48 protein-coding genes and 4 pseudogenes are annotated in these 53919 nt (G+C 68.9%); 24 read left to right on the top strand and 28 right to left on the bottom strand.

Translation table 11 applies throughout. The features are described from left to right. Together AB0D12_RS23925 and AB0D12_RS23920 are read right to left on the bottom strand one after the other, a co-directional pair. Window positions 1–1409, bottom strand: a 1409-nt coding sequence (locus AB0D12_RS23925; protein ID WP_362686352.1) for an AMP-binding protein, incomplete at its 3' end; no start/stop codon positions are given. Window positions 1410–1445: 36 nt separating this feature from the next. Then, a complete protein-coding gene (locus tag AB0D12_RS23920; RefSeq protein WP_362686349.1) occupies window positions 1446–4028 on the bottom strand; it encodes a Pls/PosA family non-ribosomal peptide synthetase in 2583 nt (860 codons plus the stop codon). Between the two features lie 593 nt (window positions 4029–4621). Here AB0D12_RS23920 and sbnA point away from each other — a divergent pair. Further along, on the top strand, window positions 4622–5608 hold the full coding sequence (gene sbnA / locus AB0D12_RS23915) for a 2,3-diaminopropionate biosynthesis protein SbnA (protein ID WP_362686346.1): 987 nt from the start codon (window positions 4622–4624) through the stop codon (window positions 5606–5608). 430 nt (window positions 5609–6038) lie between these two features. Further along, window positions 6039–6503, top strand: a complete 465-nt coding sequence (locus AB0D12_RS23910; protein ID WP_362686343.1) for a peptidoglycan-binding protein — start codon at window positions 6039–6041, stop codon at window positions 6501–6503. A gap of 138 nt (window positions 6504–6641) precedes the next feature. Here AB0D12_RS23910 and AB0D12_RS23905 read toward each other — a convergent pair whose 3' ends face one another. After that, the gene (locus AB0D12_RS23905) at window positions 6642–7493 is read right to left on the bottom strand and encodes a LysR family transcriptional regulator (RefSeq protein WP_362686340.1); all 852 of its coding nucleotides are present in this window, start codon (window positions 7491–7493) and stop codon (window positions 6642–6644) included. A gap of 80 nt (window positions 7494–7573) precedes the next feature. On the opposite strand from AB0D12_RS23905, the gene AB0D12_RS23900 reads away from it, so the two are divergent. Then, window positions 7574–8068, top strand: coding sequence for a cupin domain-containing protein (locus tag AB0D12_RS23900; protein WP_362686337.1), 495 nt, complete (start codon window positions 7574–7576; stop codon window positions 8066–8068). A 163-nt stretch (window positions 8069–8231) separates the two neighbouring features. Next, complete coding sequence (locus AB0D12_RS23895; RefSeq protein WP_362686334.1) at window positions 8232–8594, top strand: DoxX family protein; 363 nt, start codon at window positions 8232–8234, stop codon at window positions 8592–8594. A gap of 416 nt (window positions 8595–9010) precedes the next feature. Here AB0D12_RS23895 and AB0D12_RS23890 read toward each other — a convergent pair whose 3' ends face one another. Beyond that, the gene (locus tag AB0D12_RS23890; RefSeq protein WP_362686331.1) at window positions 9011–9241 is read right to left on the bottom strand and encodes a helix-turn-helix transcriptional regulator; all 231 of its coding nucleotides are present in this window, start codon (window positions 9239–9241) and stop codon (window positions 9011–9013) included. Window positions 9242–9638: 397 nt separating this feature from the next. Between AB0D12_RS23890 and AB0D12_RS23885 the strand changes: the two genes are divergently transcribed. Further along, window positions 9639–12071, top strand: coding sequence for a SpoIIE family protein phosphatase (locus AB0D12_RS23885; RefSeq protein WP_362686328.1), 2433 nt, complete (start codon window positions 9639–9641; stop codon window positions 12069–12071). A gap of 347 nt (window positions 12072–12418) precedes the next feature. Here AB0D12_RS23885 and AB0D12_RS23880 read toward each other — a convergent pair whose 3' ends face one another. The 3 genes from AB0D12_RS23880 to AB0D12_RS23870 form a co-directional block, all read right to left on the bottom strand. Next, on the bottom strand, window positions 12419–12910 hold the full coding sequence (locus AB0D12_RS23880; RefSeq protein WP_362686325.1) for a DUF1153 domain-containing protein: 492 nt from the start codon (window positions 12908–12910) through the stop codon (window positions 12419–12421). 175 nt (window positions 12911–13085) lie between these two features. Beyond that, entirely contained in the window at window positions 13086–13646 is a 561-nt protein-coding gene (locus tag AB0D12_RS23875) for a hypothetical protein (RefSeq protein WP_362686322.1), read from the bottom strand. A 541-nt stretch (window positions 13647–14187) separates the two neighbouring features. Beyond that, window positions 14188–14514 (bottom strand): hypothetical protein, encoded by a 327-nt coding sequence (locus tag AB0D12_RS23870; protein ID WP_362686319.1) that lies wholly within the window; start codon window positions 14512–14514, stop codon window positions 14188–14190. A gap of 224 nt (window positions 14515–14738) precedes the next feature. Here AB0D12_RS23870 and AB0D12_RS23865 point away from each other — a divergent pair, with 224 nt between their 5' ends. Then, window positions 14739–15329: a hypothetical protein gene (locus tag AB0D12_RS23865; RefSeq protein ID WP_362686316.1), complete on the top strand. Its 591-nt coding sequence runs from the start codon at window positions 14739–14741 to the stop codon at window positions 15327–15329. Between the two features lie 56 nt (window positions 15330–15385). After that, window positions 15386–16100, top strand: a pseudogene (locus AB0D12_RS23860) (alpha/beta fold hydrolase); the annotation flags it as partial. Window positions 16101–16161: 61 nt separating this feature from the next. Here the strand turns inward: AB0D12_RS23860 and AB0D12_RS23855 are convergent. Further along, the gene (locus tag AB0D12_RS23855; protein WP_362686313.1) at window positions 16162–17172 is read right to left on the bottom strand and encodes a serine/threonine-protein kinase; all 1011 of its coding nucleotides are present in this window, start codon (window positions 17170–17172) and stop codon (window positions 16162–16164) included. A gap of 714 nt (window positions 17173–17886) precedes the next feature. Next, window positions 17887–18069, bottom strand: a complete 183-nt coding sequence (locus tag AB0D12_RS23850) for a hypothetical protein (RefSeq protein ID WP_362686310.1) — start codon at window positions 18067–18069, stop codon at window positions 17887–17889. A 134-nt stretch (window positions 18070–18203) separates the two neighbouring features. On the opposite strand from AB0D12_RS23850, the gene AB0D12_RS23845 reads away from it, so the two are divergent. Next, complete coding sequence (locus AB0D12_RS23845; protein ID WP_362686307.1) at window positions 18204–18779, top strand: hypothetical protein; 576 nt, start codon at window positions 18204–18206, stop codon at window positions 18777–18779. Between the two features lie 426 nt (window positions 18780–19205). Here the strand turns inward: AB0D12_RS23845 and AB0D12_RS23840 are convergent, their stop codons facing one another. Further along, window positions 19206–20186, bottom strand: coding sequence for an alpha/beta hydrolase (locus AB0D12_RS23840; protein WP_362686304.1), 981 nt, complete (start codon window positions 20184–20186; stop codon window positions 19206–19208). Between the two features lie 429 nt (window positions 20187–20615). Here AB0D12_RS23840 and AB0D12_RS23835 point away from each other — a divergent pair, with 429 nt between their 5' ends. After that, window positions 20616–20897, top strand: coding sequence for an HIT domain-containing protein (locus AB0D12_RS23835; protein WP_362686301.1), 282 nt, complete (start codon window positions 20616–20618; stop codon window positions 20895–20897). A 165-nt stretch (window positions 20898–21062) separates the two neighbouring features. Then, a complete protein-coding gene (locus AB0D12_RS23830; protein ID WP_362686298.1) occupies window positions 21063–21218 on the top strand; it encodes a hypothetical protein in 156 nt (51 codons plus the stop codon). A gap of 127 nt (window positions 21219–21345) precedes the next feature. Here AB0D12_RS23830 and AB0D12_RS23825 read toward each other — a convergent pair whose 3' ends face one another. Beyond that, window positions 21346–21987: a TetR/AcrR family transcriptional regulator gene (locus AB0D12_RS23825; RefSeq protein ID WP_362686295.1), complete on the bottom strand. Its 642-nt coding sequence runs from the start codon at window positions 21985–21987 to the stop codon at window positions 21346–21348. 237 nt (window positions 21988–22224) lie between these two features. On the opposite strand from AB0D12_RS23825, the gene AB0D12_RS23820 reads away from it, so the two are divergent. The 6 genes from AB0D12_RS23820 to AB0D12_RS23795 all read left to right on the top strand — a co-directional run bounded on the left by AB0D12_RS23820 (window position 22225) and on the right by AB0D12_RS23795 (window position 30796). After that, the gene (locus AB0D12_RS23820; protein ID WP_362686292.1) at window positions 22225–22782 is read left to right on the top strand and encodes a 2Fe-2S iron-sulfur cluster-binding protein; all 558 of its coding nucleotides are present in this window, start codon (window positions 22225–22227) and stop codon (window positions 22780–22782) included. Further along, entirely contained in the window at window positions 22779–23771 is a 993-nt protein-coding gene (locus tag AB0D12_RS23815) for a xanthine dehydrogenase family protein subunit M (protein WP_362686289.1), read from the top strand. Before AB0D12_RS23820 ends, AB0D12_RS23815 begins: the two co-directional genes overlap by 4 nt. Further along, entirely contained in the window at window positions 23768–25939 is a 2172-nt protein-coding gene (locus tag AB0D12_RS23810) for a xanthine dehydrogenase family protein molybdopterin-binding subunit (protein ID WP_362686286.1), read from the top strand. Before AB0D12_RS23815 ends, AB0D12_RS23810 begins: the two co-directional genes overlap by 4 nt. Continuing rightward, window positions 25932–27080: an XdhC/CoxI family protein gene (locus AB0D12_RS23805; protein WP_362686283.1), complete on the top strand. Its 1149-nt coding sequence runs from the start codon at window positions 25932–25934 to the stop codon at window positions 27078–27080. Before AB0D12_RS23810 ends, AB0D12_RS23805 begins: the two co-directional genes overlap by 8 nt. A 713-nt stretch (window positions 27081–27793) precedes the next feature. Beyond that, a complete protein-coding gene (locus tag AB0D12_RS23800) occupies window positions 27794–29326 on the top strand; it encodes a SpoIIE family protein phosphatase (protein ID WP_362686280.1) in 1533 nt (510 codons plus the stop codon). A gap of 867 nt (window positions 29327–30193) precedes the next feature. Next, on the top strand, window positions 30194–30796 hold the full coding sequence (locus AB0D12_RS23795; RefSeq protein ID WP_362686277.1) for a serine hydrolase: 603 nt from the start codon (window positions 30194–30196) through the stop codon (window positions 30794–30796). On the opposite strand, the gene AB0D12_RS23790 is transcribed toward AB0D12_RS23795, so the two are convergent. The 6 genes from AB0D12_RS23790 to AB0D12_RS23765 form a co-directional block, all read right to left on the bottom strand. Continuing rightward, window positions 30786–30989 carry a hypothetical protein gene (locus AB0D12_RS23790; protein ID WP_362686275.1) on the bottom strand — a complete coding sequence of 68 codons (204 nt, stop codon included), beginning with the start codon at window positions 30987–30989 and terminating at the stop codon, window positions 30786–30788. The genes AB0D12_RS23795 and AB0D12_RS23790 overlap by 11 nt on opposite strands. Before the next feature lie 14 nt (window positions 30990–31003). Then, a complete protein-coding gene (locus tag AB0D12_RS23785) occupies window positions 31004–31564 on the bottom strand; it encodes a GNAT family protein (protein ID WP_362686272.1) in 561 nt (186 codons plus the stop codon). Window positions 31565–32054: 490 nt separating this feature from the next. Beyond that, on the bottom strand, window positions 32055–32465 hold the full coding sequence (locus AB0D12_RS23780; protein WP_362686269.1) for a PPOX class F420-dependent oxidoreductase: 411 nt from the start codon (window positions 32463–32465) through the stop codon (window positions 32055–32057). Window positions 32466–32657: 192 nt separating this feature from the next. Beyond that, window positions 32658–33029, bottom strand: coding sequence for a peptidase inhibitor family I36 protein (locus tag AB0D12_RS23775; RefSeq protein WP_362686266.1), 372 nt, complete (start codon window positions 33027–33029; stop codon window positions 32658–32660). Further along, window positions 33026–33562, bottom strand: a complete 537-nt coding sequence (locus tag AB0D12_RS23770) for a hypothetical protein (RefSeq protein ID WP_362686263.1) — start codon at window positions 33560–33562, stop codon at window positions 33026–33028. Before AB0D12_RS23770 ends, AB0D12_RS23775 begins: the two co-directional genes overlap by 4 nt. Before the next feature lie 7 nt (window positions 33563–33569). Next, on the bottom strand, window positions 33570–33995 hold the full coding sequence (locus tag AB0D12_RS23765) for a hypothetical protein (RefSeq protein ID WP_362686260.1): 426 nt from the start codon (window positions 33993–33995) through the stop codon (window positions 33570–33572). A 347-nt stretch (window positions 33996–34342) separates the two neighbouring features. On the opposite strand from AB0D12_RS23765, the gene AB0D12_RS23760 reads away from it, so the two are divergent. After that, on the top strand, window positions 34343–34849 hold the full coding sequence (locus AB0D12_RS23760) for a DinB family protein (protein WP_362686257.1): 507 nt from the start codon (window positions 34343–34345) through the stop codon (window positions 34847–34849). Window positions 34850–34887: 38 nt separating this feature from the next. After that, window positions 34888–35707, top strand: a pseudogene (locus AB0D12_RS23755) (IS5 family transposase). Window positions 35708–36143: 436 nt separating this feature from the next. Here AB0D12_RS23755 and AB0D12_RS23750 read toward each other — a convergent pair. The 3 genes and pseudogenes from AB0D12_RS23750 to AB0D12_RS23740 all read right to left on the bottom strand — a co-directional run bounded on the left by AB0D12_RS23750 (window position 36144) and on the right by AB0D12_RS23740 (window position 39053). Further along, entirely contained in the window at window positions 36144–36866 is a 723-nt protein-coding gene (locus tag AB0D12_RS23750) for an alpha/beta hydrolase (RefSeq protein WP_362686254.1), read from the bottom strand. 276 nt (window positions 36867–37142) lie between these two features. After that, window positions 37143–37355 (bottom strand): annotated as a pseudogene (locus AB0D12_RS23745) (IS5/IS1182 family transposase); the annotation flags it as partial. A gap of 993 nt (window positions 37356–38348) precedes the next feature. After that, window positions 38349–39053 (bottom strand): restriction endonuclease, encoded by a 705-nt coding sequence (locus tag AB0D12_RS23740; RefSeq protein ID WP_362686251.1) that lies wholly within the window; start codon window positions 39051–39053, stop codon window positions 38349–38351. 250 nt (window positions 39054–39303) lie between these two features. Here AB0D12_RS23740 and AB0D12_RS23735 point away from each other — a divergent pair, with 250 nt between their 5' ends. Continuing rightward, a complete protein-coding gene (locus AB0D12_RS23735) occupies window positions 39304–39432 on the top strand; it encodes a hypothetical protein (RefSeq protein WP_362686248.1) in 129 nt (42 codons plus the stop codon). Window positions 39433–39567: 135 nt separating this feature from the next. Here the strand turns inward: AB0D12_RS23735 and AB0D12_RS23730 are convergent. Further along, a pseudogene (locus tag AB0D12_RS23730) lies at window positions 39568–39867 on the bottom strand (MFS transporter); the annotation flags it as partial. 456 nt (window positions 39868–40323) lie between these two features. After that, window positions 40324–40554: a hypothetical protein gene (locus AB0D12_RS23725; protein ID WP_362686245.1), complete on the bottom strand. Its 231-nt coding sequence runs from the start codon at window positions 40552–40554 to the stop codon at window positions 40324–40326. A gap of 245 nt (window positions 40555–40799) precedes the next feature. Between AB0D12_RS23725 and AB0D12_RS23720 the strand changes: the two genes are divergently transcribed. Both AB0D12_RS23720 and AB0D12_RS23715 read left to right on the top strand, forming a co-directional pair. Then, entirely contained in the window at window positions 40800–41756 is a 957-nt protein-coding gene (locus tag AB0D12_RS23720) for a hypothetical protein (protein WP_362686242.1), read from the top strand. 42 nt (window positions 41757–41798) lie between these two features. After that, window positions 41799–42038, top strand: coding sequence for a hypothetical protein (locus tag AB0D12_RS23715; protein ID WP_362686239.1), 240 nt, complete (start codon window positions 41799–41801; stop codon window positions 42036–42038). Here the strand turns inward: AB0D12_RS23715 and AB0D12_RS23710 are convergent. Further along, window positions 42035–42931 (bottom strand): serine hydrolase, encoded by an 897-nt coding sequence (locus AB0D12_RS23710; RefSeq protein WP_362686236.1) that lies wholly within the window; start codon window positions 42929–42931, stop codon window positions 42035–42037. The genes AB0D12_RS23715 and AB0D12_RS23710 overlap by 4 nt on opposite strands. Before the next feature lie 1043 nt (window positions 42932–43974). On the opposite strand from AB0D12_RS23710, the gene AB0D12_RS23705 reads away from it, so the two are divergent. Together AB0D12_RS23705 and AB0D12_RS23700 are read left to right on the top strand one after the other, a co-directional pair. After that, window positions 43975–44955, top strand: coding sequence for a hypothetical protein (locus AB0D12_RS23705; RefSeq protein WP_362686233.1), 981 nt, complete (start codon window positions 43975–43977; stop codon window positions 44953–44955). Window positions 44956–45657: 702 nt separating this feature from the next. Further along, window positions 45658–45987 (top strand): hypothetical protein, encoded by a 330-nt coding sequence (locus tag AB0D12_RS23700; RefSeq protein ID WP_362686230.1) that lies wholly within the window; start codon window positions 45658–45660, stop codon window positions 45985–45987. A 158-nt stretch (window positions 45988–46145) separates the two neighbouring features. Here the strand turns inward: AB0D12_RS23700 and AB0D12_RS23695 are convergent, their stop codons facing one another. Both AB0D12_RS23695 and AB0D12_RS23690 read right to left on the bottom strand, forming a co-directional pair. Beyond that, a complete protein-coding gene (locus tag AB0D12_RS23695) occupies window positions 46146–46706 on the bottom strand; it encodes a hypothetical protein (protein WP_362686227.1) in 561 nt (186 codons plus the stop codon). Beyond that, the gene (locus AB0D12_RS23690) at window positions 46670–47950 is read right to left on the bottom strand and encodes a molybdopterin-dependent oxidoreductase (protein ID WP_362686224.1); all 1281 of its coding nucleotides are present in this window, start codon (window positions 47948–47950) and stop codon (window positions 46670–46672) included. The genes AB0D12_RS23695 and AB0D12_RS23690 overlap by 37 nt, the downstream gene beginning before the upstream one ends. A gap of 664 nt (window positions 47951–48614) precedes the next feature. Here AB0D12_RS23690 and AB0D12_RS23685 point away from each other — a divergent pair. After that, window positions 48615–48746 (top strand): hypothetical protein, encoded by a 132-nt coding sequence (locus AB0D12_RS23685; protein WP_362686221.1) that lies wholly within the window; start codon window positions 48615–48617, stop codon window positions 48744–48746. 224 nt (window positions 48747–48970) lie between these two features. Here the strand turns inward: AB0D12_RS23685 and AB0D12_RS23680 are convergent, their stop codons facing one another. The 3 genes from AB0D12_RS23680 to AB0D12_RS23670 all read right to left on the bottom strand — a co-directional run bounded on the left by AB0D12_RS23680 (window position 48971) and on the right by AB0D12_RS23670 (window position 53738). Then, entirely contained in the window at window positions 48971–49666 is a 696-nt protein-coding gene (locus AB0D12_RS23680; RefSeq protein ID WP_362686218.1) for a DUF4232 domain-containing protein, read from the bottom strand. 232 nt (window positions 49667–49898) lie between these two features. After that, on the bottom strand, window positions 49899–52004 hold the full coding sequence (fusA, locus tag AB0D12_RS23675) for an elongation factor G (RefSeq protein ID WP_362686215.1): 2106 nt from the start codon (window positions 52002–52004) through the stop codon (window positions 49899–49901). 501 nt (window positions 52005–52505) lie between these two features. Further along, complete coding sequence (locus AB0D12_RS23670; RefSeq protein ID WP_362686212.1) at window positions 52506–53738, bottom strand: epoxide hydrolase family protein; 1233 nt, start codon at window positions 53736–53738, stop codon at window positions 52506–52508. Window positions 53739–53919 lie beyond the last annotated feature (181 nt).

Genomic DNA, 53919 nt, shown 5'->3' with positions numbered 1-53919 from the left:
GGGACGTCCAGGATGTCTTCCTGCTCGACCAGCAGGGTCCGCCCGCTCACCAGCAACGCGGAAACCAGCTGCCACAGCGAGATGTCGAAGCACTGCGGCGCGGTCTGGGCCACCACCTGCCCCTCGCCGATCCCCAGATCGTCGATCTTGGCGAACAGATGATTGAGCATGCCCGCGTGCTCACACATCGCCCCCTTCGGCTCGCCCGTGGAGCCGGACGTGAAGTAGATGTAGGCGAGCTGGTCCGGGGCCACGGCGATACCGAGATCACCGTCGGGATGGTCTTCTTCGTAGGCCGCGTCGACGACCAGCGCCTGGACTGCGGGCAGCGTCTCGAGGGCCTGGTCGAGGGTGGTGGTGCTGCCGGGTTCGGTCAGCACCAGGCCGCACCCCGCGCGGGCAAGTGTGGTCGCGATGCGCCCGGCCGGGAAATGCGGCTCGACGGGAAGGTATGCGCCCCCGGCCTTGAAGATGGCCAGCACCGCGGCCAGCCAGTTGAGGTTGCGCTCCGTCACCACTGCCACGACGCCCTCGCGGCCGAGGCCGCGGGCCAGCAGGGCGCGTGCCAGCCGGTTCGCGCGGGCATTGAGCTCGCCGTAGGTCCACTGCCTCTCGCCGTGCACGGCTGCGACGGCATCCGGATGCGCCCGCACCCGCTCCTCGAACAGCTCGTGCACCCGGCGGTCCGGCAACTCCCGGCGCGGTCCGGCCAGCCCCTCGAGCTGGAAGCGGAGTTCCTCGGCGGACAGCAGACTCTGCCGCCCGTGCCCGGCATCAGGGTCGGCGGCGATCAGTGCGAGGGCGGCGAGGTGGTAGCCGGCGATCCGGGCGGCGCAGTCCGCGTCGAGGACGTCGGTGCGGTAGCGCAGCCCCAGCGCGAGTTGGTCGCCGTCCTGTGAGATTCTCACCTCCAGCACGGTGTGCTCGGCGAGGTCGCCGCCGCCTCCGGTGAGGTCGAGCACGGTTTCGAACGGCGCTTGGGTCAGGCCCAGTTCGCGCCTGAGGTCATCGACCGGGAAGTCCTTGTGCGACAGCAGTTCCGAGGCGACCCGATGGGAGTTCAGCAGCAGCGCCCGCCACGAGCCAGGTGCGGTGGTCAACCGGCACGGCAGCGGTCGGCTGGCGTCGGCGGCGGCGACGACGTAGCCGGTGGTGATCTCCTGCTCGCCGGACAGTGCCGAGAGCACCTTGGCATGCGCCGCGAGTAGTACCGAACCGAGCGGCAGTGCCAGCTCGTTCGCCAGTCGGTGCGACGCCGTCATGATGTCGTCGGGGACTGTCGTCCTGTACTCCCCCACGCCGTTCACGGGGTTGACGGTCCAGCGTGGGGCGGGGGTGAAACCGCCGGCTGTCAGTACGCCGCGCCAGAACTCCCGGCCGGCCTCCATGCGAATCGATTGCGTTCCCATTGGATCTTTCCTCCGCTTGTTGCTGTTGCCGCGGTGTCAGTTGCCGCCGGCCGTGGCGGCACATGTGTCGTTGCTGTCTTGGCGGGCCGGCAGATCGGCCTTGTTGTCCCGCATTTCCCGGGCCGGGTTTCCGCCCCACCCGGTGTGCTGGGGGATTTCCTCGCCCTTCATGAGGAAGGAGTCCGGGGCGAGCACCGCGCCGTCGCCGATCGTCACGCCGTAGTGGACGAAGGCGCCGACCCCGAGGGTGCAGCCGGAGCCGATCGTGCTGCGGTCGGACTTGAAGGCACCGTCCTCCTGCGAGTGGCACTGGATCACGGTCCCCGCATTCAGCGTGCTGTCGTCGCCGATGGTGACGAGCGTCCGCTCTGGGAAGAAGCAGCCGTCGTCGAAGACCCGCTTACCGAGCCGGACCCCCAGCAGCCGCCAGATCACGTTCTTGAAGGGGGTGCCGTTGAAGACCTCGACGTAATCGACCGAAGCCATCTTCCAGAAGCGTTCATGCCGCCAGAAGGAGGGCTCGTAGATCGAGCAGTACAGCGGTTTCAAGGCCTTGAATCCCGTGGCGGCCCGTTCGATCAGTGCGAAATAGACGACGGTGAACAGGAGGGTAAGGACACCGGCCAGCGCGATCACCGACGCACCGAGCGAGGCGTAGAGGTCCGCGGCGCCCATGGCGATGAGGGTGATCACGAAGAAATGGACCCACCGCGCCAGCAGGTAGAGCCCCGCGGTGACGGCATTGTGCTTGTTCTTGGCGGCGAGGCGGCGGTGCAGCTCGTCGCCGCTCTCCAGGTGGTTGAACTTGTTGTCACGCTCGACCGTGCGCGGGATCTCGAAGCTGGGCGAGCCCAGCAGGCCGACGCCCTCCCGCACCGGTCCGTCGATCGGGACCATGACCTTCGTCGCGAGCAGGCAGTTGTCGCCGGTCTTGCCCTGAGAGGGATAGACGACGCGGTTCCCGAGGAAGTTGCGGGGCCCGATCGACACCCGGGACACGCGGAAGGACGTGCTCGAAAAGTCGGCGTTCATGATGGACAGCCCGTCGGCGACCATGGTTCCGCTGCCGACAGAGCTCAGATACGGATTCTCGTGCTGCACTTCCGTGCCGAAGTTCGACCCGGTCTGCTCGACGTGGGACAGGTCGTAACCGAGGTAGCGCAGATAGTGGACGATGCTGGAGCTGTCCCCGAAGAGCGTGGCGAAGAACTTCCTGTTGGTCATGTGGGCGATCGCCCGCTGGATTCCGTAGTGGAAGCCGTACAGCGGATAGGCCTTGTCCGCCTTGATGGCCAGGTTGAGCACGCGCGGCACCGTGCCCACGACGAGGAGGCCGGCGAGCGCAGCGCCGAAGAAGAGCACGAAGGAGGCGGTCAGGGCGTCGAGGTAGAACGTCCAGCTCGTGAAAGCCGCAGGCTCCGGGTTCAGCAGCGCATGGAACTGTGGGACTGCGGCGCGCAGTAGGCTCACGCCGCCCATCGCCAGCGGCAGGTACACAACCAGTGTGCTCAGCAGCTGCAGGACGCTGTAGACGGCCCTTTTGAAGGTGCCGCAGTCGGCGGGGTCGACTGCCCGGTAGTCCACCTCGGTCCGCTGCGCCGGGGACCCGTGCCGGCGCTCGCCGCCCGGCACGGCCTGCCCGGCGTGCAGGGAAGAGGCGTGGCCCAGCTGGGCCCCGTCGCCCATCGAGGTCTCGATGTCGAGCACCGTGTGCTCGCTGACAAGCACGTCCTTGCCGAGGGTGACCGTGCCGGTCTGGATCAGGCCGGCGTGGGCGCGGTAGCAGGAGAAGAGCACGTCCTTGCGGACGACCGTGCCGTCACCGATGGTGAGCAGGTCGGTGCATACCGGAATCGCGCGGGAGAGGATGGTGACGCCTTTGCCGATCCGCGCGCCCAGTGCCCTCAGGTACAGCACCTGGAGCGGTGAACCGGCGAACAGGCGCAGGGGGCTGGTGCGGATCAGGGTCTTGACGACCCAGAAGCGCAGATAGCCCAGGCTCCACACGGGGAACTCCCCGGCTTTCCAGCGGCCGATGAGCACCCACTTCGCCAGGATCGGAAGGGTGCACAGGCCCAGGAAGCTCGCGCCGGCGAACAGGACCGACCGCAGATAGGAGTCGAGCAGACCGGAGCCGGCGGAGATCCACTCGTAGCCTCGGACGGCGACAAGGGCGGTGAGGTAGGAGTATCCGAGGAAGATCAGGAGCTGCATCGTTCCGCAGAGGACATAGCGCAGCGTGCCGGCCTGTGCCGGCACCTCAGTCGGTACCTCGGCCGGCGACGGGGCCGGCGGCGGGACGGGGGCGGGCGCGGCGTCGGTGAGCGCGGTGGCCAGCGTTCGGATTGTGGGGTTTCGATAGATGTCCTTCATCGACACCGAGGGCAGGTCCGCCCGCTTTCTGACCCGTGCACAGAACTGGGCCATCACCAGGGAGTCGGCGCCCAGGTCATGGAAGAAGTGGCTGTCGAGGGGCACCTGCTCGACGTGCACGACGCCTGCCAGCACCTCGGCCAGGACGCTCTCGGTGCCGGTCGTCGGGCCGGTGTACCCGGCGTTGTGGATGGTCGAGATTTCAGCCGGATCGGCCGTCAGGACCTCGATGGATTTCCCTGGCACGTGAGCTCCTTGAGTGCGTTTCGATCAGCGTCGGTCAGTACGGACGGATTCTTGAGTCCCGCCTCTCCAGTAGGCCCGGCCGGGGAGTTCCTGTCCTGCCCCTGGATTTCGGGGCTTGACGCAGCGAACCGCCCTTGGTAGCCAGCCGCTACTGCCGGTCATCGCCTTGTGTTTCCTTGCCTTCCGGCGCGTCGCCTGACTTACGACCGCGTATACACGGGCAGCCGTCGCATCCGCGCGACAATCGCGATAACGCTGACCGCCCCTCTGGCCCGGGCGGCCTGCCGGGCGGCCGGAGTACACCGGCAAGGAAGGCCACGGCAGGCAGGACACAGCTGGAGCCACGGCTCGCCGGAAGTCGCAGATGACCCGGTGCCGGCGATCGTTCACCCCCGACCCAGGCACGACCACAGCCGCATATTCACGAGAGGGGTGTGTGTCAAGTCCCGAATTTCGGTGGCATGACAGGACTGCTCCGATTCGGGCGTACTGGAGGTGTTCCGGCGAGTGACATCTCGCCGGCGAATTCTTCCCTGAGCCGCGCCGAGACGGATGAGCGGCATGCGGCGCTCCGTCGTAGTTAGGAGGCGATCATGCCCGTCATATCTGTTCCCCAGGCCTACAACGAGGACGAGCTCTACGTCGACCTTGAGGGGGTTTTCGGGCACCCTCTGTTCCTCAAGTGCGAGGGCTTCAATTTCGCCGGCTCGATCAAGCTCAAGGCCGCCACCGAGATGGTCGAGGCCGCCGAACGCGACGGCCTGCTGACCCCGGACTCGGTCCTGGTCGAGTCGTCCTCGGGCAACCTGGGTGTGGCCCTGAGCATGATCGCAGCCAGCAAGGGCTACCGGTTCCTGTGTGTGACCGACTCCCGCTGCAACCTGACGACCAGGTTGATGATGGAGGCCCTGGGCAGCCAGGTGCACGTCATCACCGAGGCCGACCCGGCCGTCGGGTTCCTCGGCGCGCGCATCGACCACGTCCGCGCTCTGTGCGCCTCCGACGACCGCTATGTGTGGCTCAACCAGTACACCAACCCCAGCAACGGCATGGCCCACTACCGCAGGACCGCCCCGGCCATCGCCCGGCAGTTCCCGGACCTGGATGTGCTGTTCGTCGGGGCCGGCACCACCGGGACCCTGATGGGCTGCGCGCGCTACTTCCGCGAGTGGCACCGGCCGGTGCGCATCGTGGCCGTCGACAGCGTGGGCTCGGTGACCTTCGGGGGCGCCCCGAGTAGGCGGATGATTCCCGGCCTGGGCACGAGCAGGCGCCCGCCGCTGCTGGACGAGACCTATGTCGACGATGTGGTGTGCGTGACGGAGGCCGAGACCATCCAGACCTGTCATCGGCTGGCCAGGCGTGGGTTTCTGTTCGGGGGTTCCACCGGCACAGTGGTCAGCGGCGCGATGGACTGGCTGGCCCGGCAGGAGGGACGGAACCTGACCTCGGTGGCCATCGCCCCGGATCTGGGTGAGCGATATCTGGAGACCATCTACCAGAGCAACTGGGTGCAGGACCTGTACGGCGAGGACGTCCTCGGCTCCCAGACGCTGACCACGGCATCCCAGGCAGCCTGACCCCATTGCGGCAACCGTGCCGCGCCGCGCCCGGGCGGGTGTGAGCCGGTGCGGTGGCCCGGGCCGCTCCCAGGGGCGGCGGAGGTCTTCGGCGAGGGGGCGGGCGAGGAGGAGCTGGCATGGGTAGCCGTGATCAGCCAGCGGGCAGCCTTTATTGGCCAGTTCTCACTGCGGACTGAGCCGTACACCCGTTGCCGCTACTGCAGCTGATGGAGACGGACGTCAACTCCTGGATGAGTGAACGTCAGCGCAGAGGCGACGACAGTCAATTCGCCGAGCGGTAGCTTCTGTCCGTACCGCGCTGACGCGGGCAGGTCTACCACGACCATGATCGCTTCTGCGCACACCAAGAGAGGGTGACACCGACTCGACCGATGATGAGCGCGCCAGCCGCGCCAGGTGCCGCCCTGGAACCGAAGGGGAACGAGGAATGCGACCGAAAGTTTTAACGAGGACACTCGTCAGTTTCACTGCCGTCGTCGGGATTGCCGCCGGGAGCCTGGCGAGTGCGGGCGCCGGCTTCGCGGCGTCCGCGCCGACCTCGAAGCCGGCGGCGAGTTCCGAGGCTGTCGTCCCGCTCGCGCTGGTCAACCTCGGCCTGAGTACTGCGCAGGCCAAGAACGTCCAGTGCTGGCTGAAGGCGAACTGGGGATACACCGGCGCGCTCGACGGGCAGCTTGGCACCAATAGCTGGAAGGCGTTCCAGCGCAACCTCAGGGCGTACTGGGGCTACACCGGCGCGATCGACGGAATCGTCGGAAGTGGCACGGTCAAGGCGTTGCAACGCCTGCTGAAGGACAGCTGGGGCTATACCGGCGCGATCGACGGGGACCCGGGACCGGGGACCCAGGCCGCGTTCAAGCGCTTCGCCAATGCCTGCAGCGGCTGGTGTTGAGCGACTCTCGGTATGAGCGCGTGGGCTTGTACTGTACGGTCTGACCTCGAAAAACGTCCCGAACGGTGTCACTCGGCCGGGAGTTCGGCAGGCGGAGAGGTTGGGCACTGCGCCGCGCCCGGCTGGGGCCGTAGGCGCTCAGTGGCGGTACGCGGCCATCGCGATCTCGATGAACGAGCGGATCAACGGGTTGGTGTCGCCGTCGTTCCACACCGCGACCACTCGGCTTGGCGCCATGTCGACCAGCGGAACCGCGGCCAGGTTCTCGGGCAGGTCGTGTCCGAGTGGGGCCAAGCCGACCGTGCTGTTCCAGAGCACGGCTTGCAGGCATTCTTGGACGACGCGTACCACCGGGCCCTCGCGCGGCTTGCCGCCGTTCCAGTACGACTGCCAGGTCGGGTCGGTTCCCTGCGGGAACTGAAACCAGCGGCGGTCGGCCAGGTCGGCCAGCTTCAGGTGGTCGCGACGGGCCAGCGGATCGTCGGCGCGCAGTACCGCACCGACCGGATCGGTGCGCAGCTCACGCACCGTCAGGGCGGTGTCGTTGAACGGCGCACGGGTCAGGGCGACGTCGACCAGTCCGGAGCGCACCCCGCAGGTCGGGTCGGTCAGGTCGGCGTCGCGGATGCGGATGTCGACGCCGGGGTGGCTTCGGCGGAAGACGGCCGCCAGCCTGGTGATGCCGGGGTCGGTGCCGTCGCCCAGGATGCCGATGGTGATGGTCGCGGCGCCAGCCGCCGCGGTCACGCGGATGCGGACGCGGTCGGCCTGGTCGAGCAGGGCCCGCGCTTCATCGACCAGCACTGCCCCCACCGGGGTGAGCGTGACGCCGGCAGGTGAGCGGGCGAACAGCAGGGCACCGATCTCTGTCTCCAGCTGCTTGATCACCCGGCTCAGCGGCGGCTGGCTCATGTGCAGCCGGGCGGCGGCCCGGCCGAAGTGGAGTTCCTCGGCGACCGCCACGAAGTAGCGCAGGGTACGTAGCTCCACGCTGCAACGATACCCGCAAGGTATCGGCGTGGCGGAACGGGTCTTGGACACTCGCAGGGCCCTGGCGGTGCACTCGGAGCATGACCGACGAAGCGAAGACCAGTGAACCGCAGGCCGACCCCGCCGTATCGGTGGTCGGCCCCGACGACGGCGAGACGATCGTCATGGGCACCACGCGCATGCGCGTCCTCGAAGACGGCAGCCACACCGGGCACCGCCTGGGGATCGCCGAGTCCGTCCTCGCCCCGCACACCCCCGGACCGCCGCAGCACCGCCACGCCCAGCACGACGAGGGTTTCTACATCATCTCCGGCACGGTGCGGTTCACCGTCGGGGACAAGGACTACGACGCGACCGCGGGCACGCTCGTGATGGTCCCGTCCGGCGCCCCGCACACCTTCGCCAACCTGACCGACCGACCCGCCGTCATGCTCAGCACGTTCACCCCCGACTTGTATGTGCAGTACTTCCGAGACCTCCAGAGCATGAGCGCCGACGGCAGGCCGCTGACACCCCATGCCGGCATCCACACGATGAGCCGCTACGCCACCGAGCCCGCTACCGATTTCGCCTGAAGCCGAGGGGACGACACCGCCCGGCTGCCCGCCACCGGACCGGCACCGCCAAGGCGCTCCCACCTCTCGGCGTCCGGGTCGCTCACACACGCACAAGTGCCGGTTCCGGGCGCTCCCCCGGAGCCGGCGGGTCACCCACAAGCGGTGACCATGAAGGGAAATCATGACCATCGCCTACTGGATCATTGCCGGACTGCTCGCCTCCTTCTACCTCTACGCTGGCGCGGTCAAGGTGATCCGCAGCCGCGATCTGCTCCGCCCGATGATGGCTTGGGTGGACCGCATACCGCTGCCCGCCGTCAGGGCGCTGGGAACGATCGAAGTTCTGGGCGCCGTCGGACTGCTACTGCCGCCAGCGACCGGCATCGCGCCTTGGCTGGCCCTGGCCGCGGCCATCGGGTTCGTGCTCCTGCAGATCGGTGCGATCACCGTGCACCTGACCGACGAAGACCGCCAGGTCATGCTCAACGTCGGCCTCATCGCCACTGCGGCTGTGACCATCTGGCTGGCCACCAGTTGGCTGTGATCGAGCAGAACTCTCGACCGGTGGATGCGCCTGCGGGCCGGCCCAGCGCCAGGGGCCGATCATCGATGGGTAGCGCCCAGCCCACCCTGGCGCGGCGGCCGGGGCCGTTTTTTTGGCCCCGGCCGCCGGGGCGGTCTTTCGGGCGTCCGCATCGGCCTGGATCGCAGCAGGTTCCGATCCCAGGTGCCGTCCGCCGACCAGCGCCGATGACGGTCGTCTGGGGCGGGCGAGGCCCGTGGCGATTACCCGGTCCGGAGCGGTGTCACGGCCCTGGCGTGCCGCTGCTCACTGGGCCGGGCCGAGGTGGGGACTCGACCCGGCCCAGTGAGCAGCGGTCGTGCAGCGCGGCGTGTGCCGGGGACAAGCATGGGCGCCGGGTCGCCTTCTTGGCGGATTCTCGCTCGGGCAGCCGGGCGTCACAGCCCCAGGGAGATGGCCAGTCGGGTGAGTTCGGCCGTGCTGTTGATGTTGAGCTTGGCCCGGATACGGCGGAGATAGGCGTCGACCGTGTGCTTGGAGAGCCCCATGTGGCGGGCCGTTTGCAGATAGGTGCGCCCTGCGGCGATATGTCGCAGTGTCTCCCGCTCACGCGGGGCCAGCGTAGGTGCGGGGGCTTCGGTGTACGGCGTGGCGAGTGTGAGGCTCATGGGATTTCCTCCGACGGATCGGCTCGGTCATCACTGCTCACACCCTCGGAAGCAGGGGACATATGCCTGAATGCGGCCATTTGTCCGCTTTCAAAAAGCGTGCCCGGGCAACTTCATGACGGTGTCCGCCGACTGTCACAGGCCTGTCACAGGGCACGCCCACAGGTGCGCCATGCACGATCACTTTCTGAAGACCCCTTTTCCGCCCCCGCCGGCGGGGGCGGGCGGGCCGGGCCGGCTTTTGAGCCGCCGGTCGCCTCCTCTGGCATTGCCGACGGCCGGGGCCCGGGGCAGGGCCCCTCGCGACAGCGCTGGATTGGTGCTCCGTGCCCCTCAGGATCATGCTTGTCAGGAGGGCCCCGGCCGTGCAGGTTCCCGAAGGGCGAGATGAGCGGCGATGGAGCGACTTCCCACCCCTCCTGGTGAGCGGCCGGACGAGTCGGACGCCTCCCCCGAGTCGGCATACACGGCCACGGCCACCATCAATGAGCAGGGCATCGTGACGGGGTGGAGCGAGGGTGCCCGGCGGCTGCTCGGCTACGTGCCCTCGGATGTCGTGGGGCAGACCGCCGCACGGCTGCTCGCCGATGACGTCGGCGAGGCTGCCCGCCGGGATCCGGCCGGGCGGGAGAGGTGGAGCGGCACCGTGGCGCTGCGGCACCGGGACGGCCACAGGCTGGAGCTGGGACTGCTCGCGCATCGCCGGACGACGGACGACCCGGTCACCGAGTGGCTCGTGGTGTCCGCCGTGGTTGGCAAGCCCCGGACGCCCGGGAGTGAAGCGCTGAGGGAATGGACGTTCACCCAGTCCCCCGACATCCTGGCGATCTTCGATGCGGACCTGCGGCTGGTACGGGCGAACACCGGCATGGAGCGCGCACTTTCCCTCACGGAGGCCGAGATGCTCGGGCTGCACCTGCCGGAAATCGCGCCGTATCCCGTGAGCGACGAGGCCGAGAACAAGATGCGCCTGGCGCTGGAGACCGGCGAGCCGCAGTACGTGGAGGCCTACATCCGCCCCACGGGTGTCAGCCCGGATCGCGGCTGGTCGACCTCCCTCGCCCCGCTGAAGGACCCGGACGGCCGGGTGCGCGCCGTGTGCCTGGCGGCGCACTCCAGGTCCGGGGAGTACGTCGCCCGGCAGCAGATGCTCCTGCTGAACGACGCCGGCGCCCGCATCGGCACGACTCTGGACATCGCACGCACCGCGCAGGAACTGGCCGACGTCGCCGTCCCCCGGCTCGCGGACTTCGTAGCCGTCGACCTGCTCGACCTGCCCCAGCACGGCGACCAGCCACGCTCCGCCCCTCCGACAGGGCCCATCACCATGTGCCGCACAGCTGTGCGGTCGGTCCTCGAAGGGACCCCGGAGTCCCTGGCCGCAGTGGGCGAGACGACCACCTACCCGACGCTCTCACCTGTGGCCGAGTGCCTGGCACAAAGCCGTGGCGCCCTGTACGAGGTGACCGACCCCGCCATCGCCCGGTGGGCGGCCCAGGACCCCGGAGCCGCCTGGATCCGCGAGCTGGGCACACACTCGGTGATGGTGGTGCCGATGCGCGCCCGCGGCATCACGCTCGGCGTGGCCTTCTTCGGCCGTCACCAGCGCCGGGAGCCCTTCGAAGCGGACAACCTGCTGCTGGCCGAGGAGCTCACGGCCAGAGCCGCCATCAGCATCCACAACGCCCGCCGGTACACCCGCGAGCGCACCACCACCATGACCCTGCAGCGCAGCCTGCTCCCCCATACGCTGCCCGATCAGGCGGCACTCGAGATCGCCTCCCGCTACCTGCCCGCCGGCACCCAGGCCGGCGTGGGCGGCGACTGGTTCGACGTGATCCCGCTGTCCGGTGCGCGGGTCGCCCTCGTCGTGGGCGATGTTGTGGGCCACGGCATCCGCGCCTCCGCCACCATGGGCCGACTGCGCACCGCGGTGCGCACCCTGGCCGACGTCGAGCTGCCGCCCGACGAGCTGCTCACCCACCTCGACGACCTCGTCATCCACCTGTCCGCCGACGAGGGCGACACGGAAGGCGCCGCCGAAACCGCCGGAGGTATCGGCACCACCTGCCTGTACGCGGTCTACGACCCGGTCTCCCGCCGCTGCACCCTCGCCCGGGCCGGCCACCCCCCGCCCGCCGTGGTCACCCCGGACGGCGCCGTCTACTTCCTCGACGTCCCGGCCGGCCCGCCGCTCGGCCTGGGCGGCCTGCCCTTCGAGACCATGGAGACCGAACTGCCCGAGGGCAGCCTCATCGCCCTTTACACCGACGGTCTGCTCGAACCCCGCCACCACGACATCGACGAGGCCCTGGACAAGATGTTCGCAGCCCTCGCTCACCCCGCCCCGACGCTGGACACGGTCTGCGACAGGGTCCTGACGGCCATGCTGACCCACCGCCCCGATGACGACATCGCCCTGCTCATCGCCCGCACCCGGGTCCTCCACGCCGACCGGGTCGCCGCCTGGGACCTGGCCTCCGACCCCGCCATCGTCGCCCAGGCCCGCAAGAACGCCACTGACCAACTTGCTGCCTGGGGACTGGACGACGCCGTCTTCATCACCGAACTGATGGTCAGCGAACTGGTCACCAATGCCATCCGTTACGGCCGGCCGCCCATCCAGCTACGGCTGATCCACGAGGACAGCACCCTGATCTGCGAGGTCTTCGACTCGAGCAACACCGCACCGCACCTGCGGCGTGCCCGGACCTTCGACGAAGGAGGGCGGGGCTTGCTGCTGGTCGCCCAGCTCGCCCAGCGCTGGGGCACCCGGCATCTCCCCATCGGCAAGACCATCTGGGCGGAGCAGTCCCTTTCCGGGGGCTGAGGACCATCCAGGCCTCCATCGTGCGCGGGGCCTTCCCCGCAAACTGACCGTCAGCTCGGCCCAAAGTGATGCGGCGCGGGTGGGGGACGGCGGACCTCGGCTCCGGCGCATTCGCAGCCTGCCCCGTGGGCGGGGTGCGGGAGGCCACCGGGCGGCACGTCGCTTCAGGCGCGGGGGTGGTCCGGTCCGACGCGAGCCAGAGCGTGTGGGACGGAGGCTGGCCGACTGCGCGGATGACCGGGTGGTGGACCGGCCGCCGCACGATCAGTCGGCATCCGCAGCGGCAGGACCCGCGTGAGCGGGCCCGGTCGTCGGCTCTTCGGTCTGCGTCCAGTAGTGGCGGTGCATCAGGAGGGGGAGTCCTTTCCCATCAGCGCGGTCCAGTCGCCGGCGAGGTACTGCCGTTTCCAGGTGTCGATCTCGTGTGCCGACATCGTGTATTTCTTGGCGGCCTCGGCGCTTGTCGTGGGTCCGTGCAGTACGACCATCACGATCCTTACCTTGTCAGCCAGCGTGAGCTTTTCCTTCGGCTTGTCCGGCAGGTCCTCGAACCGGGTACAGCCGTGCGCGCCGGGCTTGCCGGGCTCCCCCGACTGACCGGGGCCGCCGCCCTTGCCACTGTCACCGCCCTTGCCGCCATCACCGCCGTTACCGCAGTCGCCGCCGTTACCGCCGCCACCGCCGCTACCGAAGTCCGCGCGGCCAAGGAGGTCAGCGACCTTGGCCACGTGGCTGGGGCCTGCCGCGGCATTGTGCGGCGCCTGTGCGGCGCAGGCGATGCCGACGGCGAAAGCCAATGAGGCTGGCGCCAGGATGAAGCGATGTTGCCTTCTGGACATGGGGTTTCTCCGTTTCCCTCATATATGGCGTGGCGCCTGGAGGTGCTGTGCGTCCGGCCGCCGTGTCTTCGGCGGCCGGGGCCCGGCGCGGTGGCCGGTGGGGGTGGGCCGTCGCGGCCCGGACGGGGTGAGCCGTCCGGGCCGCCGGATGTGCCAGTCGGAAGAAGCTGCCGCCTTAGACGGCGTCGCCGCCTGCGCCGCCAGCGCCGCCCACGACACCACCCGCGCCGCCAGTACCACCAGCGCCGCCCTGGGTGCCGCCCGTGCCGCCCGTGCCGCCGGTGCCGCCCACGACACCACCGGCCCCGCCCGTGCCGCCGGCGCCGCCCGTGTCGGCGCCCTTGCCGCCCGTGCCGCCGGCGCCGCCCAGGACACCGCCCGCGCCGCCGTCGCCGCCCTTGCCTCCCGTCTTCTTCGTGTCGTCCTTCTTCGTGTCGTCCTTCTTGTTGTCGTCCTTCTTGTTGTCGTCCTTCTTGTTGTCGTGCTTGTTGTCGTGCTTGTTGTCGTGCTTGCCGTCCTTCTTGTTGTCGTGCTTGTTGTCGTGCTTGTTGTCGTGCTTGTCCACATGGGCGACGAGGCTCACCGCCGGCGAGGCCGGCATCGGGGCCGCCATCGCGGAGGAGGCCGGCATGATGGCGACCCCGGCCATGAAAACGCCAGAGGCGAAAAACGTGGCAAAGCGCAGGCCCCGACGCTGGGGACGGACATCGCTGTGGGTGTGAACGTTGCGAGTCATGATTTTCTCCTACTGATACAGAGGGATTCTTTTTAAAGGGGAAGATCCTCGGTAAGGATTTCCGCCTTACCGCGCTGCCTCGTTTTCCGTTCCGGTGAGGCCGCTCTTCAAGTAGGCCCGAGCGGCGCAGCGCGGTCACGTTCCTATAAGTCGTGGCTTGACGCGGCCGTAAGCGTCGGGTAAAGCACGCAAAAGGCGCCGCTGGACAGCGGCCGAGCCACTTTCCGGCCCCGCGACGGCCTGCCCCCGGGCAACACGCGCACCGTGACAGCCCACCCGCGCGGCGAGGCCCACCGACAGCCGCATCCGTATGACGGCACACCACCGCTCACCTCGGCGGTCCGCGAGCGCCGCGGCCGCGCCCTGCAATGCCGCACGCAGCCACCCCGCTCGGCGCGAGCACCACACGATGCACACAGCAGCTCCTGCCGTGCGGGCACCTGCGCCATGCTCCAACTGCCCTCCACCTGCGACGGTTTCACGCAGCCGAGCTTCGAGGACGGGAGGGTTCTGACACCGCGTCACAAGCGGGGCCGCCCGTCTATCGCCGCGCCCTATCTGCACCCATCCGCAGCGCGAGGACGAGGCCACGGGCATCGGCCGCCCAGGCCTGAACTGCTCCCGGCCATGGCATCGCCGGCGAAGTGCCTAACTGCGGCAGCCTTGCCTGTACCTCGGCGTCGGTTTGGTGCCGCTTGTGGTCCGCGCAGCCGATGGCGCGGCCGGCGTCGTCGGCGTGGATGCAGTGGTCCTGTTTTGTCGCGGCCACGTTGCAGACGCCGGCGAGCGCCGACAGCACGTCGCCCTCGCCGAGGACCAGCGCCCCGCCCGTGCGGTCGTCAACGCGGCCAGTGCTTTTTACGGGCAATTACCCGATGTCTTCGACTGCGTCAAGCCACGACTTGTCGGAGCGTGACCAGGCTGCGCCGCTCGGGCCTACTGGAAGTGCGGGCCCGCCGGAAAGGAAACGGGCGGCACATCCGTGCTACCTACCGGATTCCCCGGCCACACGTCATGAATCCGCCCAGAGAAACCGAGTTCTTGCTCATTCCCACATTGGTGAGAGCACGCAAAAGAGGGACATAGATTTTTATGAATGACACCATCTGGACGCGTCGTCTGGCCGTTGTCGCCACCTCCGCCCTCCTGGGCGTCGGCGGCGTCCTGATACCGGCTTCCGCAGCGTTTGCAGCGCCGACAGCGCAAAGCGTGGCGAAATCGGCAGTCACCACAGACCGCAAGGACCAAAAGAAGAAAAAAGACCACAAGGATAAAAAGGATCACAAGAAGGACCACAAGGTTCACGACGGTCACGACGATCTTTGCAGTCCCGGTGATGGCGGAAACGGCGGCAACGGCGGCAACGGCACCGGTACCGACGGCACTGTCTGTACGCCGCCGGGCGGTGCCGGCGCTGGAGGCGCCGGCGGTCGCGGCGGTAACGGCCGCTGCGGCGGCAACAGCGGCAAGGCCGGCCGTGGAGGCGCCGGCAGCGGCGGCAAGGGCGGCCCCCCGTGTCCCGACGCGCCCAAGCCGCCTGAGCCCCCCAAGGACGACACCGGTAGCTCCTCAGCTCAGGACGCGCCCAAGCCGCCCGCGCCGCCCGAGCCGCCCAAGGACGACACCGGTAGCTCCTCAGCTCAGGACGCGCCCAAGCCGGCCGGGGACGTCATCGTCAAGTGACGTGGGAAGACACCTGAGGTAGATGGCGTACCAAGGCTTGTGAAGCGCTCGGGTTCGTGCCTCACCGCGCCTGCGGTGGGGCACGAACCTGTACGCCTTCCGCCCCGGCCACGAGCAAACCGCCAAGTTCGCTGACCGCACAGAAGCTCAGCTGGCACACGCGCGCCGCACCGACCCCGGCACAGGGCACAAACGAGGCCCCGGGCGGCGCGTGGCAGTGCGCCACCCTCAAGGCGCCGCTGGACGACGCCAAGCCGGACGGCCAGACGATCAACGTCACGCTGATCCGCACCAAGGTCATGGACCAGGACCAGCGCATCGGCTCGCTGCTATTCAACTTCGGCGGCCCCGGCGCCTCCGGCGTCTCATACTCCCCAGCCTCGGCAAGGAATTCCAGACGCTGAACTCGCGCTATGACCTGGTCAGCTTCGACCCGCGCGGCGTCGGCGAGAGCTCGGGCGTGACCTGCCTCAGCGACAAGGAGATCGACGCCTACTACGCGGGTGACGGCTCGCCAAACGACGCCACCAGGCTGAAGGACGCGGCCGATTTCGACAAGAAGTACATCCAGGGCTGCGAGCGGAACTCCGGCAAGGTCCTTTCGCACGTCGACATCGTGAGCGCCGCGCGTGACATGGACCTCATGCGTGAGGTCCTCGGCGGCAAGAAGCTGTACTACTTCGGCATGTCGTACGGCACCGAGCTGGGCGGCTGTACGCCCACCTCTTCCCCAAGAACGTGGGCCGTGCAGTCCTGGACGCCGTGGTCGACCGGAGAAGTGCATACCGGCAGGGCAACACGACGAGACCCAGCATGCTCCGCCGGACAGAACCTAACCGGGCGGACGGCCAAAGACCGGCCGGGCCCAGACAGGCGGATCCGGGGCCGGCCCGGGGTGCTGCGCGGCTTCGACAACCCCGGGGTCCACCTGTGTCGGCGGATGCGCACCCTTGCCGACGCCGCTCGCAGTGGCACGCAGAGCCGCCACGAACTCCAGGCAGGAGCCGTAACGGTCCTCGGGAGTCTTCGCCAGGGCCTTTGCCAGAACGTCGTCCATCGCCGACGGGATCCCAGGCCGTTTCTCGCTCAGGGCAGGTGGCTGATCGTACTGATGCGCCCACAGCAGCGCCATGTCCTCATCCCGCTGGAAAGGCGGCCCACCCGCGAGGGTTTCGTAGACAACGCAGGCAAGGCTATACAGATCGCACCTGCCATCCACCGGGCGTCCTGAAATCTGCTCCGGTGCCACATAGTCGAGCGTGCCGACGAACTCGCCCACCTCAGTGAACCCGGTCAGCGACAGCGACTTCTTCGTCAGCCCGAAATCCGTGAGATAGACATGCTCAGGGTGATCACTGTCAGTGCCCCCGGCAACCAGAATATTGCCGGGCTTGACATCCCGGTGCACCAAATCATGCTCATGGGCCGCATCAAGTGCCGACGCCACCTGAGCGGCGATACGCAGCGCAGTCGCAACCGGCAACGGACCGTCCCGGTCGAGCAAAGCCCGGAGGTCCAGCCCCGAGACATAACGCATGGCGATATACAAGACACCATCCATCTCGCCGGCCTCAAAGATCGGCACAATATGAGGATGGTCGATCGCAGCAGCCACACGCGACTCGTGCGTGAAACGGCGACGGAAGGTGTCATTGCGGGCCAGCTCCGGGGCAAGCAGCTTCAGCGCAACCGTGCGGTCCAGACGCAAATCCCTTGCACAGTACACAACGGCCATTCCCCCGCGACCGATCTCACGCTCCACCCGGTAACCCGCAATCTGCGCCCCGATCAGACCCGAAGCCCGACCCGAATACAGACCCGTCCCATCCGACGCCGCACCCATTACACGCCATCACCCAACCGTGCGACAGCCGCGAGACAGATACACGGAACACCAGCTGGGTCACCGAAGCAGACGCCCCTGACCAGCCCGATACCCCACACACCCACCCCGCGGTACCGGCTCGGACCCATCACCACGGAACCGGAACCGGCCTCGAAGACAAGTCCCGGCGCAGCCGAACCGACAGGCCGCTCACTCATACCAAAATTCTATCCAGTTATCCACACAACTGCTTGATTAAAATCAACCCCGATCTCACAGCCGGCCCACCCACCACGCCCCGGACACCCCTCTGCCGAAAGACCAGCACGGCCGCTGACGGGCGCCCTACGGGCCGACCCGCATCCAGGTCCTCTCTTACGAATCACCGCGCGGCACGTTTTACCCTGCGCGTCGGTCAACGGCACGACCGGGCCAACTTTCTGATGATCCGAAAGAAATGGCCCAGCCATTGTCCTGGTGCATTGGGGCGAACTACATTCCGAAGCCCGAGCCGTGATATCCGACCCGACATCCCTTGTGCTGATCTTTGTCCGTCACATCCGGCACACACTGAGGGGGCCTCCGCCATAGGGCCCTGTCCGCCTTGAGCAGTGAAAGGTGCATGTTCGTGATTCGAGGAACATAGAGGCCGAACCAAGGAAAGCGGCGGCTGTGTGCGCTTTCCGCGCTGGGCGCGGTGGGTATCGTCGCAGGGCTCGCTTCCTGCCGGCGTCACCGGCCGGTGCCGTCCCGGCCGCTGCGGCGGCTGTCGCGCAGAAGCACCCCGATGGGAATCCCGTTGCGTGCGACGGGCAGGTCTACGTCTCGTTCGGTGACCCGGACCAGCTCTACACCGCCGACAGAGGGCCTGGAGTCGTCGCGCTTGAGTGCGTCGCGCGGCTCCGCTGAAGGCACCTGGTGATCAATAGCGCCACCTTCGAGACAGCTTCGCCCCATCGTTGGCTAAAAGCCGACCGACACGCAACGCCGCCACAAGCCCGGCCGTCCTACCGCAAGTACTTGTACTCAGCTCTTAGTTGGAGGTAGGCATGCGAAGGTTGACGACAGCGGCCGCGGCGCTCGCGCTGGCGGGCGCCGGGCTGGTGGCCACTGCCGGGGTGGCCGGCGCCGCGACCGGCCAGGTGGGGAAGGCCGCCTCGGCCACCGCCTGCTCGACCGTCTGGGGCAGCGGCGGCAAATCGGCCACGGACTCGGACTCCAGGCCGCTGAAGAACATCAAGACCAGCCAGAACACATGCTACGACCGCATGGTCTTCGACATCAGTGGTGCGACAGGCAAACTCGGCTACCACGTCGGTTACGTCGACAAGTTCCACCAGGACGGCTCTGGTGAGCAGATACCGGTCAACGGCGGCGCCATTCTGCAGGTCTATGTGTCCGCGCCGAGCTACGACCCGGCGACCGGCAGGCAGACCTACGCCGGGAAGGCTGGGCAGCCGCTGCCGGGTGTGAACATCACCGGATACAAGACGTTCAAGGACACCAAGTTCGGGGCGAGCTTCGAGGGGCAGACCCAGGTCGGCCTGGGCGTTCGCGCCAAGCTGCCGTTCCGGGTGCTCCAGTCCGGCGACCAGCTGATCGTGGACGTCGCGCACACCTGGTGACCCCGCGCAAGGCCAAGGGCTGCCAGGCCGCACCGCTGGTGCGGCCTGGCAGCCCGGCTCTGAGCAGGCCGTGGTAAGCACGGGGAGAGGCGGAGAAGATCGCCGTCGAAGCCGGCATCGGTGACCAACCGCAGCAAGTTGCTCGAGCGCCAGACGCTCGGCAGCGCAGGCTTCCAACTCTTGCGGAGACGAGTCCTGTTGTTGTGACGGACAGGTGCGGCCCCACAGAAGTTGAGCCGGAGCCCGATAACGAGCAGCACTTCGACAGCGGTTCGGGAGGCAGTCGAGCGCCGGCGGACGATGCAGATGTTGACGAGTTACGACAGCACTGAGTAATCCTGGCGGCCAGGGCAGGCGGCTTGTAGGAGGCAGACGCTGCGCATCGGGCCTGGGAGCCCGGAAACGTATCCAGGCTCCCAGGAAGGCTCAGGCGGGTAGAGAGGTCAGCCAGTCGGTCAGGAGCCGGTTGATCTCGGCGGGGCGCTCTTGCTGGATCCAGTGGCCGCAGCCGTCGAGGATGTGGGAGGAGACCAGGCCGGGCAGCGTGACGGGGTATGCCTTGATCGCGTCGGCCAGCCAGGTGGTGGAGGCGTCCAAACTGCCGCCGATGAACAGGGACGGCTGGGTGATGGGCGCGCCGTCGAAGTCGGCGAGGTCTTCCCAGTCCCGGTCCATGTTCCGGTAGCGGTTGAGTGCGCCGCTCATGCCGGTTCGCTCGAACTCCCCGGCATAGACATCGAGGTCGTCCTCGCCGAGCCAGGCGGGCCGCCGGCCGACGGGGAACCGGTCGCGCAGCGTCCCGCCCCGACTGACGAAGTGCGGGCCGGGTGCGTCAGGGGCGGGCATGGCGTCGGCGGACAGGGCGGCGTAGAAGCCCGCGAGCCAGCCGCGGACGTCGGGCTCGATCTCACCCTCGGCCCGACCGGGCTCCTGGAAGTAGGAGACGTAGAACTCCTCGTCCCCGCCCATCTGCGCGAAGACCTCGCTGGGCCTCGGTCCGCCGCGCGGGGTGTACGGAACACTGAGCAGCCCTACTGCGCGGAAGATGTCCGGTCTGGCCAGGGCGGAGTTGGCGGCGATGGTCGCCCCCCAGTCGTGGCCGACGATCACTGCGAACTGTTCGCCCAGGGCGTGCACGACTGCGGCGTTGTCCTCCACCAGGTTGAGCATCCGGTACGCGTCTGTGTCGCCGGGCTTGGAGGAACGGCCGTAACCGCGGACATCGATGGCGACCACGCGGTACCCGGCTGCGGCCAGCTCAGGCAGCTGGTGGCGCCAGGAGTACCAAGATTCCGGGAAGCCGTGCACGAGCAGCACCAGCGGCCCGGTGCCCTGTTCCACCAGGTGGATCCGGCCTGTGGGCGAGGAGACCAACCGGTGAGTGACGTCCGTGGCTTGCTGTGGCATTAATCCTCCGGGTCTCTCGATCTGCAATGCGCGCCGAGCCCGTGCCGGCCCGCCGTTCAACGCTTCAATACCGATCATGTGGCGAACGGTGCGGGACCAGCGAGTCTTCTTGCCGCTTCAGCAACACGGCTCTGGACGGTCCTGTCTCACGCGTTCCGACGTTCCTGCCCGCGCCAAAAGCACGACGGCCGGACAGGTGCCTCCCGATCTCGGGTTCTGGCTCAGCTTCCGTGGGGCGGCCAGGCTCAGTTCGCGAGGATGCCGGCCGATCATGAATCGGCTGGCGGGTGAGTCCCGCCCTTGGAGGGTGACCGGATGGACTGCACCTTCTGTCGCCTGATCCTCGACGACACTGCTCGCTGGGTGAGCTGCGGCCCCGTGGCCTCGGCGTTCGCTCCACCGAACCCACTCGCGCCAGGGCACACCCTGGTGACTGCGACCTCGCACTACGGCGACATCTTCGGCACTCCGGCGGGGGTCCTGGCCGACACCATGGCGATGGTCCAGCGCCTCGCCGGGAAGATGCGGACCGAGTTGCAGGCCGGAGGTGTCAACATCCTCAGCGCCAACGGCCCCGGCTCGGAGCAGTCGGTACCTCATCTGCCCTTCCATGTGATTCCCCGCTGGTCAGATGACGGATTCTCAACCTGGCCGACGCAGCAGTCCCAGCACCGGATGGCAGACGACCCGTTCACACAACCGACGCCATGAGGCCTTGAACAGAACCAGCCGCTTGGGCCGGCGCCACCGGCAGCGACTTGTTCCAGCGTCCCTTGCACTCGATGATCCGCTTGGCTTCAGTGAAACGCCCACGGGTTGGGCGGCGTGCGCCCGCCGCATCGGCCAGACGCCCGTACCGTCAACGTCCACCACCTCGTGACACCGAGGGCACCGTGGAAGCCCACCATCGCTGCTCTGCTGGAGCGCAAGAGAGCGATCAACGACGCCGTGCCGCGCTCCGTCGAGAGCGCGCTCGGCGATCTCGACGGCAGCGAGCTCGCCGCCCTCCTCGCCTTGGCAGGTGCGCGATGACGTCCAGCGGATTGTTCTCGGGCAGGACCGGGACCCGTTTTGCCCGCCCAAGTTCCGTCCTGCCCGCGTTCGTCCGGCCCAGATTCGCCCGGCCCGGGTCCATCCGGGCCGCCCAGGTCCGCCCACCTCAGGTCCGTCCGTCCCCCGGCCCCTCCGCCTCGTCCGCCTCGGACTCATCCGTCGCAGGACCGCCCGCTCTGGGCGCCCCCGCCCGCAGCCCGTCCATCACGAGGTCCAGCAGACGCATCGCACGCGGCTGCCAGTCGCTGTGCGGGTCGATCTGCCAGAGCCCGGCAATGGCGAGCACGAAGTCGTCGGGGGTCAGCCCGGGGCGGATGGTGCCGGCCTCCTCGTTCGCGTTCAGCAGGAGCGTGACCGCCTGGGTCACCGGGCCGTGGCCCAGCTGGGCCAGGCTGCCGTACTTGCTGGTGGTCTTGCGCAGCGCATCGGCCAGGCCGGCCTTGGCCATGGCGTACTGGGCCAGGCGGTCCATCCACTCCCTCAGGGCCTGGTCAGGTGCGCGGGTCCGGAGCAGCTGGGAAGCGGCGTCGGCGACCTGCTGCATCTCGTAGCGGTAGACCTCCAGGACGAGGGCCTCGCGGTTGGGGAAGTTCCGGTAGAACGTCCCCTGCCCGACGCCCGCCTTCTTCGCGATCGCGCTCAGCGGGGCGTCCGCAGCCCGTGTCAGCTCGGCCAGCGCGACTTCCAGGATGCGCTCGCGATTCCGTTGCGCGTCCGAGCGCAGAGTCGCGCTCTCCTCTTCCTGCACTCGTCCTCCTTTCGGAATCACAGCCAAGCCCGGCCTTGCTAACCGGACAGCTGTCCGCTAGGTTCGATGACTACCGGACAGCTGTCCGTTTAGGTCCACCATAGCGGCAGATCCGGCCAGTGCGGCCGGGTGCCCATCGTCACTGGTTCATTTCACCCGCATCGCCCTCTCCCTCCCGGGCTCTCTGCCGGGATCGTCTCGTTCGACGCGCATCAGCAATGCGAAAGAAGGCTGATCATGGCCCCATCGACGTCCAGCGCCATCACCCTGAACATCAATGGCGAGAAGTACACGCTGCCCGTCGACCATCGCACCACCCTGCTCGACGCCCTGCGCGAGCATCTCGATCTGACCGGCACCAAGAAGGGCTGTGACCAGGGCCAATGCGGCGCCTGTACGGTGCTGATCGATGGGCGCCGCGCCGTTTCCTGCCTTCAGCTCGCGGTCGCGGCCGAGGGGCGCGCGATCACCACCATCGAAGGCGTGGCCGATGGCGAGCGGCTGCATCCGGTGCAGCAGGCCTTTCTCGATCTCGACGGCTATCAGTGCGGTTACTGCACACCGGGGCAGATCTGTTCGGCCATCGCCGTGATCGAGGAACACGCGGCGGGCTGGCCGAGCGCCGTGACCGACGATGTCCGGCCCGAAGCGGGAGTGCCTGCGCTCACCGCCGAAGAGATCCGCGAGCGGATGAGCGGCAACCTGTGCCGCTGTGGCGCCTATGTGTCGATCGTGCAGGCGGTCGCGCGAGCGGCAGAGGCCGCCGACGCCGAGGTCAAGGAGGCGGCGGCATGAGGGAATTCGGCTACGAACGCGCCTTCGACATCTCCGGAGCGGTCGCCCTGCTCGGCGCCGACCCCGACGCCCGCTTCCTCGGCGGCGGCACCAACCTCGTCGACCTGATGAAGGCCGGCGTGGAAAGGCCCTCGCTGCTCATCGACGTGACCGAACTACCTCTCGACGGAGTCGAGTTCACACAGGACGGTGGGCTGCGCATCGGCGCGACCGTCACCAACAGCGATCTCGCGGCCCACCCCGAAGTACGGCGTCGCTACCCGGCGTTGACGCAGGCCGTCCTGGCCGGGGCCTCGGGACAGCTGCGCAACATGGCCACGGTCGGCGGGAATCTGCTCCAACGGACACGCTGCGGCTACTTAACCGACCTCAGCAAACCGTGCAACAAGCGTGTCCCCGGCAGCGGTTGCCCCGCCCTCACGGGCGAGCACCACAACCACGCGATCCTCGGTGCCTCCGAGCACTGCGTCGCCACCCATCCCTCGGACATGGCGGTCGCGCTCGCCGCCTTCGACGCCGTCATCTCGTACGAAACGGCGGACGGGGCGGCCGAGTTGCCGATTGCCCAGTTCTATCGGCCCGTGGGCGACACCCCGCACATCGAGACCGCCCTTCCGCCCGGCGCGCTGATCACCGGCGTCACGCTGCCGCCGGCCCCGGTCGCCGCCCACTCGCGGTACCGGAAGGTGCGCGAACGCGCCTCGTACGCGTTCGCGATCGGCTCGATCGCCGCCGCGCTCGACGTCCAGGACGATGTCGTACGCGAAGTGCGCCTCGCGTTCGGGGCGGTCGCGTCCCGGCCGTGGCGGGCCCGTGCGGCCGAGCGGGTGCTGATCGGCGGCCCGGCGAGCGCGGAGGCGTTCGCCGCCGCGGCGGATGCCGAACTGGCGGCCGCCGAGGCGCTTCCCGAGAACGGATACAAGGTGACGCTGATACGCAACCTCGTCGTGGCCGTGCTGACCGAACTCACCGAGGAGGCGACCCGATGACGACGCCGACCACGACGACCAAAATCGCCGCCGTGACGGGAGCCGTCGGCTCCGCCCACGCCCGGGTGGAGGGCCGCGACAAGGTCACCGGGGCGGCCCGCTACGCCGGAGAGATACCCTTCGCCGAACTCGCCCACGGCTGGCTGGTGTTGTCGACCGTGGCCCGTGGCCGTATCCGCTCCGTGGCGGACGCCCCCGTCCTGGCCATGCCCGGCGTCCTCACCGTGCTGCACCACCAGAACGCGCCGCGCGTCGACACCGATTACGTAGGCATGCTGGGGCGGCCGAACCCGGTCCTCGGGATCTTCCAGCACGACCGGGTGCCCTTCGTGGGCTGGCCGGTGGCGTTGGTCGTGGCCGAGACGTCCGAGCAGGCCAGGGAAGCCGCCGAGGCGCTGGCGATCCGATACGACGAGGAGCCGCACGACGTCACGTTCTTCGCCGGACGTTCCGGTGCGTACACGCCGGAGAACAATCCGATGGTCCAGGCCGAGACGGAGAAGGGGGACGTAGAGGCCCAACTCGACGCTTCCGCCGTCGTCGTGGACGAGGAGTACACCACACCGGAGGAGCACCACAACGCGATGGAGCCGCATGCGGCGACGGCTCGCTGGGACGGCGGCCGGCTCGACGTCGTCGACTCCAACCAGGGCAGCACCTGGGTGGCGAGCGAACTCGCGCAGCTCTTCTCCCTCGATCCGGCCTCCGTACGGGTGCGGTCCGAACACGTCGGCGGCGGCTTCGGATCGAAGGGCCTGAGCCCGCACCAAGTGGCCGCCGTGATGGCCACGACCGTCCTCCATCGCCCGGTCCGCGTCGTACTGACCCGCCGTCAAATGTTCTCCCTCGTCGGCTTCCGCAGCCCCACGGCGCAGCGGATCAGGCTCGGCGCCGACGCCGACGGCCGGCTGCGCGCGCTCGACCACCAGGCGCAGAGTCTTACGTCGACCGTGCATGAATTCGTCGAGACGAGCGCCGCGATGGGCCGCGTGATGTACGACGCCGACGCGCATCACACCCTTCACCGGCTCGTACGGCTCGACGTGCCGACCCCGGCCTGGATGCGCGCACCGGGCGAGGCACCGGGATCCTTCGCCCTCGAATCCGCCCTCGACGAACTGGCCGAGAAGTGCGGCATGGACCCGATCGAGCTGCGCGCACGCAACGAACCCCAGACGGGTCCCGTGTCCGGGCTGCCGTTCAGCAGCCGCAATGTGCTCGCCTGCTTCGAGGAGGGCGCTCGCAGGTTCGGCTGGGCGGACCGGGACCCGCGTCCCGGGCTGCGCCGTGAGGGGCGCTGGCTGCTCGGGACCGGGACGGCGGCGGCCACCTACCCCTCAGGAGTCGGCCCGTCCACGGCGGCCGTGACCGCGGAGTCGGACGGAACCTTCACCGTGCGGATCAACGCGGCGGACATCGGGACCGGGGCACGGACCGCGATGACCTTGGTCGCCGCGGACGCGCTGGAGGTGGATCCGGACCGTATCCGTGTGCGCATCGCGGACAGCGACCTCGGCCCGGCGATGTTCGCCGGCGGCTCGATGGGCACCCGCTCCTGGGCGTGGGCGGTGACGGTCGCGGCGGACGAACTGCGGGAGCAACTGGCCGTGGGCGGCGGCATTCCGCCGGAGGGGATCACCGCCCGGTCGAACACCGCCGAGGCCATCGGCGCCCTCCCGCAGAAGGAACGGCACTCCTTCGGAGCACACTTCGCCGAGGCCGCGGTGGATGTCACCACCGGTGAGGTGCGCGTGCGACGGCTACTCGGCATCTACGCCGCGGGCACCATCGTCAACCCGCTCACCGCCCGCAGCCAGTTCATCGGCGGAATGACCTGGGGGCTGTCCATGGCCCTCCACGAGGAGGCGATCAGAGACCAGGCCTCCGGCGGCCACGTCGGCGCCGACCTCGCCGGCTATCACTTCGCCGCGCACGCCGACGTGCCGCTCATCGAGGCGGACTGGGTGGACGACCCCGCCCCGGACGACCCGGTAGGGATCAAGGGCATCGGCGAGATCGGCGTCGTGGGCGTCGCCGCCGCGATAGCCAACGCGGTGTGGCACGCGACCGGCGTACGCCACCGGGACCTGCCGATCCGTCCGGACCGCGTCCTGCGGGCGGCGGACGAAGCCCGGCGTCGGGCGGCGGAGGGAGCCCGGAGTGCTTGACATCGCGGAGGAGTTGAATCGCTGGTTCGAGGAGGGCCGGGACTTCGCCGTCGCCACCGTCGTGGCCGCCCGCGGCAGCGCGCCGCGCGGTCCCGGCGCCGCCCTGGCCGTCGACAGTCACGGCACCGCCATCGGTTCCGTCTCCGGCGGTTGCGTGGAAGGGGCGGTGTACGACCTCTGCGTCCAGGCGCTCCAGGACGGTCGGACAGTGCGCGAACGGTTCGGATACAGCGACGAGGACGCCTTCGCGGTGGGACTCACCTGCGGCGGCGTCATCGAAGTCCTGGTCACGGCGGTGCGCGCGGACGCGCCGGTGTTCCAGGCAGGGGTGGCGGCCGCGGACCGAGGAGAGGCAGCGGCACTCGCCCGGGTGGCTCGGGGCCCGGGCGAACTGCTCGGCAGGGCGCTGCTCGTCCACCCCGACGGATCGTACGAAGGCAGCCTCGACGGACAACCGGAACTGGATCGGACGGCGGCGGCGGAGGCCCGCGCGATGCTGGACACCGGCCGCACGGGCACCCTCGAGATCGCGGAGGACGGGTCGCGCTGCCCGGGCGGCGTGACGCTGTTCGTGGAGTCGAAGGTGCCGCCGCCCCGGATGATCGTCTTCGGCGCCGTGGACTTCGCGACGGCGCTCGTACGGGCGGGCAAGTTCCTCGGCTACCACGTGACCGTGTGCGACGCCCGGCCGGTCTTCTCCACCCGCGTCCGGTTCCCCGCTGCCGACGACGTCGTGGTCGACTGGCCGCACCGCTACCTCCGGCGCACCGCGACCGACGAACGAACCGTCCTGTGCGTGCTCACCCATGACGCCAAATTCGACGTTCCTCTGCTGGAGACGGCCCTGCGACTGCCAGTCGCGTTCGTCGGCGCGATGGGCTCTCGCCGCACCCACGAGGACCGCAACCGGCGCCTGCGCGAAGTCGGCGTCACCGACCGCGAGTTGGCCCGCCTACGCTCCCCGATCGGCCTCGACCTCGGCGCCCGCACCCCCGAGGAGACCGCCCTGTCCATCGCGGCGGAGATCGTCGCGGCGCGGCGGGGCGGGACGGGGGTTCCGCTGACCGGTTCGGGGACTCCCATTCACCATGACGTGGCCGGGAGGGAGGAGGGCGAGGCCCGCTCCCGAGCCGCGGCGTGACCCGGCTCGGCTGCAAGGCCATGAAGGCCGGGGCGTCGCCGTGCAGGACGACCGGGAGCCCGAAGGCGTCGCGGAGTCCGAGAAACCGTGGTCGGCCTCGCCCTGCTCAGGGCCGCTGAGGTCCACGTCATGGGTGGCCGAGAGGCAGCTCGGACCCCCTCGGGCGGTCAGGAACCCGGAGCCGAGTCCGCCGGCCAGCCACGCAGCATGGGCCGTGACTCGTCCTGGCCGCCGCGCAGCAGCTGCAGCCCGCTGTGGCAAATGCCGGGGCGTCTCGGCCCGACGGCGACGTACAGGATCGCGATGCAGCGCGGCCCAGCCGCGTGTGCGGCGGCGGCACCCGGGGCGGCGTCCTCAGGGCCACGCAGTCGGCCGCGGACACTCGCCGGCGGCGCCGCCTCCAGGAGTCCGAGACGGCCTGCGAGATCGCGGCAACGCTCGAGGAGCTTGTCACAGCTGAGTGGCGAGCACTCCATGCCAGAGCAGCCACGATGCTTCAGACGGCCGCAGCACCCTGCGGCGGCCGGAGGCCGCTACGCGGGGCCCTCTCGGGCAGCCGAGTCGCCGGCTGCCGGGCTCGCGACTGCCATAGCTGCGGGAGCAGCCCCTAGCGGAGACGATGGGGGGAGGCAGGGCCACGCAAGCCGAGCCGCGGGCTCGGGTAGCGCCCTGACACCGCTGGGTGGCGGCGTGTGCAGTGAGGAGAGCCCGGGATGTGTGCAGCCGAGTCCCTGCGGAGCGGTCCCGACACGGCGGGCGTCGCTCCGACCGCGTCTGGTGGCCTCCTCGATGTGCTGAGCGTGGCGGCCGTTCTCCTTGACGCCGAGGGCAGGATCGATCTCTGGAGCCCGCAGGCGGAGGACCTGTTCGGCTACAGCGCCGCGGAGGCCCTCGGCGAGTTCGCGGGCCGCCTGCTGATCGATGAGGAGCACCTGGAGGCGGTGCTGGAGCTGTTCGCCCAGGTCATGGAGGGTGGTGGCAGCTGGGCCGGAGCCTTCCCCGTCCGGCACAAGGACGGCAGCACGCGGCTGGTGGAGTTCCGCAACATGCGGCTGCTGGACGACCAGGGGGACTACTACGCCCTGGGTCTGGCCGCGGATCAGGCAACGCTACGGCAGGTCGAACGGGACCTGGCATTGTCCGCCCGACTGGTGTCGCAGTCGCCGATCGGACTGGGTGTACTGGACACTGACCTTCGGTACGTCTCGGTCAACCCGGCGGAGGAGCGGATGAACGGCGTGCCTGCCGCCGAGCATGTGGGCCGGCACGTCCATGAGGTGCTTCCCTTCTTGGACGAGTCCTTCGAAGCGACGATGCGCGCGGTTTTGGCTACTGGCACCCCGGTCGTGGACCAGTACACAGTCGGCCGCACCCCAGCCGACCCGGACAACGAGCATGCTTGGTCGATCTCTTTCCACCGGCTCGAAGCGCCCAACGGGAAGGTGCTGGGGGTGGTGACCTCCAGCGTGGACGTCACCGAGCGGCACCGTGCCGTCCAGGAACAACGCCGCACCGTGCTCACACTCCAGCGCAGCCTGCTACCCCGCTCGCCACCGCAGCGGCCGGGGCTGGCTGTCGCCTCCCGGTACCAGCCGGCCCTGGCGGCCAGCGAGATCGGCGGCGACTGGTTCGACGTCATTGCGCTCGGTGGCGACAAGACCGCCCTCGTTGTCGGTGATGTCATGGGCAGCGGCGTCAGCGCCGCCGCCAGCATGGGCCAGCTCCGCACCGCCACCCGCACCCTGGCCGGTCTCGACCTCGACCCCGCCCAGGTCCTCCAGCAACTCGACCACATCACCGAGGACCTGGAGCAGGACACGATCGCCACTTGCGTCTACGCCGTCTACGACCCGCACAGCGCGCAGTGCCGCATCTCCCTCGCCGGCCACCTGCCCCCAGCTCTCCTCCGCCTTGACGGAATGCACGAACTACTCAAGCTGCCCACCGGAACCCCGCTGGGTGTCGGCGACGTCGACTTCCGCACCACCACACTGGCCCTGCATCCGGGCGATCAGCTCGTCCTGTACACCGATGGGCTGGTCGAGAGGCGCGACCAGCCCATCGACGCATGCCTGGACACCCTGCTCGCCCTCCTGGATGACCCCCATCGCTCCTTGGACGCAACCTGCGAGCTGCTCCTGCACACCCTGCGCCACCCCGGCGACCACGACGACGTCGCGCTGCTCATCGCCCGAGTCCTACCCTCCGTGCTCAGCCGCGATGGCACACACCCGCCCGTGGCCTGAGAACGCCAAGCGAGCGTGCTTGCCCCAAGACCGGCAGCACGTGCGGCAAGTTCCACAGCGGCTGACCCCTTCCAGCCCTGTGCAGTCCCCAGGATCGCGCCACCGCGCTCGATCAACTCGTCGTCACCAGCGCGGACGGTGAACGTCTTCCCGTCCGCACCCGCAACCGCCACGACCCGCGCCGAACGGCCCAAGCAGCGGCAACACCTGCCCCACCTGCAGAACAGCCCTCACCCTGCACGACATAGCGGCGCGGGGGCAGAGGGCCGGGCAGAGATAGGCCTTCGTTTCGCCCCGAAGGTCGTCAGGTGGAGGGCCGCGGTGAGCGCGTTGCGCCTTTGGGAGGAGACCGCGCCGGGATGCGGCGCGCCTCACCCCGGAAAAGACTATGGGCAGATTTTCCGTTTTAGTTGCCGCCCGCTTGTGCGATTGAGGTTCCCAATGAATCCGATTGGTGCTGCCTGTTCGTCCCAGGGGATAAAACAGGAGCCTGTCCCGCCCGCCCCGGGCAGACATGGCGAGGCCTGCGCGGGCCGGGGGCTGATACAGCGGTCGCTGGCATGCTCAGCTGCGGGCATACTGCTCACCAGCTGCTTCGCTGCCGGTCAGAACGCAGCCGGTGACCGGGGTGGACGCCCCACGGCGCAGCACCGGACGCCGGTGACGTCGGGGAACGGAAAGCCGGCCAAAGCGCCGCCAAGCAGCCCCGGCACACGGGCACCGGCCCCGACGGATGTGAACAGTGTGCTCGCCCGCTCTCTCGAACCGGTCCGAACGCGGAGCGGCGCTCAGGTATCGGTCGCTGTTCTGGAGCCCAGGAACGGTCGGCGGGCGGTGTACGGCTCACAAGGGCACGTCACCGCGAGCGTGGTGAAGGTGGATATTCTGGCGACCCTGCTGCTGCGTGCCCAGCGCGAGAGACGGCCGCTCACCCGGTGGGAGGCATCGACCGCCGCTTCGATGATCCAGAGCAGCGACAATGCCTCCGCCAATGCCCTGTGGCAGCGTATCGGCGGCGGCAAAGGACTCACTGAGGCCAACAGGACCCTGGGGTTGACCTCCACCCAAGCGGGGCCGGGCCCCCAGTGGGGCCTCACCCAGACCACCGCGGCAGACCAGCTGGTCCTGCTGTCCGCCGTGTTTGACGACCATTCACCGCTGAATCGAGCCTCACGCGACCTGATCCAGTCCCTCATGGGCGAGATCGACGCCGACCAGGACTGGGGGGTGTCTGCGGCAGGCAGCCGTTGGCAACTCAAGAACGGCTGGCTGCCGCGCCCCCACTCCCAACGCTGGGCAATCAACAGCGTGGGGCGGGTCAAGGCACACGGGAGCACGTTCTACCTCGTGATCCTCTCTCACGGCAGCCCGAGCATGTCCCAGGGCATCTCCGCCGTGGAGCAGGCAGCACAGTCAGCCGTACATGTCCTTTGCAGCACTCCCCCTCCTGTGTCCCCGATCATCCGCTGACCTCTGCCCTGCCGGCCCGAGGCCACATCCCCTGCTTGTGGAGAAGGAGGACCTGGTGGGCGATCAACTGCCGTCCGCCCAGCGGCTTCTTGCCGTTGGAGCGAACAGAGATGATCTCGTCCCACTGGCACGAGTAGTTGCCTATGAGGCGGTGTTCGCGACGCTCGACGAGCTTGACTCCCCTGCACCCCACATTGCGTCAGGAGCTCAAGACGCCCGCTTGCCCGCCCGCCACTCCGGTGCAAGCACCGACCAGACCTCCTCGTCGTGCCGCTTCCCCCGGTACAGGTAGCTCTCCCGCAGCACGCCGTCTTTCGTCATCCCGAGCCGCCTCGCCACGGCGATGCTGGCCTCGTTCGCCGCCGAGACCCACCACTCCACGCGGTGGATGCCCCGCTCCTCGACGGCCCAATCGATGATCACGCGCGCGGCCCGGGTCACCAGCCCCTTGCCCACCGCCGACGGCTCCAGCCAGCAGCCCGCCTCGGCGGTGCCCTGCTCGACGTCCATCCTCCGGAAGAGGACCGCGCCGACCAGCTTGCCGTCCGTCCAGATGCCGCAGAGCCGCCCGGCGTCGGCTGCGGCCTTCTCCGCGTACGCCTGGAGGAACGCCCGGCTCGACTCCAGGTCCGTTACGACGTCGGGTAGCGCGTTGTGCTGACCGATGAACTCCCGCCCTCGGTCCACGTGGGTCAGGAACTCCTCGGCCTGCCACGGTTCGAGCGGGCGCAGCTCGGCCCCGTCGTCGTCCAGGGATATCGCGTACATCGTCACCTTCCACGCTCGGAACCAGCACACGGCGCGAAGGGATCTTCTCACGGGCGGCGTCACGGGCGACTGCGACGACGTGGCACTCCGGCGGTCCGATGCCCTGGCCGGTCCAAGGGCCGAAAGCCGGTCGCGCTTCGGCAGCAGCGGCTCGAACCCCTCCCACAGCTCGTCCGGCACGATCCACGGCGGCGTACCCACGGTCCAGCAACGCACAATTCGCCACCCAGAGGCAGCCGTCAAGGCCGCAGCCACCTCACTGTGTTAGCACCTCCTCCTGCGAGGGCACGGCTCATCTGCCAGCCATGGCCCAGTGGATCATTGCCCGGGACCGCTGAGGCAGGGCTTCGTAGTCACGTGCCAGGCGACTCTGACCGCGGGCCGCTCTCGACAGGTGCGTGACGCCAACGGCGCCCGACGCGCGATGTGTTCGGCCGACGACCGGGTGAGCGGGAGTCCTCCGTACGAGGGGCCCAGTGTTGGATCGGTTTCAGTGCTGTGGTGGATGTTCGAAGGGGAGGTCCTGGAAGACCACGCGCTCGGGCTCGATGAGTGACACGATCGCTCTACGCACAGGGAAGTCGCTGCCGACGTAGCGATTACTCATCCGGTCCATGATCGCGATCGCCTCCTCGCCCTCAATCTCTGCGGCCACCCGGCCGCGAATCACCGCGCTGCGGTACGGGTTGTGTTCGTCGCATACTGAAATTCCAACCCGGCCGTCCCGACGCAGGTTTCTGAGCTTGACATTCTCCTGCGCGGAGAAGATCGCCAGGCGATCGTCCTCGACGGCGATCCACACCGGCGAGACGTGGGGCGCGCCGTCAGGCATCAACGTCGCGACGTGGGCCATGTTTCGGCCGGTGAGCAGCTTGCGTACCTCTGGGGAAAGTTCAGCCACCTCTCCGAGCCTACCGATCACCGCCATTCCGCGGCCGGTGACACACCCGAGCGAAGCAGTCACATGATCGGCCTGACAAGTTCCAGTAGGGCTTTGTCAGGTGGATCATGCCGCGGGCCGCAGCGCCCAGCGCGTGCTTCTGCGGCGTTGTTGTCGGTCGCCGCAGCCGCGGCATGATCCACCGGATGCGCTTCAGCAGCTGACGGACCAAGTGTGGGAGCCGCCCTGGTCGTTCGCGCCCGAGTCGTATCCGACCTCCTGCCCGGGAGCCAGGCAGAGGGTTACACGTCCCAGCAGCTCGCGGCCCTCGTACACCTTGATGTGGTCGGGGACGTTCGGCCCGGAGATCCCGTGGTTCGCCCACGAGGAGTCGTGCTTGAACATGTCGCCCTCCCACCAGTGGTCGTCGCCGCCGTGCTCAATCTTCAGGCCCTCGAAGTTCGCGTCCGTCCAGACGCAGAAGTAGCCACTGCGGCAGGGCGCTGCCTGGGCGGTGGCCGAGGTGCCCAGAACAGCGCCGGCGGACATCAAGGTGGCTGCGAGGAGAACGGTGAAGCGTTTCATGATGGCGGGTCTCCCGTGGGTCGGTGGTTGTCGAGCAGGGCTGTGGCTCCGGTGAGGGCGTGTGCGCGCAGCCGCCGCCAGTCGGCGAGCTCGACGCGGTGCCGGGCGCGGACCTCGGCGAGGCTGCGCTGTGTGTGGGCCGCTTCGGGCTTGAGGTTGTTGACGATCACCGACACCCTGAACCAGGCGCGCTGATCGCCGTAGAGCCGTCGCTGAGCTGCGGCCAGGCAGCCATCGGTGTGTGCGCGTACGACGTAGCCGGTGGGCAGGGCAATGGACAGCTCTGCCCGGCCCCCGCCGAAAAGCGCGGCGGCGACCCGCTGTTGCTCGTAGGCCGGCGGCGGGCTCTGTCCGGGGCGAGGCGGGGTGAGGCCCTGGCGGGTGAGGCAAGCGTCCGTGAGGCGCTGGGTGGCGGTCTTGATCACCTCGTCCGGGACGGGGTGGGGCGCCGGGGCCGTGCAGCTCGTCAGAAGGCAGCCGGTCAGGAGCAGGGGGGCAGTCAGCAGCCCGGCGACCGGCGTACGAAAGCTCATCTGCGGATCAGCCCTGCTCACACCCCATGGTGGTGTCACTCACGCCGTCGAACTTCGTCGCCCAGGCGGTCCAGTTGTTGTCATAGTCGTCCGGGCGGATCTCCCGGTAGAGGCAGCCGCCTCCGGGTTGGTAGCTGATCGCGTAAACGCTGACGGAGGCATGGGAGTCGAAGGAGTAGGCGTGCCGCATTACCCGGGGGTCGGCCTCGCGGTAGCCGGGCGGGGTATAGGCCCAGGCTCCTCCCGAACCCATCTGGTTGGGCTCGGGCCAGAAGTACACCTGTCCCGGCGGTACGGCCTGGGCGTTCGGCGTAGCCTGGGCAGCGGGCACAAGAGCGGCGGCGAGGACAGTGGCGAACGCGGCTGAGGCAGTGACGAGTTGACGCATGCGGGTGGGGCCCCCGAGTGTGGTGATCGATCCGAACGTGGTCACACTCCCCACCATTTGCGCGTCTATGCGCTTTACCCCCCGTAAGGGTGACTAAGCCCTGTACGGCGGATCATGCCGGGGTCACGGGACCTGGCACGCCGCTTCCACGCACGGCTGTGCTCGCGCGGGGGCGTCCCCATCGCGTCGACGCCCTGCGGACTTCAACCAGACGCCCGGTCCCATGGCGCCCGCTTACCTGCGCCGAATCGCTGTAGCGACCACCGAAACAAGGCGCTGGGCGGAGCGGGGTGGGCCACTCGGGACCGTCTCCACGGCCCTCACGCCCGAGGCGGGGGGCATCGTCCGCAAACACTTCGACATCGTTCGCGTGATCGGGGATGCTTCGCGCGATGACCAGAATCGACGACACGCCTCCCGCGTGGGACGAGCGCACTCAGCTCACCACGTTCCTCGACTACACACGTGACACCGCCCGCGCCAAGTGCCAGGGCGTCTCCGCAGAGAACGCACGCAAGGCGCTCCTGCCGGGCTCACCGCTGATGACCATGAGCGGAGTGATCAACCACCTCCGCTGGGTCGAGTACTACTGGTTCCAGGTGGTCTTCCTCGGCGAGGAAGACCAAGGCCCCTGGACCGAGGAGGACCCCGACCGCGAAATGCGTATCGCCGTCGACTTCCCAGTCACGCAGTTGCTCGACGAATACGCCGAACAGAGCGCCCGCTACCGCGAACTGGTCGCCGGGAGCGGCCTGAACGACCAGGCCAAGCGAGCCGTCCGCAACGGCCTCCACGTCGACCTGCGCTGGATCCTCCTTCACCTCACCGAGGAGACAGCCCGCCACAACGGCCACCTGGACATCCTGCGCGAGATGCTCGACGGCACGACCGGCGACTAAGACGCTGTCCTATGTGGTGAGGCGTCGTTGGCCTCGGTATGGGGCGGGGTACATGGAGTTGGTTTGTTCCGGACGGGTTGTGGGAGATCGCGGAGCCGCTGATCCCGCCGTCGAGGGTGCGGCCGCAGGGCGGTGGGACGCAGGACATACCTGATGAGACGTTGCTCTCCACGATCATCTACGTCCTGGTCAGCGGGTGTGCCTGGCGGGCGTTACCACCGTGCTTCGGGATATCGAAGTCGACGGCCCATCGCAGGTTCCTGATCTGGTCGAGGGCTGGAGTCTGGGGCCGGCTCCACGAGGAGATCCTGCACCGGCTCGACGATGCGGGCCTCCTCGATCTCTCCCGAGCGGTCCTCGACTCCGCCCACGTCCGCGCTATAAAGGGGGCGAACTCACAGGTCCGAGCCCCGTGGATCGAGGCAAGCCAGGCTCCAAGATGCATGTCCCGTCCGACGCGAACGGGCTGCCCCTCGTTGTCGGAGTCTCGGCCGCCAACACCCACGACAGCCAGGCATTGAAGCCCATGGTGCTCGGTCACCAATCGAGACACGACCCCCACCGTGGGCGTCACTTCAAGCCCCAGCGTCTGTATGCCGACAAGGCATACGACATACCTGAGCTGCGAAGGTGGCTACGAGGCAAGCGCATCGGCGTCCGTGTCGCCCGCAAGGGAATCGAGTCCTCCGAGCGACTCGGGCGACGCAGGTGGGTGATCGAGCGGACCATGTCCTGGTTCACCGGATACCGCCGACTCAACCACCGCTACGAGCGCCACCCCCGCAACTATCTGGCCCTTCTCGGTCTCGCCGCCACCCTCTGCTGCTACAAAAACGGCTTCTCCGCCTCGCCACATAGGGCACGGTCTCAAGACCAAGGACGACTTCTTCGTCGCCGCGTACCGGGCCGCCACCGAGGTCCTGTTCACCGAGGTCAGCCGGATCACCGAGCCCAGCGACGGCCCCCGCGGGATGCTGAACGCCGCGATGCGTACCTACTGCCGACTGCTGGCCGCCAACCCCGGCCCGGCCGGACGCTGGTGGTCGAGTCGGTCGCCTGCCCGGCGATCCGCAAGGTACGGGTCGAGTGCCTCACGGCATGGTCCCAGCTGATGGCGGCGCTGGTGGCCGAGCGCCGCCCCGACCGGCCGGTACCGCCGATGGCCGGTACCGCCGCGATCGGGGCGGTTGTGCATCTGCCGGCCACCGCCATCGAGGAGGGCCGGGACCTGTCCTCGATGACGGCATCCTGGCCGACACCGCCTACCGTCTGCTGCCCGCCAGACGGCCCGGCCTCACTTCAGGTGTCGGTCCAAGAACCGGCACCCGTTCTCCAGCTCGAACCACGGGGTGCCGGTGTGCCCTCCCAGATTGGCGTGCAGCGTCTTCTCCTTGCTGCCGAAGGCGTCGAACAGGTCCAGGGCCCGTTGCCGGGGATTCCCTTCGTCGTCCCACTGCAGCAAGAACAGCAGCGGAATGGTGACCTGCCGGGCCTCCTCGCGCTGGGCACGGGGCACGTACCCCCCGGCGAAGAAGCCTGCGGCCGCGATGCGCGGCTCGACCACCGCCAGCCGAATGCCGAGGGCGGTCCACCCCCCGGAGTACCCGACCGGGCCGCCGATCTCGGGCAGCTCAAGGAGGGCGTCCAGAGTGGTCTGCCATTCCGGGACCGCGTTTTCGACCAGCGGGCCGATGAAGGACTCGAAGATCTCGTCGACCGGCTCGCCGGCCTGCATCGCCCGCCGGAGGTCGGCACGGGCCTGCTCGTCGGCGGCGGAACGGGGACGGTCACCGCACCCGGCGGCGTCGATGGTGGCCACCGCGTAGCCGCGCGCCGCGGTGTACCGGGCCCGGGCCACCAGCCGGGGTTCCGCCTTGGGCAGGCCGTTGTTGTGGGCCATCAGGACCAGCGGGGCCGGTGCGGATCCAGGCGTCCACAGGGTGCCGGGGATCTCGCCGAGGGTGAATTCGCGCTCGAGGACGCCGTCGTCGAGGCGCTGTTCAGAAGTGAATTGCACGGTCGTGCCTTTCGGGAGGGCTCTGGAACGGCGCTCCCGGACGACCTATCGCCCGACCGTGACCCCGGAGGGGAGCACCCATGTCGATACTGCGTTCACGGGTACCACCTCCTCGTTCTCTCGCACGGCCTCCGGGAGATTAGCAACGGTCGCCGTGGTCCGCCAACGGGTTTTTGCGGAGGCTCCGTGGCCGGATGCCGCCTCACCACATAGGACACGGTCTAAGACGCTGTCCGGCGGAGATCATGGGCGGAGCCAGAGTCGGGTTGAGGCGAGGTCGGGCCGGGTGCGCGGATGCCCGCCGCCGAGGCGGGCGACGCGGATGCGTTCTATGACCGGGATGAGCTGCGGAGCGTCGCCCCACTGGCCCGGCGTGATCAGCGGGGCCAGTGGGCGGCGTCCGCCTTCACCGGCGAGATGGATCTTGCAAGTCAGGCCGGCCTGGGAGCGTCCCAGCCCCTCGTCGGGGCGGTGCTGCCGGGGCGTACGCGGCGACGGCGATGGTGCCGCGGAAGACGCGGGGCCGCCCCCCACTCTCGCTGGACACCTCCGACGCTGCTGGGACGCCGCAGCGGCGGGTACGGACTCGCTGAGCCCTTCGATGACCCGTCGGCCGGCGAGCACCGCCGCCCTGGACGCGACCTCCCAGCCGGGCTGGTCCAGACAGCTCTTCCACTGGGCCCACCGAGGCGGGCCGCCGCGTGCCACTGCTGAGTCCGGTAGATCTTCCCCAGCAGCTCCAGCAGCTCCGCCGTACACGGCACCTCAGGAGCCCCGACCGGTTCCAGGAGGAAGGGGACGGTCGGGTCCGTCGCCTCACCGACGACGAACCCCCAGCGCGCAGACGCAGTCGCCCAGTTCGTCGATAGCCCTCCGGGCCACCTCCTCTCTGGCTCCGGAAGGCATCTCGAACGACGGCCCTGCCAGCCGCGGTTGAGCCGTCGCCGGATGGAAATGCTTCCCCACTTTCGCGACGGACGTGCCCCGCGCCGCCGTAGAGCAGATGACCGGCCCCTCCGCCCGACTCACCAACCGAGGTGTATCCATGGCTCTGCTCCCCTCCCCCGTCGGCGCCGCCGCCTGCGGTCATGGCGGCGTGCCGTCATCGGCGTGACAGTCCTGGCCGCCGGCAACACGGCCGCCCTGCCGGCCGACGCCGCCGTCCCGGCCTCCGGCGCCGTCGGCGTTCGGTTTCCTGGCCGCTGCCGAATCGGCGACGGGGCCTCGGGCGACTGCTCCACCCCCACCCGTTCCGTTTGATCGGAGCGTAACGGCGTTGCCGGCTCCTGGCCCGGGCTATTGGCCAAGCACGAGCCGGTGGGGTCGCGCGGTCCCGACCCATCGGACAGTGCCTCGTTCGGCCCCATCGGTGACGGAGTCCATGAGCACCGACGGGCCGCCCGTCTCCCAGGTGCCGCACTCATCCAACCCGGTTGTGGGGTCGGCGAGGACGGACTCGGCTGCAGCTACATGCGGGCTCGCTCATTTCCCGTAGGTCCGCTTCCACCGCGTCCGGTGGCTGGAGTCCCCCTGGCCGCCACCGTTGACGCTGAGCAGAGATGACAGGGAAGCGCCGTTGTTCCAGAGGCCGAGGTGATCGCGATGCACGGCCAAGATGTCGTGCTCCGCGGCGAACGCCTCCGAGGGGCGGCTGAAGCGGGTGGTCGTCACGAAGACAGCCACGTCCGCCTTGAAGTGCACCTTGGCGCCCAGAAGGTCCCGGAGCTCGCGGCTGGCGATCGCGCTGCTCGGCGCGTATCGCTTGCACTGCACGACGATGGTCCGCCCGTCCGGTAAGCGGCCCCTGACATCAGCACCGTTGTCGCCGGAGCCGCCGACACGCCGGACTTCGGTGCAGCCGTCCCTGCGGCACAGACCGGCGACCAGCTCTTCGAACTCGGTTCCTGACATCACGTCCACCTCGGCGAGCGTGCGGTGACCTGCCTGTACCGCATCGTCCTGCCGCCAGTTCCGGTCGCGGCTCCGCAGCAGCCGGTCCGTACGCCACAGCCACCATGCGAGGGAACCCAGACTGCCGACGACGACGGCCGCGACAACGTACGGCCAGATCGCCGACCAGAACACCACTAGCAGTACCACCAGCAGCCCACCGGCTACGAGCGCCGCCTTCCGTAACGCCTCGCGCCGCCTCCGCGCCGCGGAGCGACGTCCCCGCCGAGCAGCCAACCGAGTCCCCCTCCGCCGTCCCTGCAGAGCAGTGTGGACAGGAGAGGAGGCACTCGGAAGAGCACGCATTGGCCACGGCTCAATTCCGGTGGTGCACGGGCAGAATGCCTACCCGTTATTCGCCTTGTCGTACGTGAAGATCCTGACGTCGTACTTGGCGGTCCGGAGCCCAGCTCCCACTGCAGACCGCACTGGCGGTGAAGCTGGTCGCCTTGTCCGTGCACCTGCGGGCGCGTGCACGCACCTCATCGTGCCCCATGTCCGCGGTCTCGCCAGCGTCCTGCCGCGCCCGGTACTGCGCCAGGGCGAGGGCGTCCTCGAGGCCGGCGAGCACCTGGGGGTCTATCAGCACGGCGGCGGGGCTGCCCGTAATCGATGACGGTGATGCGCGCACCGGCATGCGAGGCCCGGCGGACCAGCGACGCGAACCGGGCGGGTTGTGACCGCGCTTTCGTGAAACCTCAACCTGAGAGCGCATCGCGGGCCGCGCACTGCCGTACCGGTCAGCGACGGATCAGTGAGACGCTGCCGGAGCGGGGGCGCCCGGCGCGCTGCCGCCTTTTGCCTGCCGCGCGGACAGAGGAGTGGCAATGGCTTCGAGGGACTTGCGCTCGGCAGCCACGGCGAAGAAAACAGCCACCAGACCGGCCAGGACCATCAGCGAAGCACCGACGCAGAACGCGAGCACGGCGTCGCCCACGACCCCGCTCTCCGTCAGATCGGCGAACAGCAGCGGCCCCGAGATGCCGCCCGCCGCCGTGCCGATGGCGTAGAAGAACGCGATCGACATGGCGCGGGTCTCCATGGGGAAGACGAAATACCGCGCGTGATCGTCGAGTGGGTGCGACTACTGCGTGTTCGTCGTCGGCGCGGCAAGTGGTTCCCAGCAGGTCCTGCTCGGGGTCTGCGTCGCGCCCGGTAAGGCAGCGTGGAAGGGCAGATCCGCGTGATGACGTGAGCGCACCCAATGCCCGCCGGCTCATTCCACTCCGGCGGGCCGGCCTGGAGAAGTCGCAACTCCAGGCTGTCGAGCTCCAGTCGCTCGGCGCGTACGAGCGTGAGCGCGTACGCGACGTCCCGATGGTGCGGCTTCGTCGCGAGGTCAGGACGAACTCAGCGACAGCGCGCAGGTGCTGGGGCATCTCCGACAGCCGCCCATCACCGCGATGGCGCACCCCGAACTGCGCCACGAGGTCCGATCGATGACGCAGTGGCGGCGCTCGCCCAGGAACAGACGGCAGTCCGGCGGCGAGGAAGAGCCTCGTGCGGTTCACGAAATCCCGTCGGCTGCCTCCCGGTCCTGTTGGCCGGCCAGCTCGCCTTGCACGAACGGGTCACTCGCAGGGTCGTAGGGCCCGTCGTGGTCCGCCAGGGTTTCCACGATGCGCTGCCATTCCTCTTCCTCGGATTCCCTCCGCTCACGCTGCTGGTCCGCTGCGGAGCCCTCTTCCAGAGAGTGCTGCATGGCTCGGAGCGCGGCCTTGGCCTCGTGGTGTGTCATCCCAGTGGCCTGTTCACGAACGGAAGACCACGCGGCTCTGGCCGAAGGGATGGGCTCGTCCATGTCTGATGGGTCCCGTTCGGGGAGGACACGGGAGCGAGAAGGCTTGGTCATGTTGTTCCCAGCGTTGTCGAGTTGCGGAGTGCAGGTCTGTCCGGAGACTGGCGAAGGTGTACGTAGTGGCTGTTGTCCGCTGACTCGGGTCGCTATTCCTACGGGGAGGGACCGGCGACGCCGTACTGCAGTTGAAGGTGTCATTCCGCGCCTGGCCGTGCTCTTCGCCGGGCCGAGTATGGCTCTTCAGCGCTGGATACGTCAGGAGCCATGGGAGCGCGAGCCGACGCCGCGCGCCCATCAAGCTCGCGTTTGGCAGCCGCCGTGGAGGGCGCGATCTTTGCTGGTGTACGCAGTGCTGTCGACCGGTCGAGAGCTACGCCGTACACCGAGCGACCGGTGACTGGCCCGGGGATGGCAGCGGTGGCCGCTCGGTACGGGGCAGCGTCGTCCTCAGGGGCGCCCGGTTCCACAACCCCTCCGACTCGGGTCTCGCGCTCAACGCGGCCCGTCTGCGCGTCGGCGTCGACCTCGACCTCCGGGGCGGCCTCGTCGCGTACGGCACGATCGACCTCTGCGACGCCCGCGTCGGCGGTTCCGTTCTCCTTGAGGGGGCCGACCTCACAGCCCACGACAGTCAGCCCGCCTTGCGCGGCAACGGAATCGAGACCGGCGGCGTGCTCAATCTGTGCGACGGATTCACGGCGCACGGCAGGATCTCCCTCAACAGTGTCACGGTCCGCAGCCGCCTCTGCTTCGACGACGCCGCCCTCGACGTACCCGCCGGCGGTACGGCGCTGTCCTGCCGCGGATCGTCCGCGGCCACGCTGTCGCTGCACACCCGTGAGGCATCGGCCGGCATCATCGATCTGCGGCAGAGCAGATTCGGGATGCTGCGCGACGATCCCGCCGCCTGGCCCGCCGGACTTGTCCTCGACGGAGCCGTCTACGACAGCGTCCAGCCTGCCCTTCCGGCCCGCACCCGTCTGCCCTGGCTCGGCCGCGACCCTGCCGGCTTCGTCCCCCAGCCCTACGAACAGCTCGCCGCCACTTGCCAACGTCAGGGCCAGGACGCCGAGGCCCGCACCGTACTCGTCGCAAAGCACCGCAGCATGCGCCCCACGCTGACGCCGCCGGCCCGGCTGTGAAGTCTCCTCCAGGACGCGACGGTCGGCTACGGCTACCGCCCCATGCGTGCAGTGGTGCTCCTGCTGGGCTTCCTGACCCTGGGAACGGCACTGTTCACTGCATGGCCCCCGACGGTGGTGGGGGACGGCAAGGCACCGCACTTCCAGGCGGCCATCTACACCCTCGACCTGCTCCAGGCTCGAGTCGTGGCGGCGGTCACAGAGAACCTGTCGGGTGGCGGCGTACTACCTCGGCGAGCAGATGCGAGCAGCGCCCTGTCCGCTTGCCGCTCCGGAGCCTAGGAGGCCGTCGGGACCGTCGGCGGGGTCAGGTCGCGGTTGATGATGCGGGCAGCGCCTTCGATGGTGGCGATGCCGTCGTGCATCGAGCGGTTGCCGTGGGAGAGCACGACGATCCCGTACTCGTGACCTCCGCCGGTGAACGCGCCGATGCTGTGCACCCGCCATCCCTTGGTCGCACGCGGCAGCCAGCCGTTCTTCAGATGCACCGTCGCCGAGCCCGGTGCCCCGGCCGACACCCCCCACCGCTGGTCGGGGACGACTCGGTTCATCAGGCCGAGGGCGTAGGCGCGTGTGTTCCGGTCGAGGACCGAGTTGTCCGAGGTGAGCAGTCGCAGCAGTTTGAGCTCGTCACTGGCGGTGATCTGGGTGCGCCCCCAATAACCCTTCGGCCCCGCAACGGTGTCCCGCATTCCCGCCAGGGTCAGGAAGTGCTGGATGCCCTTGGGGCCGATCTGTCGCCACAGAGCGGACGTCGCGTCGTTGTCCGACTTGGTGATCATGGCGGTGGTCAGGTCCACCTCGTGCGGTGTGAGGCTGCGGTGCTCCTCCATGGCCAGCCGCAACAGGGCTCCGAGCACCGTGACTTTGACCACACTTGCCGAATCGAATGTCGCGTCGGCTTTGTACGTGCAGGAGGTTGCCGTGGGCCGGTCGTAGAGCGCGAGCGCGGAGGCGCCCTGGCGCCCGTGGAGTGCGTCGGCGATGTCCTTCGACAGTCGGCCCGCCAGCCCCGGCAGCCGCGAAGTGCACGTGACCTGCGCGCCGCCGACCGTTGCGCTGGAGGTGCTCGCCTCGGCCGGGGCGGCCGTCGCGAGCGCAGCCAGCGTTGTCCCGGCAACCAGGGCTTTGGCCAGGCCGCGCCGCGCGCGGCGCGGTATATGCGTTCCGAGCATGAAAATTCCGTCCCGCTCCGTGTCTGCGATCACGTCGGCAGCCCGCCCGCGATCGGTTTTGCGAGTTCGACGCCCTGCAAGTGCCGACGGGCTTTGGCCGCTGTCTCGTCGCAGGACGTGGACGCCACCCCGCGAGACCGGCGCGGCAGAGCGCAGACCGGGACGCGATGCAGGAGCCCCGGGCTGGTTCACCGGCGGGCAGCCTGACGAGCGTCCCGGTCCCCGAACACCGGTGACCTTACAGGGGCGGGAACGAGAGCAACGCGAAGAAGGTACGGAATTGTCCGTTCTGCACCTTTTGCTCGTGTGTGATGCTTGTCAACCTACTTCGTGTGGCCGGGCTTCGGGCTTCTCCCTCTCTGACCTCGCACGGCTTCAGGGGCTACGCGGCACGCGCCGCTGCCCTCCTCACCGCCCTGGGTCGCTCTGAATCCCGGCCGACCTCCAACGTCCTCGGGGGATATCAACGCGATCCGCACCAGAGCCGAAGGCTCCGGGAGCAAGCCTGACGCGGACGCCGAACCGGCCGCCGCCCGCCGGCCTCAGGACCACCCTGCCCGGGCCTCGACCACTACCCGGTTTGGGCTCCCTCGGGCGAGGTCCTGACAACCGCGGCCGATCTCATCGGCTGCAACTGGCCTGCCGAAGAACGCGACTTCGAGGAACACCGTGAGTCGACAGTCGCCCGAGGGCTTCCATCGCCATGCGCGCGAAGGTGTGCTCGGCCCGGGCACGAACCCGCCTCGCGCTGAATCGGGCTTGCGCGAGCAAGCCGAAACGCCGCAGACAGCAATTGAGGGGCCGCACCGCAGGTGCGGCCCCTCTCACTGTCTGACACACCCCGCGCTGCACAGCGCCGCCGCCACGGCTACCACTCATCAATGGTCCTTGGCTCTGTCGGCGAAAGACGCGCCGAGCCGTGCGCGTCGGCAGCGCGCTCGGGAGGCGGCCGGCCGATGCGGCCATGCCGTGCCGGGCACTTCTGCTCACAACCGCACACTCGTATGGTGAGCCGTCACTTGTGTCCGGCCAGAGGGGAACTGATGGTGCGTAGGATCAGGCTCATCCGACACGCCGCAGCGTTCGCGGCAGCCCTGCTGCTCTCCGCCGGGCTCGCCCCGGCAGCCTCCGCCGACGGCCCCCCGGCCGGGCCGAGTCCGGTCGCCGTCCAGCTCAACACCTACTGGACCCAGGCCCGGATGGCGGGCGCACTGCCCGGCGACACCGGCAAGGGCTCCGAGACCGGGCTGACCACCCCAGCCGCCTCCCCCACGGTGGACGGGCCTCGGCCGGGCGAGCACATCCCGCCCAGCAAGAGCTTCGACGGGATCCCCCAGGCCGGCACCTTCTTCTGGACCGACGCCACCGGCACCGGGCGCACCTGCAGCGGCTCTGTGGTGCGAAGCCCCGGCCACGACCTGGTGCTCAGCGCCGGGCACTGCCTGAAGGGCTACTCCGGCACTTCCCCCAAGCGCAACCTGGGCTTCGTGCCGCAGTACCACGACGGCCTCAAGCCCTTCGGCATCTTCCCGATCAGGAACAACGGCGTCTACGTCCCGCAGCAGTACTACGACCGGGGCGAGCACGCCGGGGCCGAGTACGACTTCGCCTTCGCGGTCACCGAGCCCAACCAGGACGGGACACGGCTCCAGGACGCGGTCGGTGGGGTGCGGCTGCTCACCGGGACGGGGTACTACCACGCCCCGGTGCGGATGATCGGGTATCCGGCGAGGGGGCAGAAGCCGCTGGAGTGCTGGAGCTGGACAACCAAGTGGGCCAGCGATGACCCGGCCGACCCGGGCACTTTCCCACGCATCGCCTGCGACGCCTTCGTGGGCGGGACCAGCGGCGGGCCGATGCTGGTGCCGTGGCCGGGCGGCTGGGCGGTGATCGGGGTCATCGGCGGCTACCACACCGGCGGCAACACGGCCCAGGTCTCCTACAGCTCCTACTTCGGCGCCGCGACTCAGGCCCTCTACCGCGCCGCGATCGCCGGCGACCCGCCCGCAGGCCCGAGTTTCTGAGCCCCAGCAGCAGAGCCTCATGTCCGCAGCACAGCCCTGCAGCCGCGGCGGCGAGCAGCGACTCAACCTGATCGGCGGTTGCCGACGGACGTGACTGATGATGCGGTCACCGTCTTTTTCGCGGCCGAACGCCGCGACGAGCGAGACGCCACCAGATCCCTCGGCTTATCCGTGCGGGGCCGGGAGCCTCCGGCCGCCGGCAGGCCAGCAGGCCAGCAAGGGGCCGGCGCTGGTCCTCGGCCTCGGCATCGCCCGCGTGAAGTACACCCTGGCCCTCCTCGCATCCATGAATACGCTTGTGTCAGATGCTCGCTCCGGCCCAGAGATGGCGCCGTAACGGCGAAGCCGACTGGTCGCCGACGCATCGGCGGCCACGTTCCCGGGGAGCCCTGCCCCGCCCCCTCACCGCTGCCGCCGGGCGAGGAGCGGCCGAATGGATGAACCAGGCATTTTTGATGTGTTTGGTAATTGACGCTACATCACACAATGGCAATTCTGAAACGCACTCAAGAATCCATTTGTATGAGGGGAGGAAGAATGCTTTCCGTTTCAAAGTGGGGTGTGGTGGCGACAACGGCGGTCTCGCTGGCAGCTCTCGCGGGTTCTGCCTCTGCATTCCATGACCCGTACTCTCTGGACAGGGTCATGGGAAGAGGGCGCACAGAGGCCATCCGACTGACGTCGACGAGTACGGGAACCACGGTGGTCGACAACGGTTCATCCGGACCCGGGATCGGCGATCAGATCATCATCAGCGCGAACCTCTTCCGCAACGGTGCCGGCTATGGCACCGAGGGGGCGGTGTGCACTCGAGTGGCAACAGACACCACTCTCTGCTCGGGCACCTTCAGCCTTCCCCGTGGGCAGGTGTCATGGCAACACCTGAAGACCACCCCCATCGGCACCCCGCCCAGCGACTTCGACGTCGCCATCACCGGCGGCACCGGTGCGTACGCCACTGTCCGCGGCTACGCTCACATCGCCCGCACCGCTGAGTCGGGCGGCGCCTTCACCCTCCATCTCCTGCACTGACCCCTCTCGCCGCAGCACGCCCAGGGCTGAGCTTGTTCCTTGACCCCGTGCGGTTGTGAGCTCTGGCATGGAGCGCGAGGTCACCGAGGCCCGAGCCCAGGAACAGGGCCATGTCGGCCCCACGCTGCGTTTCCCGCGGCCGCCTACCCGCTTGTTGGTCACGGAGCGGAGTCCCTGCCCGACCCAGGCCCTGGAGCAGACTCCGGTGCCCGCTTCGCCGGGCGGGAAGACCACATGCGTGCCAGCAGCAGGAGAGCGGAGAGGCCGAACAGTACGGCGGTGATCAGTAGCCAGCGGCCGAGGAACACGTCATCGGGCAGGCCGGTGTAAGCCGTGAAGTTGTCCACCTGTCCCAGGATCAGGGGAAAGTAGGTCAGGAGCAGGACGCCGGAGAGGAAGACGGGCACCCGGACGTAGTTGATCCATCCCCACATCGGCGGGCTGCCCTCAGCGGCAGGTTCTCGACGCCGGCCCAGTACTGTCAGGGCGGCCCGGTCGGTGAGCGTATAGAGGGGGAGAAAGACCAGGTCGTGCAGGAGGGCCGCGCCGACGAACCACACGACGACCATCCACGGTTCGTCTCCGTCCAGCAGCCGGATACCCGCATACCCGGCCAGGGCGAAGGAGCACAGCACCAGCAGCAGGTGCAGCGGCGAAGCCCCGTAACGCGCCCGAAAACCCCTCACGCGCCCTCCCCGAAAGTCAGCCGGGTGACCCATTTGGTGTTGTGGACCCCCGGATTGGCCGGGACGATGACGCGAGCCGGATACCCGTGATCCAACGACAAGTCGGCTCCGTTGACCCGCAACGCCAGCAGCGAGCGCGCGTCGCGGACCTGGTTGTCGCGCAGCGTGGCCGAGCGGAAGGCCCCGCTGCGCTGGGCGGATTCGACGAACACACCCGGCGCTCGGTCCACGAAGCCGACCAGTGCGGCGAGGTCTGCCAGCCGCACCCCGCTCCATTCCTGGTCGTCGGTGGACCACCCTTCCACGCAGGCGATGGGCAGCGCCGCACTGTGTTGCGGCAACGCCAGCACCTGGTCGCGGGTGAGGACGCTCTCGCGGCCCCCGCCCCGCACGACCAGCCGCCAGCCGGGGCCGATATCGCGGGCACGGATTCCCACACCTGCCGCGGTCTTGTTGATCTGGAAGCCGTTCGGTCCTTGCCCTGGCTCCTGGCCGTGCGGGGCGAGCAGGGCGGTGGATCTGAGGGAACCGCCGATGCTCTGTCCGGCCGTCACCCCGAGCAGTACCAGGGAGCCCGCCCCCACCAGGCCCAGAGCACCCCGCCGCGACATCGTCGGCGGGGCCGGGTTCGGGGTCACCAGGCCGGTCTCGTCCGCGGGTGCTGCTTGCTTGCGGCCGATCGGGTTGCGCAGCTCGTCACCGAGGGCGCCGCTGCGCAGTGTCCGGATCACCAGGGGAATGCGGAAGGCGATGTGCACAACGAAGGCGCCGATGAACACCCACGCCCCGTAGAAGTGCAGGACGTAGAAGGAGCCGGGAAAGATGTAGTCCAACTGGATATTGAGCACACCGGTGGCGAACTCGAACAACACCCCGCCCACCAGCAGCAGCAGAGACAGCCGTTCGAGCGCCTGGCTGACCGATCTCACAGGCGGCCAGGCGAACAGCCGGGGAATCACCGACCACAGCTTGGCAAGCAGCACCGGGATCAGCACGATGCCGAGCGTGACATGGACGCCCTGGTTGAGGCGGTACAGCCAGTACGGATCGGTGGGCCAGGCGAACAGATAGAAGCCCAGCCACCCCCTCTCGGGGGTCTGGTCATTGCCGGCAAGATCCGGGTTGTAGGCGGCGTAGGAGAGCAGCCCGGTCACGAACAACACCGGGACACCGACGAGCAGAACCGAGCCGAAAACCGACGTCAGCCACGGCCCCCGCAGAGGACTACGCCAAAAACCCGGCCGGGACGGACCGGTCGGTGGGCCCTCCCGCAGCATGTCCGCAAGGTGTTCCCTCGACGCCTTTGGGCTTGAACCGGCCGTTGAAGTACCCGGAGGGCGGTCGCCTCTTTCGCGCCCCTCGGGCGGCTCGCCCGAGGATGTGTCGCGACCCCGGCCGTCAGATTCCTCGTGTCCCGCCGACGACTCGGTGCCGCTCACCCCGCCCGGATGCTCGTTCGCCGCGTTCCCTTGTCGCGCTGACGTGTCGTCAGCGCCACCACGACCCGACCCGCCGGCGCTCGCGGCCGGCTCATCCGCCTTGGACGGCTCGTCCTTGCCGTGTGTGTCGCCCATTGGATCCCCTGTGCGGTTCACGGAACAGCTGGCCACCACTCAACGCCGAACAGTAGACCCGAATGTCAAGAATTGATGGTATTCGTTGCGGTTGCCTTCTGGCGACTCTGGCGCCGACCGACTGTCCCTGCAGCGACTGCCGAGGCAGCGGCATCTCGCCCCTCGAACCCGCTTTATGGAAACTGCCCGCCACGGTGGGGCGAGCGCCTCCACACGTATGCGTCGCCCCGACGCACAGGAAGAGATTCCCTGCGGCAGACGCGACTCTTGTGCGATCGCAGTGGCCGGGCCAACTGCCTCTCACGGCCAAGCAGTCGATGAAACGCTCGCAACAATCGGCCGCGCTCAAACGGTGCGGCTGTGGCAGGTGCCCACCGGTCGCCGCCACTGCGCCCTGCGCGTTGCCGGCGACCTGACCGGGATCGCCTGGCATCCCGGCGCCGATTTGCTCTGCGTCGCCGGCGGAATTGGTACGTACGCGCTGGCCTACGTGCCGTAGACAATCTGCGGCACCGTGGCCCGACAGGGCGACAGACACCTCGTCACACTCCCCCGGGTGTCCCGCGATACGCATGTTGCGGGCCCCGTGGTTCGGTCAGCATGTCGCGTCGTCCCGGCCCGGTCGAGCGCCCCGGGAGCCGCGTCGTCGCGGCGCCGAAGGCGCCCTTGACCGGGCTCTCGGGCACTCACCATTCCGAAGCGGTCACGTTGTGAACACAGGCGTCAGGAAGGCTTCACCGCCGTCACGGCGGTGACGGTCACCTTGTTGTCGCACTCGGCGAAAAGCCCGTCCTCCAGGGCGACTTGGTGCGCCCCCGACCCCGGCAGGCCGACCACCAGCGTCGGGTACACGACGGGCTCGGAGCCGGACTTGCAGTAGCCGTCCGCCTCGCCCTGAACCTGGACGAAGGTCAGCTTCACCCATGCCTTGCCGCCGGGCGCCAGCCGCACCGGAGACGCCGACCTCGTGCGCGTCACCGTCAGCGGAGCGTTTTTCTGCGGTGAACCATTGCCCGCCCCCGCCACCGTCGGGTGGCCCTGCAGAGTGCACGCGTGCCCAGAGGTGTTGGCGAACTCGACGACCGCCGCACCGATGCCCGTGCCCTCAGGGCGAACAGCGGCCTGATACGCGGTCGCCTTCAGCCCCGTCCCCGGACAGGTTCGGGCCTCGTCGCCCGCCGATCCGGTCCCCGAACCCGGCGTCGAGGGAGAAGCGCTCGCCGCCGGCAGCCCCGATGTGCCCCCCTCGGCCGGCTTTGAGGCCGCAGAGTCCGGCGCCCCCGAAGAGCCTCCCGCCGTCGGCGACCCGGACTCCGCTGCATCGCCGCCACCAGGCTGGCACCCTGTCACCAGCAGTGTGGCCGCCGACGCCGCGACCATCGCCATCCCGGCTCTGCGGATGCTGTTTCCGTACTTCATGACGCCCCCCGATTGAGAAGTGGACAGGTACCGGCCTCTCGCCGGCACTCGTCACTGCAGACAGCGCCCGCCGCCGTCAGGTTTCGGCCATTGATCGTCTGTGACACATCGGTGACAATGCCGGATCAATGCAACCGCCCCGCGTCCCACCAGCATCGTCACACCCATCAGCGCGCCTGCGGACGCCGGCCGGATGGCCCCGCCCGGGTGCGGGCGGGGCCATCATTGGGATCTACCGGGACAGCATCCCGTTGGACACCGCGGCCGGCACAGGGGCGTAGCCGATGGTCCGGGTGGTGAAGGTTCCCCGGCCCTGGGTCCGGCTGCGCAGCCGGGATGCGTAGCCGAACAACTCGGCCAGCGGCACGGTCGCGGTGACCACCGTTGTGCCAGCCCGCGCGGCCTGGCCCGAGACCCGGCCGCGTCGTGCCGCCAGGTCGCCGAGCACCCCACCCACGGCGTCTTCGGGCACGGTGGCCGTGACCTCAACCACCGGTTCCAGCAGCTCCATCACGCTGGCGCGCAGGGCTTCCCGAAGTGCGAGCCGGCCTGCTGTCCGGAACGCCATCTCCGAGGAGTCCTTGGAATGGGTGGCTCCGTCGGTCAGTGTGACCCGCAGTCCGGTCACCGGGTGGCCGCCGAGGGGGCCCTCGGCCAGCGCGTCCCGGCAACCGGCCTCCACCGCGCGGATGTACTCCTGCGGCACCCGTCCACCAGTGACGGCCGACCGGAACACGAAGTCCCCTGCGCTGCCGCCGGCGTTGTCACCGGCGTCGCCGGCCGCTGTCTGAAGGGCATCCACGTCGAGGACGACGTGTGCGAACTGGCCGGCGCCTCCGTCCTGCTTGACGTGCCGGTACACCAGTCCGGACACCCCACGGGCGACCGTCTCACGGTAGGCCACCCGCGGCCGCCCGACGCCCACATCCAGCCCCTGGGCGCGGCGGATCTTCTCCACCGCGACCTCCAGATGCAACTCGCCCATCCCCGACAGCACCGTCTGGCCGGTCTCGGGGTCAGTCCGGACCGCCAGTGAAGGATCCTCCTCGACCAGCCGTGCCAACGCCGACGCCAACCGGCCGGTATCGAGGCTCCTGCGGGCCTCGACCGCTACAGAGACGACCGGATCGGCCACCGTGGGCGGTTCGAAGACCAACGGCGCCGCGGCTGTGCACAGGGTGGCCCCCGCACGGGCGGCCTTCAGCCCGATCACGGCGACGATGTCCCCGGCCACCGCCCTGTCCACCTCCGCGTGCCGGTCGGCCTGCACCCGCAGGATCCGGCCGACCCGCTCGGTGCGGCGCGCGCCTACGTCGAGCACTGCGTCTCCCTTCTGGATCGTTCCCGAATACACGCGCAGGTAGGTCAGGCGCCCAGTGGCAGTCGAATTCACCTTGAAGACCAATGCGGCGAACGGCGCCGCCGGGTCGCAGGCTCTCTCCTGCACCGTGCCGTCCAGGGTGCCGCGTACCGCCGGCACGTCCAGAGGCGACGGGAGGTACGCCCCGACAGCCTCCAGCAGCGGCTCGATCCCGCAGTTGCGGTATGCCGATCCGCACAACACCACCACGCCCTCACCACTACGGGTCAGGTCGCGCAGTGCTGCGGCCAGAGTCTGTGCGCAGACCGTCGACTCCGTGCAGAACTCCTCCAGTGCAATCGGGTGGAGTTCCGCCACGGCCTCCTCGAGCAGTCGGCGGCGACGGTGCGCCTCCTCCCGCAGGGCGTCAGGCACTGGGCCCTCCTCGAACGTGTCGCGGCCGGCGCCCCAGACCAGCGAGCGCATACGCAGCAGATCCACCACCCCGGTGAACCCGTCCTCCTGCCCGATCGGCAGCTGGACCACCAGCGGGACCGTATGCAACCGTTCCCGGATCGACTCGACCGCCGTGTCGAGATCGGCACCGGCGCGGTCCAGCTTGTTGACGAAGGCGATCCGCGGCACTCCGTGCCGGTCGGCCTGCCGCCACACCGACTCGCTCTGCGCTTCGACTCCCGCGACAGCATCGAACACCGCGATCGCGCCATCAAGCACTCGCAGCGAGCGCTCGACCTCGTCGGAGAAGTCGACGTGGCCCGGTGTGTCGATCAGGTTGATCCGGTGACCGTCCCAGACACAGCTCACCGCCGCGGCGAAGATGGTGATCCCACGGTCGCGCTCCTGTGAGTCGAAGTCGGTGACGGTCGTGCCGTCATGGACCTCGCCCCGCTTGTGGGTGGCGCCAGTGACGTACAGGATCCGTTCGGTGATGGTGGTCTTGCCGGCATCAACGTGGGCGAGGATGCCCAGATTTCGGACGCCGGTCAGCGGACTGGTGGTATGCAGGTCGGTACGCACGGCCCAAGGCCTTTCAGGATGATCGAGATCAAGGCAGCGCGATACCCGGACGAAACGGCCTGGGGTCAAGCCGGCAGTATCCCCTGATCCAGCATCATTCGCGGGTGCAGCACGACGGCATCGGGATGTACTCGGCCAGTCGGCTCACCGGGCAGGCAGGGATCAGGCGTTCGTCACGGACGTCCAGTGGCGGCCGCGCAGCCGGCACTGGGCACACATAGACATCAGGATCACGTCGTACCGTGAACGGGGAACGACGACAGCGGTGCGGTAACGCACGGTCGGCTCCCCTCACTCGTCGAAGCGCGCACTGCGATGTCGTAGCAGCGCGCGACGCGAGTGTAGTAAGCCAGGATGAGCCCGTGCACCGGATTTTCGAGCCCGGCGGTCCGGGCGGCTTTCGCCGTGAACCGCTCGACCGCCGCGGTCCAATGCCTTCCAGCCGACGAGGATCCGACAGGGCCGCCTCGGTGGGTCCGCATCCCGGATGCGGTCCGTGCCTCAGCGGCGGCTCCGGAAAGTTCGGCGCACGTCGTCGATCCAGGCGCCGGGGACTTCCCAGGGGATGAAGTGGCCGCCTTCGTCGTGGGCGGTGAGATTGACGTGGTTGTACCAGTCGGCGCGGTCGCCGGCGAGCCAGTTGTCGACGCGCTGCTGTGCGGTGGTGACGCCGGGCGGGTTCTCGTAGCCGACGAAGGTGATGCCGGTGGGGGCTTCGATGGCGGGCGTGCGGGGGTGCGCGGGGGTCCAGGGGTAGCGGTTGGCGTTGGCGTAGTAGCGCATCGAGGTGCCGATGGCGTTGTTGGCCCAGAAGATTGTGGCGTGGGTGAGGAGGTCGTCCTTGGTGAAGACGGTCTCGATGTCGCCGTGGTTGTCGCTCCAGTTGACCCAGCGTTCCAGGATCCAGGAGAGCAGGCCGACGGGAGAGTCGCTCAGACCGTACGAGAGCGTGCTGGGGTCGAGGACTTGGGCGGCCAAGTGGACGGCGAAGCGGCGGTCGAAGGCGATGATCCGGGCGTGGATGTCGTCGGGCAGTCCGTCGGGGATGGGCCGGCCTCCGCTGAGGTCCCAGGCGCGGTCGCCGTTGAAGAAGGTGAGTTTCAGACCGGAGCCGATGTGGATGCCGTGGAGCTCGTCCGCGTACTTGTGGCCGAGTTGGCCGGTGACCAGGGCGCCGATGTCGCAGCCGCCGGCGGCGTACCGGGTGTGGCCGAGGATGTCGGTCATGAGGGTGTGCCAGATGTCTGCGACCTTCCAGAAGTTCATGTCCGGGTGATCGGGCAGCGGGGTGGAGAAGCCGAAGCCGGGCAAGGAGGGGACGATCACGTCAAAGGCGTCGGCCGGGTCACCGCCGAAGGCGGCGGGGTCGGCGAGGGGGTCGATGACCTTGGACCAGTGCCAGAAGGTCCAGGGCCAGCCGTGGGTGAGGATGAGCGGGATCGGGGCGGGGCCGACTCCGGGTTTGCGCATGAAATGGACCGGTACGCCGTTCACACGCACCTGGTAGTGCTGGTAGGCGTTGATGGCGGCTTCGGCCTTGCGCCAGTCGTAGTGGTGGAGCCAGTACTCGGCCAGTTCCTGGAGGTAGGCACGGCCAACGCCGTAGAACCAGTCGCTGTTTCCGGCGTCGTCGGGCCAGCGGGTGAGCTCCAGTCGTTTCCTGAGGTCGTCCAGTACGGCGTCGGGCACGTGGACGGGCGTGGGGTCCAGCGGGAAGCGCGGCGTGTCTGCCACGGTGGATTCCTTCCTGTACGGGAGGAGCGGCGCCGCCGGGTGTCAGAGCCCGCTGTCCATGAGCGCGGCCATGCGGGTCAGCGCGGGAAGGGCGGCGGTGTGGTGAGAACCAGTGGAGTTCACCGCCGCGGAGCTGATGGCGTCGGGGCGGTATGCGGACCAGGTGCCATTTGTGATCTTT

Origin of the sequence: Streptomyces sp. NPDC048479 (genome assembly GCF_040651435.1) — a bacterium.
Taxonomy (GTDB): Bacteria; Actinomycetota; Actinomycetes; order Streptomycetales; family Streptomycetaceae; genus Streptomyces.
The sequence above is the reverse complement of the archived record's forward strand: the minus strand, read 5'-3'. Positions and strand labels throughout refer to the sequence as shown.

Bases quoted from the DNA above. Each gene is read 5' to 3' on its own strand.
- sbnA (WP_362686346.1), top strand. From the start codon at position 4,622: ATGCCCGTCATATCTGTTCCCCAGGCCTACAACGAGGACGAGCTCTAC.
- AB0D12_RS23910 (WP_362686343.1), top strand. From the start codon at position 6,039: ATGCGACCGAAAGTTTTAACGAGGACACTCGTCAGTTTCACTGCCGTC.
- AB0D12_RS23900 (WP_362686337.1), top strand. From the start codon at position 7,574: ATGACCGACGAAGCGAAGACCAGTGAACCGCAGGCCGACCCCGCCGTA.
- AB0D12_RS23895 (WP_362686334.1), top strand. From the start codon at position 8,232: ATGACCATCGCCTACTGGATCATTGCCGGACTGCTCGCCTCCTTCTAC.
- AB0D12_RS23890 (WP_362686331.1), bottom strand. From the start codon at position 9,241: ATGAGCCTCACACTCGCCACGCCGTACACCGAAGCCCCCGCACCTACG.
- AB0D12_RS23885 (WP_362686328.1), top strand. From the start codon at position 9,639: ATGGAGCGACTTCCCACCCCTCCTGGTGAGCGGCCGGACGAGTCGGAC.
- AB0D12_RS23880 (WP_362686325.1), bottom strand. From the start codon at position 12,910: ATGTCCAGAAGGCAACATCGCTTCATCCTGGCGCCAGCCTCATTGGCT.
- AB0D12_RS23875 (WP_362686322.1), bottom strand. From the start codon at position 13,646: ATGACTCGCAACGTTCACACCCACAGCGATGTCCGTCCCCAGCGTCGG.
- AB0D12_RS23865 (WP_362686316.1), top strand. From the start codon at position 14,739: ATGAATGACACCATCTGGACGCGTCGTCTGGCCGTTGTCGCCACCTCC.
- AB0D12_RS23855 (WP_362686313.1), bottom strand. From the start codon at position 17,172: ATGGGTGCGGCGTCGGATGGGACGGGTCTGTATTCGGGTCGGGCTTCG.
- AB0D12_RS23845 (WP_362686307.1), top strand. From the start codon at position 18,204: ATGCGAAGGTTGACGACAGCGGCCGCGGCGCTCGCGCTGGCGGGCGCC.
- AB0D12_RS23840 (WP_362686304.1), bottom strand. From the start codon at position 20,186: ATGCCACAGCAAGCCACGGACGTCACTCACCGGTTGGTCTCCTCGCCC.
- AB0D12_RS23820 (WP_362686292.1), top strand. From the start codon at position 22,225: ATGGCCCCATCGACGTCCAGCGCCATCACCCTGAACATCAATGGCGAG.
- AB0D12_RS23815 (WP_362686289.1), top strand. From the start codon at position 22,779: ATGAGGGAATTCGGCTACGAACGCGCCTTCGACATCTCCGGAGCGGTC.
- AB0D12_RS23810 (WP_362686286.1), top strand. From the start codon at position 23,768: ATGACGACGCCGACCACGACGACCAAAATCGCCGCCGTGACGGGAGCC.
- AB0D12_RS23800 (WP_362686280.1), top strand. From the start codon at position 27,794: ATGTGTGCAGCCGAGTCCCTGCGGAGCGGTCCCGACACGGCGGGCGTC.
- AB0D12_RS23785 (WP_362686272.1), bottom strand. From the start codon at position 31,564: ATGTACGCGATATCCCTGGACGACGACGGGGCCGAGCTGCGCCCGCTC.
- AB0D12_RS23775 (WP_362686266.1), bottom strand. From the start codon at position 33,029: ATGAAACGCTTCACCGTTCTCCTCGCAGCCACCTTGATGTCCGCCGGC.
- AB0D12_RS23770 (WP_362686263.1), bottom strand. From the start codon at position 33,562: ATGAGCTTTCGTACGCCGGTCGCCGGGCTGCTGACTGCCCCCCTGCTC.
- AB0D12_RS23760 (WP_362686257.1), top strand. From the start codon at position 34,343: ATGACCAGAATCGACGACACGCCTCCCGCGTGGGACGAGCGCACTCAG.
- AB0D12_RS23725 (WP_362686245.1), bottom strand. From the start codon at position 40,554: ATGACACACCACGAGGCCAAGGCCGCGCTCCGAGCCATGCAGCACTCT.
- AB0D12_RS23715 (WP_362686239.1), top strand. From the start codon at position 41,799: ATGCGTGCAGTGGTGCTCCTGCTGGGCTTCCTGACCCTGGGAACGGCA.
- AB0D12_RS23710 (WP_362686236.1), bottom strand. From the start codon at position 42,931: ATGCTCGGAACGCATATACCGCGCCGCGCGCGGCGCGGCCTGGCCAAA.
- AB0D12_RS23705 (WP_362686233.1), top strand. From the start codon at position 43,975: ATGGTGCGTAGGATCAGGCTCATCCGACACGCCGCAGCGTTCGCGGCA.
- AB0D12_RS23695 (WP_362686227.1), bottom strand. From the start codon at position 46,706: ATGGGTCACCCGGCTGACTTTCGGGGAGGGCGCGTGAGGGGTTTTCGG.
- AB0D12_RS23690 (WP_362686224.1), bottom strand. From the start codon at position 47,950: ATGCTGCGGGAGGGCCCACCGACCGGTCCGTCCCGGCCGGGTTTTTGG.
- AB0D12_RS23680 (WP_362686218.1), bottom strand. From the start codon at position 49,666: ATGAAGTACGGAAACAGCATCCGCAGAGCCGGGATGGCGATGGTCGCG.